This window comes from Mycobacterium lehmannii (assembly GCF_001499925.1).
In the GTDB taxonomy this organism is placed as follows: Bacteria; Actinomycetota; Actinomycetes; order Mycobacteriales; family Mycobacteriaceae; genus Mycobacterium; species Mycobacterium lehmannii.
Window position 1 is genome coordinate 1 of the sequence record NZ_LQIR01000056.1, and the last position, 57,671, is coordinate 57,671.

At 66.8% G+C, this 57,671-nt stretch carries 51 protein-coding genes (1 of these 51 running past the window's edge); 31 read left to right on the plus strand and 20 right to left on the minus strand.

All coding sequences use genetic code 11. The annotated features are described in order from the left end of the window. Window positions 1-133 precede the first annotated feature (133 nt). Together AU192_RS20725 and AU192_RS20730 are read right to left on the minus strand one after the other, a co-directional pair. Entirely contained in the window at window positions 134-1,516 is a 1,383-nt protein-coding gene (locus AU192_RS20725; protein ID WP_064399407.1) for an NAD(P)-binding protein, read from the minus strand. After that, window positions 1,517-2,620: an epoxide hydrolase family protein gene (locus AU192_RS20730; protein WP_064399408.1), complete on the minus strand. Its 1,104-nt coding sequence runs from the start codon at window positions 2,618-2,620 to the stop codon at window positions 1,517-1,519. A gap of 53 nt (window positions 2,621-2,673) precedes the next feature. Between AU192_RS20730 and AU192_RS20735 the strand changes: the two genes are divergently transcribed. The 3 genes from AU192_RS20735 to AU192_RS20745 all read left to right on the plus strand — a co-directional run bounded on the left by AU192_RS20735 (window position 2,674) and on the right by AU192_RS20745 (window position 3,959). After that, the gene (locus AU192_RS20735) at window positions 2,674-3,069 is read left to right on the plus strand and encodes a hypothetical protein (protein ID WP_082695093.1); all 396 of its coding nucleotides are present in this window, start codon (window positions 2,674-2,676) and stop codon (window positions 3,067-3,069) included. Window positions 3,070-3,145: 76 nt separating this feature from the next. Further along, window positions 3,146-3,592 (plus strand): hypothetical protein, encoded by a 447-nt coding sequence (locus tag AU192_RS20740; protein WP_064399410.1) that lies wholly within the window; start codon window positions 3,146-3,148, stop codon window positions 3,590-3,592. Between the two features lie 121 nt (window positions 3,593-3,713). After that, the gene (locus AU192_RS20745) at window positions 3,714-3,959 is read left to right on the plus strand and encodes a hypothetical protein (protein ID WP_064399411.1); all 246 of its coding nucleotides are present in this window, start codon (window positions 3,714-3,716) and stop codon (window positions 3,957-3,959) included. Window positions 3,960-3,973: 14 nt separating this feature from the next. On the opposite strand, the gene AU192_RS20750 is transcribed toward AU192_RS20745, so the two are convergent. After that, window positions 3,974-4,666 carry a hypothetical protein gene (locus tag AU192_RS20750; RefSeq protein WP_064399595.1) on the minus strand — a complete coding sequence of 231 codons (693 nt, stop codon included), beginning with the start codon at window positions 4,664-4,666 and terminating at the stop codon, window positions 3,974-3,976. Between the two features lie 37 nt (window positions 4,667-4,703). Then, on the minus strand, window positions 4,704-6,173 hold the full coding sequence (locus AU192_RS20755; protein ID WP_064399412.1) for an acetyl-coenzyme A carboxylase carboxyl transferase subunits beta/alpha: 1,470 nt from the start codon (window positions 6,171-6,173) through the stop codon (window positions 4,704-4,706). Between the two features lie 37 nt (window positions 6,174-6,210). Here AU192_RS20755 and AU192_RS20760 point away from each other — a divergent pair, with 37 nt between their 5' ends. The 6 genes from AU192_RS20760 (at window position 6,211) to AU192_RS20785 (ending at window position 12,884) form a co-directional block, all read left to right on the plus strand. Then, window positions 6,211-6,945 carry an enoyl-CoA hydratase gene (locus AU192_RS20760; RefSeq protein WP_064399413.1) on the plus strand — a complete coding sequence of 245 codons (735 nt, stop codon included), beginning with the start codon at window positions 6,211-6,213 and terminating at the stop codon, window positions 6,943-6,945. After that, window positions 6,945-8,063, plus strand: a complete 1,119-nt coding sequence (locus AU192_RS20765) for an MBL fold metallo-hydrolase (protein ID WP_064399414.1) — start codon at window positions 6,945-6,947, stop codon at window positions 8,061-8,063. Before AU192_RS20760 ends, AU192_RS20765 begins: the two co-directional genes overlap by 1 nt. Window positions 8,064-8,147: 84 nt before the next feature. Next, the gene (locus tag AU192_RS20770) at window positions 8,148-9,749 is read left to right on the plus strand and encodes a serine hydrolase (protein ID WP_064399415.1); all 1,602 of its coding nucleotides are present in this window, start codon (window positions 8,148-8,150) and stop codon (window positions 9,747-9,749) included. After that, window positions 9,746-12,169, plus strand: coding sequence for a cation-translocating P-type ATPase (locus AU192_RS20775; RefSeq protein WP_064399416.1), 2,424 nt, complete (start codon window positions 9,746-9,748; stop codon window positions 12,167-12,169). Before AU192_RS20770 ends, AU192_RS20775 begins: the two co-directional genes overlap by 4 nt. Before the next feature lie 10 nt (window positions 12,170-12,179). Further along, a complete protein-coding gene (locus tag AU192_RS20780) occupies window positions 12,180-12,431 on the plus strand; it encodes an antitoxin (protein ID WP_064399417.1) in 252 nt (83 codons plus the stop codon). Between the two features lie 3 nt (window positions 12,432-12,434). After that, the gene (locus AU192_RS20785) at window positions 12,435-12,884 is read left to right on the plus strand and encodes a type II toxin-antitoxin system Rv0910 family toxin (protein WP_064399418.1); all 450 of its coding nucleotides are present in this window, start codon (window positions 12,435-12,437) and stop codon (window positions 12,882-12,884) included. Between the two features lie 15 nt (window positions 12,885-12,899). Here AU192_RS20785 and AU192_RS20790 read toward each other — a convergent pair whose 3' ends face one another. The 6 genes from AU192_RS20790 to AU192_RS20815 all read right to left on the minus strand — a co-directional run bounded on the left by AU192_RS20790 (window position 12,900) and on the right by AU192_RS20815 (window position 19,440). Continuing rightward, window positions 12,900-13,187 (minus strand): hypothetical protein, encoded by a 288-nt coding sequence (locus AU192_RS20790; protein ID WP_064399419.1) that lies wholly within the window; start codon window positions 13,185-13,187, stop codon window positions 12,900-12,902. Window positions 13,188-13,275: 88 nt separating this feature from the next. Continuing rightward, window positions 13,276-14,748, minus strand: a complete 1,473-nt coding sequence (locus tag AU192_RS20795) for an acyl-CoA synthetase (RefSeq protein ID WP_064399596.1) — start codon at window positions 14,746-14,748, stop codon at window positions 13,276-13,278. After that, a complete protein-coding gene (locus tag AU192_RS20800) occupies window positions 14,745-15,524 on the minus strand; it encodes an SDR family NAD(P)-dependent oxidoreductase (protein ID WP_064399420.1) in 780 nt (259 codons plus the stop codon). Before AU192_RS20800 ends, AU192_RS20795 begins: the two co-directional genes overlap by 4 nt. 21 nt (window positions 15,525-15,545) lie before the next feature. Further along, a complete protein-coding gene (locus tag AU192_RS20805) occupies window positions 15,546-17,090 on the minus strand; it encodes an AMP-binding protein (RefSeq protein WP_064399421.1) in 1,545 nt (514 codons plus the stop codon). Between the two features lie 8 nt (window positions 17,091-17,098). Further along, entirely contained in the window at window positions 17,099-17,836 is a 738-nt protein-coding gene (locus tag AU192_RS20810) for a GntR family transcriptional regulator (RefSeq protein ID WP_064399422.1), read from the minus strand. Next, window positions 17,833-19,440, minus strand: coding sequence for an SMP-30/gluconolactonase/LRE family protein (locus AU192_RS20815; RefSeq protein ID WP_064399423.1), 1,608 nt, complete (start codon window positions 19,438-19,440; stop codon window positions 17,833-17,835). The genes AU192_RS20810 and AU192_RS20815 overlap by 4 nt, the downstream gene beginning before the upstream one ends. Window positions 19,441-19,578: 138 nt before the next feature. Here AU192_RS20815 and AU192_RS20820 point away from each other — a divergent pair, with 138 nt between their 5' ends. The 12 genes from AU192_RS20820 to AU192_RS20875 all read left to right on the plus strand — a co-directional run bounded on the left by AU192_RS20820 (window position 19,579) and on the right by AU192_RS20875 (window position 34,238). Then, entirely contained in the window at window positions 19,579-20,424 is an 846-nt protein-coding gene (locus AU192_RS20820) for an SDR family NAD(P)-dependent oxidoreductase (protein WP_064399424.1), read from the plus strand. Window positions 20,425-20,434: 10 nt separating this feature from the next. Beyond that, window positions 20,435-21,805: an aromatic ring-hydroxylating oxygenase subunit alpha gene (locus AU192_RS20825; protein WP_064399425.1), complete on the plus strand. Its 1,371-nt coding sequence runs from the start codon at window positions 20,435-20,437 to the stop codon at window positions 21,803-21,805. A gap of 3 nt (window positions 21,806-21,808) precedes the next feature. Beyond that, window positions 21,809-23,665, plus strand: a complete 1,857-nt coding sequence (locus tag AU192_RS20830; RefSeq protein ID WP_064399426.1) for a flavin-containing monooxygenase — start codon at window positions 21,809-21,811, stop codon at window positions 23,663-23,665. A 63-nt stretch (window positions 23,666-23,728) separates the two neighbouring features. Continuing rightward, complete coding sequence (locus AU192_RS20835; RefSeq protein WP_064399427.1) at window positions 23,729-24,676, plus strand: SDR family NAD(P)-dependent oxidoreductase; 948 nt, start codon at window positions 23,729-23,731, stop codon at window positions 24,674-24,676. Then, complete coding sequence (locus tag AU192_RS20840) at window positions 24,669-25,895, plus strand: CaiB/BaiF CoA transferase family protein (protein ID WP_064399428.1); 1,227 nt, start codon at window positions 24,669-24,671, stop codon at window positions 25,893-25,895. The genes AU192_RS20835 and AU192_RS20840 overlap by 8 nt, the downstream gene beginning before the upstream one ends. Before the next feature lie 16 nt (window positions 25,896-25,911). Then, window positions 25,912-27,051, plus strand: a complete 1,140-nt coding sequence (locus AU192_RS20845) for an acyl-CoA dehydrogenase family protein (RefSeq protein ID WP_174523664.1) — start codon at window positions 25,912-25,914, stop codon at window positions 27,049-27,051. Then, complete coding sequence (locus AU192_RS20850; RefSeq protein ID WP_064399430.1) at window positions 27,048-27,965, plus strand: acyl-CoA dehydrogenase family protein; 918 nt, start codon at window positions 27,048-27,050, stop codon at window positions 27,963-27,965. Before AU192_RS20845 ends, AU192_RS20850 begins: the two co-directional genes overlap by 4 nt. Then, window positions 27,962-28,888 carry a Gfo/Idh/MocA family protein gene (locus AU192_RS20855; protein ID WP_064399431.1) on the plus strand — a complete coding sequence of 309 codons (927 nt, stop codon included), beginning with the start codon at window positions 27,962-27,964 and terminating at the stop codon, window positions 28,886-28,888. The genes AU192_RS20850 and AU192_RS20855 overlap by 4 nt, the downstream gene beginning before the upstream one ends. Next, window positions 28,885-30,090 carry an acyl-CoA dehydrogenase family protein gene (locus tag AU192_RS20860; protein WP_207544971.1) on the plus strand — a complete coding sequence of 402 codons (1,206 nt, stop codon included), beginning with the start codon at window positions 28,885-28,887 and terminating at the stop codon, window positions 30,088-30,090. Before AU192_RS20855 ends, AU192_RS20860 begins: the two co-directional genes overlap by 4 nt. Further along, a complete protein-coding gene (locus AU192_RS20865; RefSeq protein WP_064399433.1) occupies window positions 30,090-31,043 on the plus strand; it encodes an acyl-CoA dehydrogenase family protein in 954 nt (317 codons plus the stop codon). The genes AU192_RS20860 and AU192_RS20865 overlap by 1 nt, the downstream gene beginning before the upstream one ends. Before the next feature lie 19 nt (window positions 31,044-31,062). Next, window positions 31,063-32,778, plus strand: coding sequence for a thiamine pyrophosphate-binding protein (locus tag AU192_RS20870; protein ID WP_064399434.1), 1,716 nt, complete (start codon window positions 31,063-31,065; stop codon window positions 32,776-32,778). Between the two features lie 23 nt (window positions 32,779-32,801). Further along, a complete protein-coding gene (locus AU192_RS20875) occupies window positions 32,802-34,238 on the plus strand; it encodes an aldehyde dehydrogenase family protein (RefSeq protein ID WP_064399435.1) in 1,437 nt (478 codons plus the stop codon). Between the two features lie 107 nt (window positions 34,239-34,345). Here the strand turns inward: AU192_RS20875 and AU192_RS20880 are convergent, their stop codons facing one another. Beyond that, window positions 34,346-34,666: a DUF1330 domain-containing protein gene (locus tag AU192_RS20880; protein ID WP_174522797.1), complete on the minus strand. Its 321-nt coding sequence runs from the start codon at window positions 34,664-34,666 to the stop codon at window positions 34,346-34,348. Window positions 34,667-34,670: 4 nt separating this feature from the next. Between AU192_RS20880 and AU192_RS20885 the strand changes: the two genes are divergently transcribed. Then, a complete protein-coding gene (locus AU192_RS20885; RefSeq protein ID WP_064399436.1) occupies window positions 34,671-35,573 on the plus strand; it encodes an amidohydrolase family protein in 903 nt (300 codons plus the stop codon). Window positions 35,574-35,645: 72 nt separating this feature from the next. Next, window positions 35,646-36,419 carry a VOC family protein gene (locus AU192_RS20890; RefSeq protein ID WP_064399437.1) on the plus strand — a complete coding sequence of 258 codons (774 nt, stop codon included), beginning with the start codon at window positions 35,646-35,648 and terminating at the stop codon, window positions 36,417-36,419. Between the two features lie 7 nt (window positions 36,420-36,426). Here the strand turns inward: AU192_RS20890 and AU192_RS20895 are convergent, their stop codons facing one another. Next, complete coding sequence (locus AU192_RS20895) at window positions 36,427-37,005, minus strand: SDR family oxidoreductase (protein WP_064399438.1); 579 nt, start codon at window positions 37,003-37,005, stop codon at window positions 36,427-36,429. Between the two features lie 119 nt (window positions 37,006-37,124). Between AU192_RS20895 and AU192_RS20900 the strand changes: the two genes are divergently transcribed. Beyond that, complete coding sequence (locus tag AU192_RS20900; protein ID WP_064399439.1) at window positions 37,125-37,490, plus strand: RNA-binding S4 domain-containing protein; 366 nt, start codon at window positions 37,125-37,127, stop codon at window positions 37,488-37,490. A 2-nt stretch (window positions 37,491-37,492) separates the two neighbouring features. Here AU192_RS20900 and AU192_RS20905 read toward each other — a convergent pair whose 3' ends face one another. Continuing rightward, a complete protein-coding gene (locus tag AU192_RS20905) occupies window positions 37,493-37,939 on the minus strand; it encodes a cupin domain-containing protein (protein WP_064399440.1) in 447 nt (148 codons plus the stop codon). Between the two features lie 78 nt (window positions 37,940-38,017). Here AU192_RS20905 and AU192_RS20910 point away from each other — a divergent pair, with 78 nt between their 5' ends. After that, the gene (locus tag AU192_RS20910; protein ID WP_064399441.1) at window positions 38,018-38,434 is read left to right on the plus strand and encodes a hypothetical protein; all 417 of its coding nucleotides are present in this window, start codon (window positions 38,018-38,020) and stop codon (window positions 38,432-38,434) included. Between the two features lie 5 nt (window positions 38,435-38,439). Next, entirely contained in the window at window positions 38,440-39,036 is a 597-nt protein-coding gene (locus tag AU192_RS20915) for a GNAT family N-acetyltransferase (protein WP_064399598.1), read from the plus strand. Here the strand turns inward: AU192_RS20915 and AU192_RS20920 are convergent. The 5 genes from AU192_RS20920 to AU192_RS20940 all read right to left on the minus strand — a co-directional run bounded on the left by AU192_RS20920 (window position 39,027) and on the right by AU192_RS20940 (window position 46,684). Next, window positions 39,027-42,311: a LuxR family transcriptional regulator gene (locus AU192_RS20920; protein ID WP_064399442.1), complete on the minus strand. Its 3,285-nt coding sequence runs from the start codon at window positions 42,309-42,311 to the stop codon at window positions 39,027-39,029. The genes AU192_RS20915 and AU192_RS20920 overlap by 10 nt on opposite strands. A gap of 133 nt (window positions 42,312-42,444) precedes the next feature. Continuing rightward, the gene (locus tag AU192_RS20925; RefSeq protein WP_064399443.1) at window positions 42,445-42,894 is read right to left on the minus strand and encodes an Hsp20/alpha crystallin family protein; all 450 of its coding nucleotides are present in this window, start codon (window positions 42,892-42,894) and stop codon (window positions 42,445-42,447) included. 108 nt (window positions 42,895-43,002) lie between these two features. Further along, a complete protein-coding gene (locus AU192_RS20930) occupies window positions 43,003-43,869 on the minus strand; it encodes a winged helix-turn-helix transcriptional regulator (RefSeq protein WP_064399599.1) in 867 nt (288 codons plus the stop codon). A 45-nt stretch (window positions 43,870-43,914) separates the two neighbouring features. Further along, window positions 43,915-45,468 (minus strand): carotenoid oxygenase family protein, encoded by a 1,554-nt coding sequence (locus AU192_RS20935; RefSeq protein WP_064399444.1) that lies wholly within the window; start codon window positions 45,466-45,468, stop codon window positions 43,915-43,917. 1 nt (window position 45,469) lies between these two features. Beyond that, complete coding sequence (locus tag AU192_RS20940) at window positions 45,470-46,684, minus strand: acetyl-CoA acetyltransferase (protein WP_064399445.1); 1,215 nt, start codon at window positions 46,682-46,684, stop codon at window positions 45,470-45,472. A 199-nt stretch (window positions 46,685-46,883) separates the two neighbouring features. On the opposite strand from AU192_RS20940, the gene AU192_RS20945 reads away from it, so the two are divergent. From AU192_RS20945 to AU192_RS20960, 4 genes are all read left to right on the plus strand, one after another. Further along, window positions 46,884-47,576 carry a GAF and ANTAR domain-containing protein gene (locus tag AU192_RS20945; protein WP_064399446.1) on the plus strand — a complete coding sequence of 231 codons (693 nt, stop codon included), beginning with the start codon at window positions 46,884-46,886 and terminating at the stop codon, window positions 47,574-47,576. A 123-nt stretch (window positions 47,577-47,699) separates the two neighbouring features. Next, window positions 47,700-48,581, plus strand: coding sequence for a universal stress protein (locus tag AU192_RS20950; RefSeq protein WP_064399447.1), 882 nt, complete (start codon window positions 47,700-47,702; stop codon window positions 48,579-48,581). Between the two features lie 94 nt (window positions 48,582-48,675). Further along, window positions 48,676-49,560, plus strand: coding sequence for a universal stress protein (locus AU192_RS20955; RefSeq protein WP_064399600.1), 885 nt, complete (start codon window positions 48,676-48,678; stop codon window positions 49,558-49,560). Window positions 49,561-49,627: 67 nt separating this feature from the next. Further along, window positions 49,628-51,160: a bifunctional aminoglycoside phosphotransferase/ATP-binding protein gene (locus AU192_RS20960; protein WP_064399448.1), complete on the plus strand. Its 1,533-nt coding sequence runs from the start codon at window positions 49,628-49,630 to the stop codon at window positions 51,158-51,160. Window positions 51,161-51,276: 116 nt separating this feature from the next. Here the strand turns inward: AU192_RS20960 and AU192_RS20965 are convergent, their stop codons facing one another. Both AU192_RS20965 and ppsA read right to left on the minus strand, forming a co-directional pair. Next, on the minus strand, window positions 51,277-51,543 hold the full coding sequence (locus AU192_RS20965) for a hypothetical protein (protein ID WP_064399449.1): 267 nt from the start codon (window positions 51,541-51,543) through the stop codon (window positions 51,277-51,279). Window positions 51,544-51,579: 36 nt separating this feature from the next. Next, window positions 51,580-53,865: a phosphoenolpyruvate synthase gene (gene ppsA, locus AU192_RS20970; protein WP_064399450.1), complete on the minus strand. Its 2,286-nt coding sequence runs from the start codon at window positions 53,863-53,865 to the stop codon at window positions 51,580-51,582. 184 nt (window positions 53,866-54,049) lie between these two features. On the opposite strand from ppsA, the gene otsB reads away from it, so the two are divergent. Beyond that, window positions 54,050-57,671 carry the 5' portion of a trehalose-phosphatase gene (gene otsB, locus AU192_RS20975; protein WP_064399451.1) on the plus strand. The gene runs 122 nt beyond the window's last position, so the window shows 3,622 of its 3,744 coding nt (coding positions 1-3,622); the start codon lies at window positions 54,050-54,052; the stop codon falls past the right edge of the window.

A 57,671-nucleotide genomic window follows, 5' to 3' on the forward strand; every position in this document is an offset into this window, starting at 1 on the left:
CCCGGCAGAAGCCCTCGACGAACTACTGTCGAACCCGTCCAAACCACCCGCTATTGCATCGATCGCTTGAAACCGCCTGCGAAATATCGAGCAAAAGCTCAGATTCGGCGTGGGAGCGGGGGCGGGGCGACAACTAGCCGGCTGAAGCCAGCAGCGCTTCCAACTTCTCGTTGACTGCCGGAAGTTCGGAGGTGAGCATCGAGATGATCCGGTCGCGTGCCCGCTCGCTGACGTTCGCGGTCACATGATGCAACGCGTTGAGCCGCGCCGCGTCGACCCACGCCATCATGTCCGGGTCAGCGAACCACTGCAGTTGGTTTTCGTTGAAGATCAACATCATCCGCAGCCAGTCGACCGGCACGTGCGGGTAGGGGACCGGCCGGCAGAGCCGATTGCGGGCATCGTCGTCGGGGTACGCGGTCTCGACGTGCGCGATGACGGCCGCACTGAACGCCGGCTGGCACGTGCGCACGGTCTGGAGCGCGATGTGGTCGCCGTCGAAGATCGTCGTCACCGGCTCCTTACCCAAACCGTCTGCGCTGCAGTCGATATACAGCACCGAGCCGTCCACCTCGCGGACACCGTCATCGAGCACGATCCGGTCGGGCTCGATCGCCCGGACGTGGCCCATCCGCACGACGTCGGTGACGCGGCGCAGCTCGGACAGCTCAGCCTGCGACAGGATCGCGCACCGGTACATCGTCGGCTCGACGGAGCGGTCGATGCGTTGCAGGCAGCCCTTGTCCTCTAGCCGCTCGAACAAATCCGGCAGCGACTCCGCCTCCCGCACCGCGGCCAGCTGGTTGGCGAAATCCCCGATCGTGTGCTTCGCGAACTGCCGACCCGGCTGGATGGCCGCCCGGTCCAGCACCCACGACTCGCGAGGCTTGATCCACGTCAGCCGCTCCGGCGCGATCCCGTGCCGCAACAGCCAAAGGCACGAGTCCATCGCCGTCTTCCCCGCTCCCACAACGACATAGCGGTCACGCGGGTCCGGCAGCCGCGGCAGGCTGTTGGGCGGCACGACATGGACACCGTCTGCGATGTCATAGGACGGGCGCCGCATCGACGGCACGACGACCTCGACCCGCGTGGTCACCACCCGCCGCGCCCTCACCTCGATGTCCTCGCCACCGAATGTGCGCACCCTCCCGTCGCCGAGATACTCGCTCATCGGAAGATACGTCACCCGACCGGTCGGCAGCAGGTGCTGGGTCATCACCGCGTCGAAGTACGCGCACACCTCGGCGCCGCTGGCCAACTCGTAATAGCCTGCGTTGAGCCCGAATTGGTCGACGGTGTCGCTGCCCAGCCCGCGCGAGTTCACCCCGTAGTAGGCCGACGGCTGGTGCAGCCGCACGAACGGGTACGCCGTCGTCCAGTGCCCGCCCGGCTGATCGTTGCGGTCGACCACCACGACCGTCGCATCGGACTCGTGGACCAACGTGTCGGTGAACGCGAGGCCCATCGCGCCCGCCCCCACGACCAAGTAGTCGGCCTCCAACGTCCTGGCCATCTATCGCACGCTAGCGAAAAACGTCGCGACGTCGTCGACGTACAGCTCGGGTTGCTCGAACGCCGCGAAGTGGCCACCGCGCGGCATTGTCGTCCAATGGGTGATGTTGTATCCGTTCTCGCACCAGTCGCGCGGGGCCTGCAGGATCTCCTTGGGGAAGGACGCGACGCCGGTCGGGAGTTCTACTCGGTCGAAGCCGCCGAAAGCGTTGAAGCTCTCCCAGTAGAGCCTGGCCGACGACGCCCCTGACGCGGTGAGCCAGTACAGCATCACGTTGTCGAGGAGTTCGTCTTTGGTCAGCACGTTCTCCGGATGGCCGTCGCAGTCCATCCACGACCAAAACTTCTCCACGATCCACGCGAGCTGCCCGACCGGGGAGTCGACGAGCCCGTAGCCCAACGTCTGCGGTCGGGTGGACTGCTGTTTGGAATAGCCCGAATCCCACTTTTGGTAGTACGCGCCACGCTCCAGCGCGCGCTTCTCCTCCGCGGTCGGGTTCTCGAGCTTGCCGGGTGGAAACCCGAGCGGCATGTTCAGGTGGATAGCAGCGCACCGGCCACCGTTGCGGCCGATCTGCGTCGTGACCGCCGCGCCCCAGTCGCCGCCCTGCGCGCCGAACCGGTCATAGCCCAGCTCGCCCATCAGCGTGTCCCAGGCCGAGGCGATCTTCTCGATGCCCCAGCCCGTTGCGGTGGGCTTTCCGGAGAAGCCGTAACCCGGCAGCGACGGGCAGACCACGTCGAAGCCGCGCTCGGTGAGCGGTTCGATCACCTTGTGGAACTCCACGATCGACCCCGGCCAGCCGTGGGTGATCAGCAACGGAAACGCATCGGCCTGCGACGAGCGCTGATGGATGAAATGGATATCGAGCCCGTCAATCTCGGTGGTGTAGTGGTCGAACCGGTTCAACGCCGCCTCGCGTGCCCGCCAGTCGTATTGCTCGGCCCAGTACGAGGCCAGCTCGCGGGTGTAGGCCAGCGGGATGCCCTGGCTCCAGTCGTCGACGCATTCGGCCTCGGGCCACCGGGTCTGGTGCAACCTTGACTGCAGGTCGGCGAGGTCGTCGTCGGGGATCGCGATGCGGAACGGGCGGATGGCTGCCATGTCCGGATCCTGTCACGGGATGAATTCCTGCGACCGCAGGAGTCGGTATCTTCGTGACGACGATCGGAACGGCGGGGCGACGGGCGTGCGCTGTGCTCGCGGCGGGATCGGCCCTGTTACACGCGGCCATGCTCGGCCACGCGGAACGTCCGTTCACCGCCGCGGTCTTGGCCGCGATGGTCGCCGCATGCCTGTACTGCGCGCGCGACCTGTGGCGCGACGGGCGCCAGCGCACGTGGTTAGCCGTCGCGCTGATGAACCTGGCGATGATCGCGCTGCATCTGCCTGGGCCCGGCCATCACCACGGCGCAGTGAGCACGAACGCCCCGTCGACGGTGATGGCCCTGGCCACAGTGGTCGCCATGGTCGAGGCCGGCATCGCCGCGGCAGTGCTGTACGTGCACAGCCGGGCCACGGCGGTGGAGTTCAGCGGTAGACCAGACCGCTGAGCCTGCGCGCCAGGCCGTCGCGGCGGTGGGACCGACGGTGCAGCGCTATCTCGACAACCCGTAATAATCGGCGGTGATGTGGACCCCGACGCTCATTTCGATTGCCGCCGCCACGCTGCTGGCCTGTGTCGTCTTCGGAGGCGGCCTCTACGAGACCGTCGTCGTCGACCCCGCCTGGCCCAAGCGGCCCGGCATCATTCAGGCGCACAACGGCGGTCTCTCGCGCCGCCGGTTCTGGATCCCGGCGCACACCGCATTCGAGGTGCTGCTCGTCGTCGCGCTCGTCGCCGCCTGGTCCTACGCCGACGTGCGTACCGCGTTGCTGGTGGCGCTGGCCAGCCATGCGGTGATGCGGGTGTGGTCGCTGGTCGACTTCATACCGAAGGCGGTGGCGTTCGAGAGGGGCGATCCTGCGGAGGTCGACGAGGCCGCGGCGGTGCGCTGGACCCGGCGAAGTTGGCTGCGGTTGCCGCTTGACCTCGTCACCTGCATCGCGATGCTCACCGCGCTGGCGCTCGCATAGACCGGTTGATCAACGGGCATAGCTAGGCCATGAGTGAGGACGCCGGCCGCGCGCCGCAGGAGAATCCGCAGGCCTCCGAGATGATCGACCGGCTGCAACAACAGATGGGACGGAACCAATCATGATCTCGACCGAGGATGTACGCACACTGCTGCGGTCCGAAGAGAGGAATGCCATCCTGGTCGTCGTCGAAGGCCGGGTGGAGGTGATCGGTGCGGGCCGGCTCGCCTCGGCCGACTACCGCGGCGCCCTTGAGGTGGCGTCCCGCGACGACCTGGTGCAGCGCATCGGTGAGGCGCCGTCCGACCGCGAAATCGAAGAGCAGGCAGCACAACTCGACACCGCGGTTTCCGAGCTGGGCGGCTGATTGGCGAAGCTGGGTCAGGCCTCGATCTCTCCGACGATCTTGCGTTCGATGCTCGCCCGCGTCGTCGCGGGCAACACGATGAGTCCGTCGAGTTCTTTCTGCGCCCGGGCGTAGGCCGCTTTCCGCTCGTCGGAGGTCGCCGCGTCGTCGGATGCGAGCCGAAGCAAATGCTGAGCCCGTTCGATGCGAGCCTGGTCTTCGGTCGAGAAGTCGCTGCGGCGCCTGCGAATCGCGTCAGCCTCGGCGATGTCGAACGCCGCCACATACTCGTGCACCGCGTCGCGGTAGTCGATCTGTGTGGCACGGTCGGCGATGATGTCGTCGACCGATTCCGGGCGCAGCAGATCCGCGCGACTCCTGGCCTTGTGAAACGCGATCGTCAACGGCGCGCTCATATCGGTCATCAGCGGAAAGTCCAGCAGCTTCGCCACGTCGATCTCGTACTCGATCCAGCGGGCGTCGGTGTCGGCGTGACGCTGGATCACCTTGGCCATCTCGCGCCGGTTCGCCGCTTCATGGCTACGTGCCCGGCCCGAGGCCTCGGCGAGCGCCACCTTGGTCTCCTGCTTGATCCGATAACGCTCGAGTCGGCGTTGCGCACGACGTTCGTTGGCGGCCGCGACCGCGCGCACACCGCCCGCGATCACGCCCCCGAAGGGAAAGATCAGCCACCAGAAGTTTCCGGCGAAATGGAGCAGGGCTTCCATCCAACCCAGCATGCCATCGGATGGTGGCCGTGCGGTGTCACAGGCCGATGCTCCGGTAGCGCTGAAGCCGCGCCCGCAGCCGTTCCTCGCCGGGAACCGAGCGCAGCGAGTGCAGTTCGTTGGCGACGACGGCCGACAGCCGCTGCGTGAACTGCACGGGTTCGTCGGCGGCATCGGGGTTTTCGGGGACGATCACGTCGACGATGCCGTTGCGCAGCAGGTCTGCCGACCGAATACCTTGGGCCGCAGCCAGTTCCGGGGCATGGTCGAGATCCCGGAACACGATCGCACTGGCTCCCTCCGGCGGGAGCGGCGCCAGCCAGCCGTGCAGCGCCGCCAACACCCGGTCGGCCGGCACCATCGCCAGCGCCGGTCCGCCGCTGCCCTGACCCAACAGCACCGACACCGTCGGCGTATCCAGGGTGACCAGTTCGGCCAGGCAGCGCGCGATCTCGCCGGCCAGCCCGCCTTGCTCGGCCTCGACGGTCAATGCGGGCCCGGCCGTGTCGATCACGAGCACCAGCGGCAGTTGCAGACCCTCGGCCAGCGCCATGCCCCGACGCGCCTCACGCAACGCCGCGGGCCCGACCATCCCGCCGACCACACGTTGTTGCCCGAGCACCACCGCCGGCTGCCCGCCGAACCGCGCCAGCGCCAGCAGCGTCGTCGCCGCCTCGCCCTGTCCGGTGCCCGACAACAGCACCCGCTCGGTCGTCCCGTGCCGCAGCAGATATCCCACACCGGGCCGGTCCGGGCGCCGCGAGGCCTCCACCGACTCCCACGCCGGCACGTCGGGCAACGGCCCGAGTTCGGGTGCGGACGGCGGCGAGCCCGGCGGATCGGTGACCACCGTCAGCGTCCGGTTCAGCGTGGTGCGCAGCGCCTCGAGCGGAACCACGCCGTCGATGACGCCGTGGCGGTGCAGGTTCTCGGCGGTCTGAATGCCCTCGGGAAACGGCTCACCGTAGAGGTGTTCGTACACCCGTGGCCCGAGGAAGCCGACCAGCGCGCCGGGCTCGGCGCCGGTCACATGACCCAGCGATCCCCACGACGCGAACACCCCGCCGGTCGTGGGATGTCGCAGGTACACCAGATACGGAAGATGCGCGCGTTTGTGCAGTTCGACGGCCGCGGCGATCTTGACCATCTGCAGGAACGCGACCGTGCCCTCCTGCATGCGGGTGCCACCCGAACTGGGCGAGGCCAGCAGCGGCAGCCGTTGCACCGTCGCCCGCTGCACCGCGGCGGTGATCCGCTCGGCCGCGGCCACCCCGATCGAGCCGGCCAGGAAGTCGAACTCGCACAGCACCACGGCGACGCGACGGCCGAAGACCGTCCCCTCGCCGGTTACCACCGACTCGTCCAAGCCCGTCTTGGCGGCCGCGGCGGTCAGCGCCCGCCGATAGTCGCCGTCGGCCCCGACATCCGGCGGTGGGCCGTCCCAACTGCGAAACGACCCGGGGTCCAGCACGGCATCGCGCACCTCGAGGGCACCGATCCGGCTCACAGCAACAGGCTAGAGCGCTTTATATAGGCTCGCTCCCATGATTGGTGTGACCCGCGACGGCCACGTGATGACCCTGGAGATGCAGCGCGCCGAGCGCCGTAACGCGCTCAACGCCGAACTCGTCGACGGGCTGCGCGAAGCGATCGAGAAGGCCGGCGCTGAGGACGTCCGCGCGATCGTGCTGACCGGCCAGGGTCACGTCTTCAGCTCCGGCGCGGATCTGTCCGGCGGCCAGGGGGTCGCCGACGAACTGCCCGACAAGGCGCGGGCGCTCAACCTGGCCATCGACGCGGCGCCAGTGCCGGTCATCGGCGCCATCAACGGACCCGCGATCGGCGCCGGGGTCATCCTGTCCATGATCTGCGACCTGCGCGTCGTCGCTCCCGAGGCGTACTTCCAGTTCCCTGTCGCGAAATACGGGATAGCGCTGGACAACTGGAGCATCCGGCGGTTGACGACGCTGGTCGGGGCGGGCAGGGCGCGCGGCATGCTGATGGCCGCCGAACGGCTCACCGCCGACGTCGCACTGCAGACCGGGATGGCCAACCGCATCGGCACGCTGCAAGACGCGCAGGCTTGGGCGCAGGAGATCGCGGGATTCGCGCCGCTGGCCCTGCAGCACGCCAAGCGGGTGCTCAACGACGACGGCGCCTACGAGGACCCGTGGCCGGCGCACAAGGATCTGTTCGATCGGGCGTGGGCGAGCCAGGACATCATCGAGGCGCAGGTGGCCCGCATCGAGAAGCGACCCCCGAGGTTCAAGGGGGCTTGATGATCCGGTCGGCGCTGCGCCTCGGCTTCGGCACGGCCTCACTGCTGGCCGGCGGTTGGCTTGTGCGCGCATTGCAGGGTGCACCCGCGGCACTGGGCGCTTCACCCACGGAGATCGAACGCGTCGCGCGACGCTCCCCGAACTACCGCGACGGGGTGTTCGTCAACCTCGAGCCGGCGTCGATGATGAGCATCGACGCCGAACAGCAGCGACTGCTGGTGCGCGAATTGGTCGGCTCGCGCGGCGTCACCCGACCGGACGGCTCGATTCCGGTCGTCACACCATCACCCACCGAGCCCGACTCGACGCAGGTGTCGGCGTGCTGGTTCGGCCACTCGTCGGCGCTCATCGAACTCGACGGCTACCGCGTGCTGGCCGACCCGGTGTGGAGCCGCCGGTGCTCACCGTCCCAAACGGTCGGCCCGGAGCGGATGCACGAGGTGCCCGCTCCGCTCGAGGCGCTGGCCGCCGTCGACGCGATCATCGTCAGCCACGACCACTACGACCACCTCGACATGGACACGATCGTCGGCCTCGTCCACACGCAGCGGGCGCCGTTCGTCGTCCCGCTCGGCATCGGCGCGCACCTGCGCAAATGGGGGATACCGGAGAGCCGGATCGTCGAACTCGACTGGAACGAGAGCCACACGATCGGCGAACTCACCCTGGTGTGCACGCCGGCGCGGCACTTCTCCGGTCGCGCGTTCACCCGTAACACCACGCTGTGGGCGTCGTGGGTGATCATGGGCCCGCAGCACCGGGTGTTCTTCGGCGGTGACACCGGATACACCAAGAGCTTCGCCCAGATCGGCATGGACCACGGGCCGTTCGACCTGACGCTGCTGCCCGTCGGCGCCTACCACCCGGCGTGGCCGGACATCCACATGAACCCCGAAGAGGCGGTCAAGGCGCACCTCGACGTCGCCGAAGCCGACCGCGGGCTGCTGGTACCGATCCACTGGGCCACCTTCCGGCTCGCGCCACACCCGTGGGCGGAACCGGTCGAGCGGCTGCTGCGGGCCGCCGACGCGGAGAAGGTGCAGCTAGCGGTGCCCAAGCCGGGGCAACGGGTACGGCTGGACGCGACTCCGTCGCTCGACCCGTGGTGGCGGTTCTAACCCCGCCTCCCAGCGCAGATTTTTGCCGACGCACTCGCGGTTCGAGCACCCCAACAGTGCGCTCGTCGGGTTACCGTTCAGCTCATGAAAGCACTGGCCAGGGTGGCTGTCGTCGGGTTGCTGCTCGTTGCGGGCTGCGGCGCCGACCGCCCCGAACCCGCCCCGCCGTCCCCGCCGGGCGCGCAGGCCGCGCAGGCCGACGTCCCGCCGCCACTGGTGCCCGCGATGCCCCTGCCGGAGAACGCGGTCGACAACGCGGTGGCCGAACTCGACGGCATGGCCGAGGACCTGATGCGCAAGTCGGGGATCCCCGGTATGGCGGTCGCCGTCGTCAAGGGCGGAAAAACCGTGTACGCCAAGGGGTTCGGCGTCAAGGACGCGACCAAACCCGAGGAGGAGGAGAACCGCGTCGACCCCGACACGGTGTTCCAACTCGCCTCGGTGTCCAAGTCCCTGGCGGCGACCGTGGTCGCCCACCAGGTCGGTGTCGGCGCCGTCAGCTGGGACACCCCGATCGTGTCCGAGCTGCCCTGGTTCGCGCTGTCCAACCCGGTGGTCACCTCGATGGTCACCGTCGGGGACATGATGTCGCACCGTTCCGGACTGCCCGACCACGCGGGCGACATGCTCGAAGACCTCGGGTACGACCGCAGGCAGGTGCTAGAGCGCTTGCGCCAGCTTCCGCTGGACCCGTTTCGGATCTCGTACGCCTACACGAACTTCGGGTACACGGCTGGCGCCGAGGCGGTCGCGGTCGGCGCGGGCAAACCGTGGGAGGTGTTGGCCGACGAGGTGCTGTTCCGTCCACTGGGTATGGGGCAGACCAGCTACCGGTTCACCGACTATCGCGCGCGAGCCAACCGCGCGGCCGGCCATATCCACATGGACGGGCGCTACGAACCGGCGTTCGTTCGTGACGCCGACCCGGAAGCACCGGCGGGCGGGGCGAGTTCGTCGGTCAACGACATGACCCGATGGCTGGCCATGGTGCTCGCCAACGGAAACCATGACGGCAAACAGGTCATCGCCCCGAAGGCCCTGCTGCCCGCCCTCACACCGCAGATCGTGTCGAGCCCGGCGAGCGAGCCCGCGGCCCGGTCGGGCTTCTACGGGTTCGGCTTCAACGTCAGCTCGACCTCGGCGGCGCGCATGGAGCTGAGCCACTCGGGCGCCTTCGAACTGGGCACCGGAACGACCTTCCTGATCCTGCCGTCGGCCGACGTCGCGATCGTCGCACTCACCAACGCCACCCCTTCGGGTGTGCCGGAGGCACTGACCGCGCAGTTCGCCGACCTCGTGCAGTTCGGCGAGGTGCGCGAGGACTGGTACGGCCTCTACAGTGCGGCGTTCGCCGACATGGAGAAGCCGGTCGGGTCCCTGGTCGGCAAGCAGCCGCCGGCCAATCCTGTACCTCCTGCGCCGCTCGCGTCGTACGTCGGCACCTACCGCAACGATTACTGGGGGACTGCCCGGATCACCGAACGCGACGGCGAGCTGCGGTTGGCGCTGGGCTCGAAGCTCGACGTGCCGCTCAAGCACTGGGACGGTAACACCTTCACGTTCTCCTTCATCACCGAAAACGCGCCGCCGGGAACGGTTTCCACCGCGGTGTTCGATGGGGTCGACCGTGACAAGCTCACGCTGGAGTATTTCGACACGTTCAAGAAGGGCACGTTCGTCAAGTGACCGCCGCACCCGAGCTACAGGCCACCGGGCTGACCGAAGCCGAGGTCGCGCAACGCATCGCCGAAGGCAAGACCAACGACGTCCCGACCCGGGCGGCGCGCAGCGTGTCCGACATCGTGCGGGCCAACGTGTTCACCCGCATCAACGCGATCCTCGGGGTGCTGCTGATCATCGTGCTGTCCACCGGCTCGATCATCAACGGCGCCTTCGGGTTACTCATCATCGCCAACAGCGGCATCGGCATCATCCAGGAGCTGCGGGCCAAGCGGACGCTGGACAAGCTCGCGATCGTCGGACAGACGAAACCGTTGGTGCGCAGGCAGACCGGCGCCGGATCGGCTGCCCAACAGCTCAGCCCCAGCGACATCGTCCTCGACGACATCATCGAACTCGGGCCCGGCGACCAGATCGTGGTCGACGGCGAGGTGCTCGAGGAGACCAACCTCGAGGTCGACGAATCCCTGCTCACCGGGGAAGCCGACCCGATCGCGAAAGACGCGGGCGACCGGGTGATGTCGGGCAGCTTCGTCGTCGCAGGCACCGGCGCCTACCGCGCCACCAAGGTCGGCAGGGAGGCGTACGCGGCCAAGCTCGCAGAGGAGGCCAGCAAGTTCACGCTGGTGAACTCCGAACTGCGCAGCGGCATCAACAAGATCCTGCAGTTCATCACGTACCTGTTGATTCCCGCCGGGCTGCTGACCATCTACACCCAGCTGTTCACCACCGAGTCCGGTTGGAAGCGGTCGGTGCTGGCGATGGTCGGCGCGCTGGTACCGATGGTCCCCGAGGGCCTGGTCCTGATGACGTCGATCGCATTTGCCGTCGGCGTGATTCGGCTGGGCCGCAGGCAGTGTCTGGTCAACGAATTGCCCGCGATCGAAGGCCTGGCGCGCGTCGACGTCGTCTGCGCCGACAAGACCGGCACGTTGACCGAGAACGGTATGCGCGTCTCGGGTCTCGAGCAGCTCGACGAGGCTGGGCCCACGCGCGAGCTGGGGAACGTCGGAAACATCCTCGCGCAGCTCGCCGCCGACGACGCCCGCCCGAACGCGAGCATGCAGGCCATCGCCGAGGCGTACAAGATGCCGCCCGGCTGGACAGCGACGGCCACCGCGCCGTTCAAGTCGGCCACCAAATGGAGCGGAGCGTCCTACGGGCAGCACGGAAACTGGGTGATCGGCGCCCCCGACGTGCTGTGCGCACCGGGCTCGCCGATCGCCGAACAGGCCGAACGGATCGGCTCCTCCGGCCTGCGGGTGCTGTTGCTCGGGGCCAGCGACCTGCCCGTCGACCACCCCGACGCCCCCGGCTGCGTGACCCCGGCCGCGCTGGTGGTGCTCGAGCAGCGCGTGCGGCCCGACGCGCACGACACCCTCGATTACTTTGCCTCCCAGAAGGTCTCGATCAAGGTCATCTCCGGGGACAACGCGGTCTCCGTCGGCGCGGTCGCGGGATCGCTGGGCCTGCACGGCGAATGCATGGACGCCAGGAACCTGCCGGAGGCCACCGACGAGCTGGCCGACGCGCTCGAGTCGCACACCACCTTCGGTCGGGTCCGCCCCGACCAGAAGCGCGCGATGGTGCACGCCCTGCAATCCCGTGGGCACACGGTCGCGATGACCGGCGACGGAGTCAACGACGTCCTCGCGCTCAAGGACGCCGACATCGGCGTCGCGATGGGGTCGGGAAGCTCGGCGTCGCGCGCGGTGGCTCAGATCGTGTTGTTGGACAACAAGTTCGCGACGCTGCCCTATGTCGTCGGCGAGGGTCGCCGGGTGATCGGCAACATCGAACGGGTCTCGAACCTATTCCTGACCAAGACCGTGTACTCGGTGCTGTTGGCGACGTTCGTCGGCCTGGCCGGTCTGGCGTCGAAGTTCTTCGGCACCGACCCGTTGCTGTTCCCGTTCCAACCGATCCACGTCACGATCGCGGCGTGGTTCACAATCGGCATCCCCGCGTTCATCCTGTCGCTGGCCCCCAACAAGGAGCGCGCCCATCCGGGGTTCGTACGGCGGGTGATGACGGCAGCCCTGCCGTCGGGTCTGGTCATCGGTGTGGCGACGTTCATCTCCTATCTGGCCGCATACCAGGGTCGCGAGGCCACGGCCGTCGAGCAGACGCAGGCGTCGACCGCGGCGCTGATCACCCTGCTGGTCGGGGCCATCTGGGTGCTGGCGGTAGTGGCGCGGCCGTACGAGTGGTGGCGGGTCGCGTTGGTGGTCGTCTCGGGCCTGGCCTATGTACTGATCTTCTCGATACCGCTGGCGCAGGAGCTGTTCATGCTCGACATCTCCAACGTCAAGACGACGTCGATCGCGTTGGCCGTCGGCGTGCTCGCCGCCGCTGCCATCGAGGTGATCTGGTGGGTGCAGGGGGCGGTGCTGGGAGAGCGGCGACGGCTGTGGCGGTCCGAGTAGCCTTGGACGCATGGCATTTCTCGACAAGGTGAAGAATCTGCTGGCCCGCAACGCCGACAAGGTGGACACCGCGATCGACAAGGCCGGTGACATCGTCGACCGCAAGACGCAGGGCAAATACGCTCAGCACGTCGACAAGGTCCAGGACGCGGCGCGCAACTACGTCAACAAGGACAACCCTTCGGCGCAGGGCGCACCGCAGCAGCCGCCCCAGGCCCCGCCGCAGCAGCAGCCCCCCGCGGCTCCGCCCCAGCAGAGCTGACACATGGCCAAACTCTCCGTATCCGTCGACGTACCCCTGCCGCCGGAGCAGGCCTGGTCGTGCGCATCCGACCTCGCCCGCTACAAGGAGTGGCTGAGCATCCACCGGGTGTGGCGCTCCAAGTTGCCCGAAACGCTGGAGAAGGGCACGACGCTGGACTCGATCGTCGAGGTCAAGGGCATGCCGAACCGGATCAAGTGGACCATCGTGCACTACCGTCCGCCGGAGTCGATGACGCTCAACGGCGACGGCAAGGGCGGCGTCAAGGTCAAGCTGATCGGCAAGGTGCGCTCGGCCGAGAAGGACCCCGCCGGATCGACGGTCACGTTCGACGTGCACCTCGGCGGTCCCGCGCTGTTCGGTCCCATCGGCATGGTGGTCGCCGGAGCGCTCAAGGGCGACATCCAGGAGTCACTGAACCGGTTCAAGTCGGTGTTCGCGCCGGCCCAGTAGGCGGGTGTTGACGCGTCAGAGTGAGCCGCCGGCGAGGGCGTACTCGCCGAACGGCCGGGCCGGTGCCTCCCGGCCGAGCCGACGCTTCTCGAGGCTGCTGTCGAGGAACAGGGTGGCCCTGGCGCCGACGAGGTGAAGAACCGCGAGAACTCCGGCGGTCAGGGCGACGGTCGAGTGCCCGATGAGGAACGCGACGAGGCAGGCCGTCGAGGCGAACAACGCTGCCGCATGCAGAAACAGCGCCAGCGTGGCCAGCCCGTCGGAGGCCGGCGACCCGCCGGCGGTCGGCATGTGGTTGGTCATCGTCGTCATCCTTTGGTGGAGCAGCCCGCCTGATACCCCTGCGGGCTCAGCACCAAACCAAGATCATCTGTGACACCAGACACATGCGTCACTGCGGCACTGATCGCACTCGGTCGCGCAGCTCCCGCTTGAGCACCTTGCCGTAGCTGTTCTTCGGCAGTTCGTCGATGAACTCGTAGCGTTTCGGGCGCTTGAACCGGGCGATGCGGTCGAGCAGATGCGCATCCAACTCGTCGGCCGACGCCGACCCGACGATGAACGCCACCACCACCTCGCCCCACTCCTCGTCCGGCGCACCGACCACGCCGGCCTCGACGACACCCGGATGTTCGAGCAGCACTTCTTCGACCTCGCGGGGGTAGATGTTGCTGCCGCCGCTGATCACGACGTCCTTGGACCGGTCGCGCAACGTGAGCAGGCCGCGGTCGTCGAACGAACCCATGTCGCCGGTGTGCAGCCAGCCGTTCTGCAGCGTCGCGGCGGTCGCCTGCGGGTTCTGCCAGTAGCCCGACATGACGACGTCGCCACGGCACACGATCTCGCCGATCTCGCCGACATCCGCGGATGTTCCGTCGGCCCGCAGCACCGCGACGTCCACTCCGGACCGGGCGTAGCCGACTGATCCGAGAACCGCATCGTCGGCGCCGACGTGATCGGCTCGGCGCAGCCCGGTGATGGTCATCGGCGCCTCCCCCTGGCCGTACAGCTGCACGAAGACCGGGCCGAACGCGGCCATCGCCTTCTTCAAGCTCTCGACGTACATCGGGCCGCCGCCGTAGACGATGGTCCGCAGGTTGTCCGGGCAGGATCGGCCGGTTTGCACCAGACGCTGGACCATGGTGGGGGCGAGGAAAGCGCTGCAACCGGGATGGTGCTCGCACAGGTCGAGGAACTCGTTCGGCTCGAACGCCCCCGACTCGGGGATCACCTGGCGCGCCGCGCGCAGCACATACGGCGGAATGTAGAGCCCCGAGCCGTGTGACATCGGCGCACCGTGCACCAGGGTGCAGTTCTCGTCAGGGGAGTCGAAGTCGGCCAGGTGCGACACCGTCATCGCCATCAGGTTGCGGTGCGACAGCATCGCGCCCTTGGACTTGCCGGTCGTTCCGCTGGTGTAGAACAGCCAGGCCAGCGTCTCGGGATCAGTGGTCGGCCGTTCCGAAGGCGCTGCGCTGAACCAGGTTTCGTAGCCGTCGGTGCCAACGACCGTGATCGGAACGTCCGTTTCCGGTGTGAGCGCTGACGCGATCTTCGGTGAGGCGAAGACCTGTGCGGCGCCGGAGTCCTCGAGGATCTGCACCATCTCCCGCGGGTGCAGCTTGTAGTTGATCGGCACGTACACACATTCGGCCGCCCACACCCCGAACATCAACTCGATGATCTCCGGACAATTCTCGCCGGCGACGGCGATCCGCTTGCCGGGCGGTCCGAGTGAGGCGGCCAACCGCAGGGACCTCTCCCGCAGCTGCGCCCACGTTTGCTGTTGGCGCTCACCGTGATACACCGCACCTCGGTCGCCGAAGCGGCTGGCGGCCTGATCGAGCAGAGCGAACAGGTTCACTGCCGGGCCACCCACTCGGAGCTCAGCGCGAAGTCCGACAGATACTTGGTCGAACTCCAGCCGCCGTCGACGACGATCGTCTGACCGTTGATGAAGCTCGCACCCTCCGAACACAGGAACGCCACCGTGCTGGCGATGTCGTTCACCTCGCCTAGGCGCGGGTACGGGGTCATCTCGGTGTTGATCTTGCGGAACCGCTCGTCTTCGAGGCGCGTCGCCACCATCGGCGTCAGCGTGACCCCGGGAGCCACTGCGTTACATCGGATTCCCTGCGGACCGTACTGGCACGCGATGTGCTGGGTCAGCGAGGTCAAGCCGCCCTTGGCCGCTGAGTACGCACCACCGCGGAGGCCGCCGACGACGGCGAACGTGGATGTCACGTTGACGATCCCGGAGCCGGACTCCATGTGTTCGATCACGTCGCGGGCCAACCGGAACGGTGCCCGGAGCATCAATCCCAGGAAGTAGTCCAGGGATTCGTCGTCGGTTTCGTGCAACGGCTTGGGGCTTCCGACACCGGCATTGTTGACCAGGAAGTCGATCCGGCCCCAACGGTCCAGCGCGGTCTGCACGATCGTCTGCGGCGCCTCGTCGGCGGTGAGGTCGACGGCGACCGTCGCGACGCGGTCGGTGTCACCGATCGACTTCTCCAGCCCGGCGAGCCGGGTGTCGTCGCGGCCGGTGCCGAGCACCGCCATGCCCGCCTCGGCGAGTTTGGTCGCGCAACCGAAGCCGATGCCGCTGCTCGCCCCGGTCACGATCGCTACCTGAACCATTCTTGCTCCTCGCGTCCGCGGTCATGTCAGCGCCGCTCGTATCCGATGTTTCAACACTTTTCCGGCGTCGTTCTTGGGCAACGCCTCCCACACCACCACCTGCTCGGGCGCTTTGAAGCGGGCCACGCCGTGCTCCTCCAGCAGCACGCGCATACCCGCCACGTCGGGGGCCGGGTGATCGGTCGCGACGACGACGGCGCACGCCCGCTCGCCGGTCCGCTCGTCGGGTATGCCGACGACGGCGATCTCCGCGACGCCCGGATGGCCGATGAGAATGTCCTCGATCTCCTTGGGTGAGATGTTCTCTCCGTTGCGGATGATGATGTCCTTGGCGCGGCCGGTGACGACGAGGAAGCCGTCGTCGACCCACCGACCGAGGTCGCCGGTTCGAAAGTAGCCGTCGCCGTCGAATGCGTCGGTCTCGTCTTCGGGATGCAGGTAGCCCACGAGCATCTGCGGCCCGCGAGCGCGGATCTCGCCGTCTATCAATTCGATGTCGGCGATCCCCGGCCTGCCGTCGGTGTCGGCGGCGTGCTCGGTGTCGTCGAGTGAGCCGACCGTGGTCACCGGGACCTCGGTCGAACCGTACACGCGGGACACCGCGGCCTTGGCGAAATAGGCGGTGGCGCTGCGGATCAGCGACGGCGGGACCGACGCGCCACCGCAGATGAACACCTTCAGCTCGGGCAGTCGTGTTCCGGCCCGCTCGGCGGCGGCGAGCAACCCGTCGAGGAACGGCGTGGCCCCCGCCATGTGCGTGACCCGCTCGTCGAGCATCAACGTCACCGCCGCATCCGGATCCCAGCGCTGCATCAGCACCGCGGTGCTGCCCAGCAGCAGGGGACACTCGAACGCATAGATCGACCCGCCGATGTGCGCGATCGGGGACGGCACGAGGAACGTGTCGCCGGCCACCACGCGCCAGTGCTCGCCGATCTGACGGATCAACGCGTGAATCGAATTGTGGGTGTGCAGGACGCCTTTCGGCCGGCCGGTGGTCCCCGAGGTGTAGAGGATCATGCGCACCGTGTCGGCGTTCAGCACCGGCAGGACACCCGTGCCCGCGCCGCTGACGAGCGATTCGAACGGCGTGTGGTCGCCGGCGTCTCCCCGCACGACGACGACTTCGGGTGGGGCGGACATCGCGCCGGTGACCCGGTCCAGCATCGCCACGTAATCGTGTTTGTTGAACGCCGACGGCACGAAGACCGCACGGACGTCGGCGTCGTGCAGGATGAACGTCAACTCGTGATCGCGCAGCGACGGCAGGATCGGGTTGACCACCATGCCCGCCAGCGTCGCGCCGTGGTAGATGACCGCGGCCTCGTGCCAGTTCGGCAGCATGAACGACACCACACTGCCCGCGGGCATGCGCGACATCAACGCGTGCGCCAGGGCCACGGCGCGGTCATACAGCTCGCGACAGGTGAGCCGGATATCGCCGTCCACCAACACTATTCGGTCGGGATTCGAAGTCGCCGCGTCGCGCAGCGCGTCGGCCAGCGTGTCGTGCACCCACAGGCCACGCCGGTAGGCATCGGCGCTGCGCTTCTCGTCGACACGCACCGCCCGGCCTAACCCTTGATCCGACGCATCGTCATCGAGTGCCGGTAGCGCGACGACGGATGGGTGTTGATGGTCACCTGCGCGATCTCGCCGTCGGACGTGGTGTAGGCGCGGCGCATCTCCAGAGCCGCGCTGCCCGCATCGACCTTGAGCGCCATGGCGAGGTCCGGCGACACGGTGATGGCCGCCATCTCCTGATGCACCTCGACGATACTGACCCCGAACAGGTCCTCGATCAGCGGGAAGATCGGTCCCGAATGACGTTGCAACAGGCGTCCGACCGCCGCGAACGCGCGGTTGATGTAGTACTCGGTGGTGCAGACGGGTGTGTCGCTGCCCTCGTTCTGCCGGCAGCCGCGGACAGCCAGCCACTGCGTGCCTGCCTCCAGCCCGGTGCGGTCGGCCAGCTCATCGTCGACGGTGACCATCGCATTCGACTCGATCGTGAGCTGGGCGCCGGCCGCGAACGCCAGCAGGTCGTCGATCGAAACAACATCTTGCGCATATGAATTGGACGCGGGACGAGGGACCACGAGGGTGCCTGCCCGTGGCCGCGACGCGATCAGGTTGTCCTCCCGCAGCCGGCGCAGCGCCTCACGGACGGTGTAGCGGCTGACCGCGAAGCGTTCGCACAGTTGTTGTTCGGTCGGCAGCTGTGAGCCGACGGGGTAGATCCCGTCGACGATCTCCTTACGCAGAGTGCGCGCCACCTGCAGGTAGCGATGGTCGGTGGGGCTGACGGTCATGTCCGCCGCAGCGCCAGTACGCTGCCCTCGCCGTCGGCCGACACGTACAAGGTGCCGTCACGGCCGACGGTGATACCGGCGAACGGCCCCTGTGGTCCGGAGAACGGCGGCATCCCTTTGAGCGGCTTGGGCTCCACACCTCGCGGCGGCCCCACCGGCAGATCCGAAGCGATCGTGGTGCGCGCGTTGGTGTTCAGGTTCACCGCGATCACCTCCTTGGCGCCCGCGTCGACGATGTAGAGCACCCCGTCGACGACCGCGATGCCTTGCGGGCGCGACAGATCGTCGACCACGGTTTCGGTCGTATCGCCGACCGCGATCACCCGTCCCGCCCCGGACTCCGCGACCAGCGGCCGACCGTCGTCGTCGAATGCGACGCCAACCGGATCCCGCAGATCCGACGCCAGCACCTCGGCGCTGCCCGACGCCAACGCATGCACCCGCCCCGTGCCGAGCTCGGTGAACACGATCCGCTCACCCGGCCCGACGGCGACACCGTAGAGCTGGTCGAAACCGTCTGCCAGATAATGGGTTTCGCCGTCGGCGGGACGGTACCGAGCGATCTGGCCACCCGAGGTGGCCACCACGAACGCATTACCCCCCACCGGTGCCAGCCCGCGGAGGAAGCCAGGGTAGCCGGGGGAGAACAGCATCCCGACGGTCTGCAGCGACCCGCCATCACCGACGGTGTAGAAGTAGGTGCCGTCAGCGACGTAGAGGAGGCCGTCCTCGCCCACCGCCAGATCCAGCGGCCAGTTCAGCCCGCCGCCGAGCAGCGTGCGGGTCTCGCCCACGCCGACGATCTCGGTGATCTCACCGGTGAAGTTCGAGACGAACAGGCGATCGCCGACGAAGGTCAGGTTGTCCAATCCCGGGCTGAGCTGCGCCAGAAGGGTTTTCTCGCCGCTTCGCGGATCGATGCGCAGCACCTGGCCGCTGGCCACCTGCGTCGAGACGAGATTGCCCTGCGGGTCGAACTTCACCGCGTCGGGCACACCGAGGTCGCCGGCCACTCGTTGCGGCTCACCGCCAGTGGGGTCGATTCGCCAGATCTCATTGGCCGTCATCAACGGGTAGTACAGGAAACCGTCGGGGCCGACCTCCATGGCGTTCGGTGAAGGTAGGCCCTCCAACAGAATCCGCTCGGCGCCCGTGCCGCGGTCGAGTTCCATCAGCCGTCCGCCGTCGCGACACTCGTTGATGAACAAGCGATCCTGATGCACGGTGATGCCGTTGGCGGACGGCAGGTCGTCGCGCAGCACGCGCGTGCGGCCCGCGGCGTGACGCACGCTGACCCGTCCGTCCATCACCTCGGTCGCGAACAAGTTGCCGTCGCTGTCGAAGGCGACGTCGTCGGGGGCGATGATGTCGCCGCCCTTGGCGCTGACCGTCTCGAGGTTCCCCGTGCCCAGATCCAGCGCGCTGATCTGGCTGCCCGTCACCTGGGCGACGTAAACGCGGCCGTCCGGGCCGGTGCGCAGACCGTTGGCACCGAACAGCCGGCTGGGGGCGGTGATCCGCTCGACGCGCCACCCGGCCGCGGCTGTCGGATCTCCGCCCGGATAGCGAGACTGCTGCAGGGACCCCGTCGCCGATTGTGTCATGACCTGGCACGTTAGCAAGGCTGCTTAGTCCAGACAATAGGCCGCGAAAGAAGTTGTTTCGCCCTTGACGGGCCGATTCGCGCTGGGGAATAGTGTTCTGCAACATGGAGAGCAACACTCGTTGTCCGGACAAATAGCATGGATGACCTTTTGAGGCTGGACGGCCGAATCGTCGTGGTGTCGGGTGCGGGCGGCGGCGGGATCGGCACCACCGTGACCCGGATGGCGGCCGAGGCCGGTGCCACGGTGGTGGCCGTCAGCCGGTCGAAAGAGAACCTCGACCAACATGTCGGCCCGCTCATCGATCAGGGCCTGGCGGTCGTCGCAGTGTCGGCCGACGCCTCCACCGACGACGGCATCGCCACCGTGATGGAACAGGTCCGGCGAACCGAGGGTGATCTGTACGGATTGGTGAACATCGCGGGCGGCGCCGCGCCGTCGACGTGGATGCCGTCGACCCGGGTGACGCGCGCGGACTGGCGGGAGTTGTTCACCGCGAACCTCGAGACGGCGTTCTTCATGAGCCAGGCGGTATGCGGAGAACTCCGCGCCCGCGGCCTGAAGGGCTCGGTCGTCTCCGTGTCGTCGATCAGCGGGATGAACACCGCACCGTTCCACATCGCCTACGGCACGGCCAAGGCGGCGGTGGTCGCGATGACGCGCACCATGGCCGCCGAGTTGGCCCACGACAACATCCGCGTCAACGCCGTGGCGCCCGGGGTGACCGAGACTGCCGCGTCGCGCACTTACGTCGACGTCGACCCCGACCGGGACCGGCGGGCGATCGCGATGGGCAGGCGGGGCCGGCCCGAAGAGCAGGCGGGGGCGATCCTGTTTCTGCTGTCGGACCTGTCGAGCTATATCACCGGACAGACGCTTCTCGTCGACGGTGGACTCAACCTGAAGTGGACGCACCTCGGTGCCGACAACACGTCGCTGTTCCTCAAAGACGAAACCTTCCGCGCAGAAATCAGTCGGTTCTAAGGAGTTTGAAATGACCGATACGCAGCCCAGGATTGAAGCGCCAGAAGAGCTCTGCGAACCGATGACCATCCCGGTGGAGGCGTACGTCTCGGAAGAGTATGCGCGCGCCGAGCGGGATAAGTTGTGGCGCAAGGTATGGCAGCAGGTCGGCCGCGTCGAGGAGCTTCCCGAGGTCGGCAGTTACCTGACCTACGACGTCCTCGATGACTCGATCATCGTGGTGCGCACCGGGGCAGACGAGTTTCGGGCGCACCACAACGTGTGCATGCACCGCGGCCGCCGCCTCGTCGACACCCCCGACGGGGACAAGAACGCCGTCGGCCGTGCCCGCAAGTCGTTCGTCTGCGGATTCCACGGCTGGACATACGGACTCGACGGTGCCTGCACCCACATCCGCGAACAGGACGACTGGAACGGCACGCTCACCCCGCAGAACACCCACCTCGTCCCCGTCCAGGTCGACACGTGGGGCGGCTGGCTGTTCATCAACATGGATCCCGACTGCGAACCGCTTGCCGACTACCTGTTCCCGGCCGCCAAGATCCTCGATCCGTTCGGGCTGGAGAACATGCGCTACAAGTGGCGCAAATGGCTGTACTTCGACTGCAACTGGAAGGTCGCGCTCGAGGCCTTCAACGAGACCTACCACGTGTTCACCACGCATCCGGAGTTCAACAAGTTCGGCGAGTTCAAGGGTTGGGCCAAGGTGCAGGGCAGGCACAGCAACATCGGATACGACGCGCCAAAAGACATGGAGGCCACCAAGTCCAAGATCCGGTTGGGCACCGGCGACGACCCCCGCGTCTCCACCGCCGAGATGCAGATGTACACGTGGGAGCAGACCAACGCGACCACCACCGAGACGCTGGTGAACGCGGCCAAGAGGCTGGTCGACGAACTGCCCGAGGGCACACCTCCGGACAAGGTTCTCGAACACTGGTTGGCATCGGCCAGGCGTGACGACGAGGCCCGCGGCGTCGTGTGGCCGACCATTCCGCCCGACATTCTCGGGCAGGCGGGCACGGCTTGGCAGATCTTCCCCAACTTCCAGGTAGGCCAGGGCCTGACGACCGCGCTGTGCTACGGCGCCCGGCCCCACCCGAGCTACGATCCGAACAAGTGCATATTCGAAGTGGCTACGTTGGAGCTGTTCCCGAAGGGTCAAGAGCCGCAGACGCATTGGGAGTACACGCCCAAGGACAGCCCGAACTGGCTTTCGGTGCTTCCCCAGGACTTCTCGAACATGGCCGCGGTGCAGCAGGGCATGAAGTCGCTGGGCTTCCCGGGGACCAAGCCCAACCCGTACCGCGAACGCAGCACCGTGAACCTTCACTATCAGTTGTCCAAGTATATGGGCACCGGCGAACCGAAAGAGCTCTGAGCCATGACTTTGTCCGATTCGAGGACCGACACCTGCGGGCCCACAGAAACCCCCGACGACATCGACATCGATGCACTGCGGGAGAAGTACGCCCAGGAGCGCGCGAAAAGGCTTCGGCCCGAGGGCTCCAAGCAGTACGTCGAGTTGACCGACGACTTCGCCGGCTACTACGAGGTCGACCCGTACACCCCCGTGGCGCCGCGTGACCCGATTGTCGAGGACATCGACGTCGCGGTGCTCGGCGGCGGCTTCGGCGGGCTGCTGTCGGCGGCGCATCTGAAGAAGGCAGGCGTCGAAGACGTCCGGATCATCGAGCTGGGTGGCGACTTCGGTGGGGTCTGGTACTGGAACCGGTATCCCGGCATCCAGTGCGACAACGAGTCCTATTGCTACATCCCGCTTCTGGAAGAGCTTGACTACATCCCGAGCAAGAAGTTCGCCGACGGCCCCGAGATCTACGAACACTGCAGGCGCATCGGCAAGCACTTCGGCCTCTACGACTCGGCGATCTTCTCCACCCAGGTGCGCGATATGCGCTGGGACGAGGAGATTCAGCGGTGGCGCCTGGCCACCAACCGCGGTGACGACATCCGCGCGCGGTTCGTGGTGCTGGCGTCCGGGCCATTCCACCGACCGAAGCTGCCGGGCATCCCGGGCATGAAGGACTTCAAGGGACACAGCTTCCACTCGTCGCGGTGGGACTACGACTACACCGGCGGCGACTACACCGGCGGCATGGACAAGCTCGCCGACAAGCGTGTCGCGATCATCGGCACCGGCGCCACCAGCATCCAGGTGGTGCCGTTCCTGGCCCGAGATGCCAAGCACCTATATGTCGTTCAGCGCACCCCGTCGACGGTCGACGCGCGCAACAACACCCCGACCAACCCCGACTGGGTGAAGACGCTGCAGCCCGGCTGGCAGAAGGAACGCCAGCGCAACTTCCACTCGTGGACGTTCGAGGGAATGGCGCCCGGGCAGCCGGATCTGGTGTGCGACTTCTGGACCGAACTGGGCCGCAACACCGCCGCGCGGGTGCTCTCGCTCGAGGACCCGTCGACGCTGACGCCCGAGCAGTTCATGGCGATCCGCGAGGAAGAGGACTACAAGATCATGGAGCGGCTGCGCCGCCGGATCGCCGAGACCGTCGACGACCCTGAGACGGCCGAGGCGCTCAAGCCGTACTACCGCTTCCTGTGCAAGCGTCCGCTGTCCAACGACGACTACCTGCCCACCTTCAACCGGCCCAACGTGACGCTGGTCGACGTGTCCGACACCAAAGGGGTCGAGCGGATCACCGAGAAGGGCTTCGTCGCCAACGGCCAGGAATACGAGGTCGACTGCATCATCTACGCCAGCGGCTTCGAGATCACCACCGAGATCAGCAGGCGCTACTCGATCGACGCGATCGAGGGCCGCGACGGGCTGTCGCTCTACGACTACTGGCACGACGGCTACAAGACGCTGCACGGTATGACCAGCCGCGGCTTCCCGAACCAGTTCTTCACGGGCTTCACCCAGGTCGGCATCTCGGCCAACATCGCGGCCAACTACGAACTGCAGGGCGAGCACATCGCCTACATCATCGCCGAGGCGTTGAAGCGGGGCGCGACGGTCGTCGAGCCGACCGACGATGCGCAGGAGCAGTGGTGCCAGACCATCCGCGAATCCGCGGTCGACAACTCGGCTTTCGACGCATCCTGCACTCCGGGCTACTACAACAACGAGGGCGGCGGCGGCGGTGAGGGCATCCGCTCACACCTCGGCGAGCCTTACGGTCCGGGCTTCTACGCGTTCGGCGATCTGCTCAAAGAGTGGCGCGACAAGGGCGACCTCGATGGCCTGGTACTCGAGAAGTAGCGATTTGTGTGCGTTCGGGAGCGGTGAGCGCTCCCTCTCGCACACAAATCGCAGGTATGCGCGATGAGTGAGCTGCGCTTCGACGGTCAGGTGGCCGTCGTGACCGGTGGCGGCAGGGGCCTGGGCCGCTCATACGCCATGCTGCTCGCGCAGCGGGGCGCCAAGGTCGTCGTCAACGATCCGGGCGGCAGCCTGACGGGTGAGGAGTACGACCCCGTCCACCCGCCATCTAAGGCGCCCGGGCCCGCCGAAGAAGTGGTGCGCGAGATCGTCGCTGCCGGAGGCGACGCCGCGGCGAACACCGATTCGGTGGCCACCCCGGCCGGCGGCAAGGCGATCGTCGAATCCGCTCTCGAACGCTACGGGCGCATCGACATCCTGATCCACAACGCAGGCATCGTGCGCCGGGCTCCACTTGCGGAGATGACGTACGATGACTTCGAGGCGGTGCTCGACGTCCACCTCCGTGGTGCTTTTCACGTTGTGCGCCCGGCATTTCCGTCGATGTGCGACGCCGGATACGGCCGCATCGTGCTGACGTCCTCGATCGGTGGTCTCTACGGCAATCACGGCGTCGCCAACTACGCGGTGGCCAAGGCGGGCGTGATCGGCCTGTCCAACGTCGCGGCCATGGAGGGCGCCGCGCACGGCGTCAAGAGCAACGTGATCGTGCCCGCCGCGGTGACACGGATGGCCGAGGGCATCGACACGTCGGCGTATCCGCCGATGGGCGCGGAGCTGGTCGCACCGGCGGTGGGATGGCTGGCACACGAATCATGTTCGATCACCGGTGAAGCGCTGATCGCGCTGGCAGGCCGGATCGCGCGGGCCGTGGTCGCGGAGACCCCCGGCGTCTACCGGCCGTCGTGGTCGATCGAGGAGGTCGGCGCGCAGATCGCCGCGATCCGCGACCTGTCCGAACCCGTGGTGTTCCCTGTGGTGCCCGACGGGCACAACGACCACATCAAGTACAGCTTCGCCATGGCGCAGAAGGGCGGTGTCCATGCCTAGCGGGCCGCTGGCCGGGGTGCGTGTCGTCGACCTCACCGCGATGGTGATGGGGCCGTACTGCACCCAGATCATGGCGGACATGGGTGCTGACGTCATCAAAGTCGAACCGCCGCAGGGTGATAACACCCGCTTCATCTCCGTTGGCCCTTCGCCCGGGATGAGTGGGGTGTTCGTCAACGTCAACCGTGGTAAGCGCAGCGTGGTGTTGGACCTGCAAACCGAAGCCGGAAAGGCGGCGATGCGGGCGCTCATCGAGCGCTCCGACGTGTTCATCCATTCCATGCGCGCCAAGGCGGTCGCCAAGCTCGGCTTCGGCTACGACGACGTCGCCGCCGTCAACCCCGCGATCATCTACACCAACTGCTACGGCTACGGCCGCCGTGGGCCCGACCGCGACCGCCCCGCGTACGACGACACCATTCAGGCCGAAGCCGGATTGCCCGCGGTACAACAGCAATTGACCGGTGAGGCCGATTTCGTCGGCACGATCATGGCCGACAAGGTCGGCGGGCTGACGGCCCTCTACGCGACGATGATGGCCTTGTTTCATCGCGAGCGGACCGGGGAGGGGCAAGAGGTCGAGGTCGCCATGTTCGAGACGATGGCGTCGTTCATGCTGGTCGAACATGCCAACGGCGCCATGTTCGACCCCCCACTGGGGCCCGCGGTGTATCCGCGCACGGTCGCGCCCAACCGCAGGCCGTACCGCACCAGCGACGGCTACATCGCCGCGCTGATCTACAACGACAAACACTGGAACGCATTCATCAGCGCGGTGAGTCCGGCGTGGAACGACGAGTCCTACGCCACCCTCGAGAAGCGTGCGCACAACATCGATGTCGTCTACGGGCTGCTCGCTGAGACCATGACGGAGCGCACCACCGCCGAATGGCTGGATCTTTTCCGGAAACTCGAGATTCCCGCCGCGCCGCTGAACACTCCCGACGCGCTGTTCGACAACGAACACCTGAACGCGGTCGGGCTTTTCGAGACCGTCGAGACCGCGGACGGGCCGGTGCGTTTTCCGGGGGTACCGACGTGGTTCTCCCGCACACCGGGCAAGGTCGCGGGCCCCGCCCCCACGCTGGGCGCCGACACCGATGCCGTGCTAGACGAGTTGGGTCTCACCGCGCTCGGCTCCGTCGAGACTGCGGTTTCTGACGGAAACGGCGCGGATCTCGTCAAAAACCGTAGTGTCGGCGCAGCGGAGCGGGGGTAGGCGCGTGGATTTCGCGATGGGCGACAAGGCAGCGGAGTTGCGCGGCGAACTGCGTGCGCTGGTCAAAGAGCATGTGCCCGAGGACTATCTGGGTGCGTTCACCGACGACCCCGCCGATCTCGAGATCGCTCAACGGTTCTGCCGCATGCTGGCCGAACGCGAACTGCTCTGCCTGTCCTGGCCGAAGGAGTTCGGCGGTGGTGGGGCGTCGGTGTGGGAACAGACAGTTGTCCGCGAGGAGATGTGGGCGCATCACGAACCGCGCGGCGCCCAGTACATGGGGGTCAACTGGGTCGGCCCGATCATCATGCGCCACGGCACCGAGGAGCAGCAGCGCAAACACCTACCGCCGATCGCGCGCGGTGAGGTGATCTGGTGCCAGGGTTTCTCCGAACCGGAGGCCGGCTCCGATCTCGCGTCGCTTCGCACGACGGCCCGTCCCGACGGTGATGGCTGGCTGGTCAGCGGGCAGAAGATCTGGACGTCCTACGCGACGATGGCGCAGTGGTGCTTCCTGCTGGCCAGGACGTCACGCGGTGAGAAGAAGCAGCGGGGTCTCACGATTTTCCTTGTCCCGATGGATGATCCGGCCATCCAGGTCCGGCCGATCCGCGCCATGTTGGGCCCGCACCACCTCAACGAGGTGTTCTTCGACGACTTGCGTGTCACCGAGGCCGACGTGCTCGGGACGGTCGATGCGGGCTGGTCGGTGGTGCAGGACGTGATGGCGTTCGAGCGGGTTGGCATTGCTCGCTACGCACGCTGCGAACGACTGCTCGCCGCGGCGCCCACGGTGCTCGGCGACCGGTGGGACGACCTTCCGGGAGAGTTGCGCGGCCGCTGGATCCGCATGCTGACCCACTGCCGGCGGGCCCGGCTGATGGCGTACCGAGTGGTGTCCCTGCAGAGCAGCGGACGCATTCAACCGGGTGACGCCGCGGCCTACCGGATCGCGGTCACCAAGCTCGACCAGGACAGTGCCGAGGTGCTGATGGACATCGCGGCCGAGGTATCCCACGACGACCCGCGGGCCGCCTGGTTCCTCGGTGAGGTCGAGGACCACTGGAAGTACTCGCAGGCTTCGACCGTCTCGTCGGGAAGCATCGAGATGCAGCGGATTCTGCTGTCACGCGCAATGCTGGCGGTGGCGCGGTGAATCTCGAACTGTCCGAGGACGCCGTCGAGTACGGCCGCCAGGCGCTGCGCGCGTTCGAGGCCGCCGGCGGCGACGAACTGGTCCAGCAGGCCGAGGCCAAACCGGAGGCGCGCGAATCGCTGGTGGGCCCGGTGCTGGCCGGTCTGGGCGCCTGGGACCTCGACGCCCGCAGCGACGCAGACGGCCTCGAGGCGGCCGCGGCGCTGTGCCGCAGCGCCGGTTACTGGGCGCTGCCGTATCCGGTCGCGGAACGATTGTCCGCCCCGACCGACCTCGACACCGACGGCCTGATCGTGGTGGCGGGCAACCGGCCCGCAGCAGCGGTGGCCGGTCTCGAGAACCGTTGGACGACAGTCACGCTGGACGGCACCCGCAGCACCGTGACCGGGATCGGGCCCGTCGGCCCGGGCTTCGTCTGCGAACTGCAGACGGCCGCCGTCGACGACCGAGGCGCCGCCGATGTCGCGCTCGGACTGGTGCTGGGGTGCTGGACGCTGCTCGGCATGCTCGACCGGGCGATCGAACTGACGGTCGCGCACGTCAGCCTGCGCAAGCAGTTCGGGCAGACGCTGTCGTCGTTCCAGGGCGTGCAGTTCCAGCTGACCGACGCAGAGGTGGAGCGCAGCGGACTCGACATCCTCGCCAGATACGCGCTGTGGAGCATCGCCACCGCGCGCCCCGAGGCGCTGACCGACGCACTCGCGCTGCGGTTGTCGGCACTCGAAGCCGCCGAGGTCGTGTTCCGCGTCTGCCATCAGCTGCACGGCGCGGTCGGGTTCTGCGACGAGACCACGCTGTCGTGGCTGTCGCGCTACAGCCAACCGTTGCGGCGGCTGCCAATCGGCCTGTCCGCGACCCGAGATGCCCTGACCCGCAACGCTGGCCGCGCCGGACTGACGGGATTGTACGCATGAGGGTCGCGGTGATCGGCACCGGTTTCGGCAAGCACGCGGCGGCTCCCGCATACGCCGAAGCCGGGTTCGACGTCGAGGTCGTCAGCCCCCGCGACGAGGACGCGGTCAAAGCCGCGCTGGCTTCGGACGTCGACCTGGTCTCCGTGCACTCGCCGCCATTCCTGCACCTCGAGCACGTCACCGGTTCGCTCGAGCACGGGCATGCGGTGTTGTGCGACAAACCATTCGGCCGCAACGCCGACGAGGCAGCACAGATGCGCGACATGGCCCGCGACGCAGGTGTGCTGCACTTCCTCAACTTCGAGTTCCGGTTCAACGAGTCGTGGACGCGGCTCAAAGAACTGGCCGACAGCGGGGCGATCGGCACACCCAGGCACCTGCACTGGACGTTCTTCGGAAGCGGGCTGCGTGGCCGAAAGTTCGGCTGGATCAACGACCGCGACCTGGGCGGCGGCTGGATCGGCGCCTACGGCTCCCATCTGATCGACTTCACCCGGTGGCTCTTCGGCAGCGAGATCACCGACTGCGGCGGCGTCACCCGCATCGACGGCTCACCCGAGCAGGCCACCGCCGAGGATGCGTACGCGGCGTGGTTCGCAATGGCGAACGGCTGCACCGCTACTCACGACACCGGGTTCGCGGCCGCCGTCCCTTCACCGCCGTCGGTCACGCTGTTGGGCAGCGACGCCACCGTCGAACTGACGGCCGACACGACGCTGGTGGTGCGACGCATCGGCGCCGATCCCGAGACCACCGAGTTCGCACCGCCGCCGCGACGCTCACCCCCGCCCGCGCTGTCAGTCTTCTTCGGACACGTCGCCGAGGCGTTGCGCACCGGTACGCAGATCACCCCGTCGTTCGACGACGGTCTGGCCGTCGCGCGCGTCTTGGACCACCTGCGGGCCAAGGCGGTGCGGCAATGAGCGCCGAGTCTGAAGATATGCATCAAAAAGCGCCCGAAAGTCGAGCACTAGTTCAGTTTCGGCACCAGGTGCGGCAGTGGTGCGTCGAGCACATCCCACCGGACTGGCGCGAAACCCAGACCGGCGCAGACGATGAGCAGTTCGTGGCCTTCCAGAAGGGGTGGTTCGCCGAGCTGCACAGCGCCGGCTACGCCGTCCCGCACTGGCCCGCCGAATGGGGCGGCGGCATGTCGGTGGAAGAGCAGGTGGTGTTGTACCAGGAACTGGCTGCACACGACGCACCGCGGCTGGTTCTCGCGTTCGTCGGTATCCACCACGCCGCCTCGACGCTGTTGGTCGCCGGCACCGAGGAGCAGCGGCGACGGCACCTGCCCGCGATCCTCGACGGCGAAATCTGGGTGCAGGGCTTCTCCGAACCCGAGGCCGGATCCGACCTGGCCAGCCTGCGCACCACCGCGCGCAAAAGCGGCGACGCCTACATCGCGAACGGTCAGAAGCTGTGGGCCAGCGGAGGCAAGCACGCCGACTGGTGCCTGCTGCTGGCCCGCACCGACCCGGATGCGCCGAAACGCAAGGGCATCTCGTACTTCCTTCTCGACATGACCACACCCGGCGTCGAGGTGCGGCCCATCCGCAATGCGATCGGCGACTCTCACTTCTGCGAGATCTTCCTCAACGACGTGTCGATCCCAGCGGCCAACCTGATCGGGGCGGAGAACGACGGCTGGCGGGTCGCGCAGGCGACCCTCGGCGCCGAGCGCGGCATGACGATGCTGGAGCTCGCCGAGCGCCTCGGCAACGCCGGCTTCCGCTGGCTGGTGCGAAGCGCTCCGACCGACGATCCGATCGTCGCCGACCGGCTCGCGCAGTTCGAAACCGAGATCGCGGGGCTGCGGGCACTGTGCCGAAAGGTGGTCGAGGATAACGAGAACGGTACCGCCGACCCGGCCGACGCCTCGATCGTCAAGCTGTTCTACAGCGAACTTCTGCAGCGCATGACCGACCTCGGTGCCGAGGTCGGCGGGTTGGCCGCACACACCGAACTCGCCAAGCCGGCCTCCAGCGGCTGGGAGTCGGGGGCCTGGGTGCTCGACTTCATCGGATCGTGGGAATGGACGATCCCCGGCGGCGCGAGCGAGATTCAGCGCACGATCATCGGCGAGCGCGGTCTGGGCCTGCCGCGAGAACCGAGTGCCGTCTGATGAACGACTTCACCGAATTCCACGACGAACTACGCTCGGTGGCAGGCGATCTCCTGGCGAAGGAGCGTAACGTCGGATGGCCGACGCTGATCGACGCGGGCTGGGTCGGACTCGAGGTGCCCGAACAATTCGGCGGGGCGGGTGCGTCGTTCGCCGAAGTCGCGGTGGTCTGCGAGGAGATCGGCCGCGCCGCGGGCGCCACCGACTTCCTCGGCAGTGCGGTGCTGGCCGTCGGAGCGCTGAACGCGCTGCAGCCCAGTGACACCCGCGACACGCTGCTTACCGAGATAGCCAGTGGCGCGATCCGGGTGGCTGTCGCACTGGAGCCGTTCGACTTCGTGCCCGACGCCGAAGGCGCGGACCGCATCCTGATCGTCACCGACCGCGGTGTCGCCGTGTCCGAGCAGCGGGCCACGCCGCGGCCCGTCGTCGACGAGACGCGCAACCTCGCCGCGATCGACCCGGCGGCTGCGATCGCCGAAACCTTGCCGTTCACCGACGATCCCGCGGTTGCGGTGCAGCGGTTACACGACCGGGCCGCCGCGGCGATCGCCTGCGACAGCCTCGGCCTGAGCGAGGCCATGCTCGCCGCCACCGTCGGATATGTGAAGGTGCGTCAGCAATTCGGCAGGGCCATCGGCTCCTTCCAGGCCGTCAAACACGCATGCGCCGACATGCTCGTCAGCATCTCCGTGTCGCGCCAACTCGTCGATGCCGCCGTCCGAGCGGTCGCCGAGGACGCGCCGGAAGCCGGGGCCGCCGTCTCGATGGCCAAGTCGTATACGTGCGCGGCCGCCGTCGACATCGCCGGCAAGGCCATGCAGTTGCACGGCGGCATCGGATACACGTGGGAGAGCGGTATCCACGTCTACCTCAAGCGCGCCACCCTCAACCGATCACTGTTCGGCTCTCCGTCAGCACACCGAGAACGACTAGCACAACGCTATCTATAGAGAAATCAAGGAGTTTCCCGTGGGTGTACCCGTATACAAGCGCATACTCGACCTCTTCGAGGCCGAGGGCATCAACACGTTGTTCGGCATTCCCGACCCCAACTTCGTGCACATGTTCACCGAGGCTGACGCGCGCGGCTGGTCGGTGGTCGCACCGCACCACGAGCTGAGCGCCGGGTTCATGGCCGAGGCGGCATCGCGGATGACGGGCACGCCGGGGTTGTGCATCGGAACGCTCGGACCGGGCATGGCCAACATCGCGGGTGCGATCCAGTGCGCGCTGGTCGAGAACTCGCCGGTCATCTTCCTCGGCGGCCAGCGTGCTCGCATCACCGAACGGCGGGTGCGGCGCGGGCGCATCCAGTTCGTCCAGCAGGAGGACCTGTTCAAGAACTCGGTCAAGTTCAGCAGTTCGATCGAGTACGCCGACCAGACCGACGAGATCATCCGCGAAGCCATCCGCCAGTCCATGTCGGGCACCCCCGGCCCCTGCTACATCGAGTATCCGTCCCACGTCATCCTCGAAGAGCTTGACGTGCCGGATCCGTTGCCGCCGCACCGGTATCGGCTCGTCAACCAGGGTGCGGGTGAACGTGAGGTCGCCGAGGCGGTCAGACTGATCCGCGAGGCGAAGAGCCCAGTCCTGTTGGTGGGTCACGGAGTTCACACCTCGCGCACCCAGGAGCAGGTCAGGGAGTTGGCCGAGCTGATGGCCTGCCCGGTGATCCAGACCTCGGGCGGCACCTCTTTCATCCCCGGCCTGCAGGACCGCACCTTCCCGTACCTGTTCTCTCCGGCGGCGAACGAGGCCGTCGAGAAGTCCGATCTGTGCGTGGCGCTGGGAACCGAGCTCGGCGAACCCATGCACTACGGCAGGACCCAGCACTGGGCGGGTAACGATGCCAACCGCAAATGGATTCTCGTGGAACAAGATCCGACCGCAATCGGGGTGAACCGGCCGATCGACGTGCCGCTGGTGGGTGATCTTCGCGGCGTGGTGCCGCAACTGGTCGCGGCGCTGCGCGACACCCCGCGTACCCCGTCGGCCGACTTCGAGGCCCTGATCAAGGCCGACGCCGCCGAGATCGCCCGAGTGGCCGCCGAAGCGCCGAGCGGTCGCGCGCCGATCCACCCGGCCCGCTACGTCGTCGAGGCCACGAAGGCCTTCGACGAATGCACCGAGGACGGCATCCTGGTCCGCGACGGTGGCGCCACGGTGATCTTCCAGTGGACGTACTCGCAGACCAAGCCGCGAGACGTGATCTGGAATCAGAACTTCGGTCATCTGGGCACCGGTCTGCCGTATGCGGTCGGCGCGTCGGTCGCCGAGGGGCGCAAGCGTCCGGTCATGCTGCTCACCAGCGATTCGGCGTTCCTGTTCCACATCGCCGAACTCGAGACCGCGGTCCGCGAGAACGTGCCGCTGGTCTGTGTCGTCGGCGTGGACTACCAATGGGGCCTGGAGGTGGGCGTCTACAAGCGCACGTTCGAGCAGCCGTCGCCGCAACCGGGTGTGCACTGGAGCAAGGACGTCCGGCTCGACAAGGTCGCCGAGGGCTTCGGGTGTCACGGCGAGTACGTCGAGAAGGACGACGAGATCGGCCCGGCGATCAAGCGGGCGTTCGCCAGCGGCAAGACCGCCGTCGTCCACGTCTGCATCGACCCGAAGGCCAACTCCGAGGAGATGCCGAAGTACGACCGGTTCCGCACCTGGTATGCAGAAGGCACGCAGTAGGCGATCTAGGGAAGAGTGGGGACATGCGCGAATATCTCAAGTTCTACATCGACGGCCAGTGGGTCGACCCGATCCGGCCCAACACCCTCGAGGTCGACAACCCGACCACCGAGGAGGCCTCCGGCAAGATCGCGATCGGTTCCGCGGCCGACGTCGACGTGGCCGTGCAGGCCGCCCGCCGAGCCTTCAACACCTGGTCGCAGACCAGCCGCGACGAGCGCCTCGAGTTGTTGCAGGCGATCATGGGCGAGTACCAGAAGCGCGCCGGTGACCTCGCCGACGCGGTCAACGAGGAGATGGGCGCCCCGGCGTCGCTGGCGGCAGGCCCCCAGGTCAACCTCGGACTCGGCCACCTCGCCACGGCCATCGACGTGCTGAAGAACTTCGAGTTCGAGGAGCAGCACGGGGCCACCCTCGTGGTCAAGGAGCCGATCGGGGTCTGCGGGTTGATCACGCCGTGGAACTGGCCGATCAACCAGATCGCCTGCAAGGTGTTCCCCGCGCTGGCGACGGGCTGCACGATGGTGCTCAAACCGTCGGAGGTCGCACCGTACTCGGGCCAGATCTTCACCGAGATCCTCGACTCGGCAGGCGTTCCCGCCGGGGTGTACAACATGGTGTTCGGCGACGGACCGGGCGTCGGCGCTGCGTTGTCGGCCCATCCCGACATCGACATGGTGTCGTTCACCGGGTCGACGCGGGCCGGCGTCGACGTCGCCAAGAACGCCGCGCTGACCGTCAAGCGCGTCACCCAGGAACTCGGCGGCAAGAGCCCGAACATCGTGCTCGACGATGACGACTTCGCCAAGAGCGTGACTGCGGGTGTCTCGGTGATGATGATGAACAGCGGCCAGAGCTGCAACGCGCCGTCGCGCATGCTGGTGCCGAACTCCCGCATGGACGAGGCGATCGAGATCGCCCGCGAGGTGGCCGGCGGGGTCAAGGTCGGCGATCCCGACGAGAAGACCGCGATCGGCCCGGTCGCGTCCAAGGCGCAGTTCGACAAGATCCAGGGCTTGATCCAGTCGGGCATCGACGAGGGCGCGACCGTCGTCATCGGCGGCACCGGTCGACCGGAGGGTCTGAGCAAGGGCTACTACGTGAAGCCGACAGTGTTCGCCAACGTCACCAACGACATGACGATCGCCCGCGAGGAGATCTTCGGCCCGGTGCTGTGCATCCTCGGCTACGACGACCTCGACCAGGCCCTCGAGATCGCCAACGACACGGAATACGGTCTGGCGGGCTACGTTTCGGGCGCCGACTTGGACAAGGCCCGCGCGGTGGCGCGGCGGATCCGGGCCGGCTCGGTCGCGATCAACCACGGCTTCGACATGGCCGCTCCGTTCGGCGGTTACAAGCGCAGCGGTAACGGACGCGAGTGGGGACACTTCGCGTTCGACGAGTTCCTGGAGATCAAGGCCGCGCTCGGTTATGCGCCGGAGGCCGCAGCGGGGTAAGTCGTCGGCGCGGCAACCTTTCGCCGAGCGGCAACCTTTCGCCGAGCGTCGGGTTTCTGACCGGAAATCGCCCGAAATGCGTCAGAAACCCGACTCTCGGCGCTGCGTTACGTCTTGAGTAGCGGCCGCAGATCGTCCAACCGGTCGAACAGGTGCCAGATGTACGACGATGACCCGTTCTCCCGGTGCGCGTGCAGGTCGGCCAGATCGGGGTCGTTGCAGTAACCGTCGAACGCGTCCCTGGAGTCCCACTCGACGAGGATCAGCACCTTCCGTGGCTCGATGTCGCCGAGGACGGCCTCGCTGAATTGTCCGAGGGCGACGACGCGACCGCCGTGCTTGGCGACCTCCGCGGGCGAGCGTTTCGAATAGGCGAGGTACTCGTCGCGGTCGGCGACGTCGAAGAGGTTCAGCGCATATATCGTCACGTGGGTGACGGTACGCGGCGAGAAGTACGAATACGGCATCGATTTCGACCGCATCGCGGCGATCGACATCCACACCCACGTCGAGATCGACTGCCACGGCCACAAGGCCTACGTCGACGAGCTTGTGGAGGCGACCGAGAAGTACTTCAAGATGCCACCGGGCGCGACGGCAGGCGTCGACGCGGTCGCCGACCTGTACCGGCAGCACAACACCGCCGCGGTCGTGTTCACCATCGACGCGCGGACGGCGATGCGCCACGTACCCAACTCGATCGAGGACCTCGTCGCCGGTGCTGCGCGAAACAATGACGTGCTGATCCCGTTCGGCAGCGTCGACCCGTGGCACGAGCGTCGGGCGGTGCACCGGGTCCACGAACTCGTCCGCGACTACGGGGTCAAGGGCTTCAAGTTCCATCCGAGCATGCAGGCGTTCGAACCCAACGACCGTCGCTTCTATCCGATCTACGAGGCGATCACCGAGGCCGGGCTGCCCGCGTTGTTCCACACCGGGCAGACGGGGATGGGGTCGGGGCTGCCGGGTGGGCACCGCATCAAGCTGCGCTACTCCGATCCGATGCTGCTCGATGACGTCGCCGCCGACTTCCCGGATCTGACGATCGTGATGGCCCACCCAGCGGTGCCGTGGGTCGACTCGCAGATCGCGATCGCCACACACAAGGCCAACGTGTACGTTGACCTGTCCGGGTGGAGCCCGAAGTACTTCCCGCCGCAGCTGGTCCGCGCCATGAGCAGGCAGCTGCGCACCAAGGTCCTGTTCGGCACCGACTTCCCCTACATCCAGATCGACCGGTGGCGCGCCGACTTCGACACCCTCGACATCGACCCGGCGGTGCAGTCGCTGATCTACAAAGAGAACGCGCTGCGCGTCCTGGGAGTCGCGCGCTGACGGCGCGATGAGTTTCCGCGGCGACGGCGGTCTGCATCGGTGACTGACCACTCACCCAGAAGGAGACCTATCGTGCCCGTCCGCAATTCCGCCCCCGTTGGCGCCCCGACCTGGATCGACCTGGCGTCCTCGGACGTCGAACGCTCGCAGTCCTTCTACGGCGAGGTGTTCGGCTGGACGTTCGAGTCGTCGGGCCCCGAATTCGGCGGCTACGTGACCGCCTCCCGCGACGGCAGGCCGGTCGCCGGCCTGATGTTCAACGACCCGCAGTGGAACAGCCCCGACGGCTGGACCACCTACTTCCACACGACCGACGCCAAGGTCACCCTGGACGCGGCGATCGCTGCGGGCGCGACGACGTGCGGAGCGCCCGTGATGGAGATCAAGGACAAGGGCTGGATGGGCATGCTGTCGGACCCCAGCGGCGCGTTCGTCGGGCTGTGGCAGCCGAACGGACACCGCGGATTCGAGGTCATCAACGAACACGGCGCGCCGGTGTACTTCCAATGGACAGGCCGCGACTACGCCACGTCGCAGCAGTTCTACCGCGACGTGTTCGGCTGGCAGATCGAGGCCGTGTCCGACACCGACGAATTCCGCTACAGCACGGCCAACTTCGACGGTGAGGCGCTGCTCGGACTGATGGACGGCAGCGCCTTCCTTCCGGAAGGGGAGCCGTCGAACTGGAACTTCTTCCTGGGCGCCGACGACGTCGACAAGACCGTGCAGTTGGTCCTCGACAACGGCGGCAGCGTTATTCGCGGCGCCGAAGACACGCCCTACGGGCGGTTGGCCGCGGTGGCCGATTGCAACGGGGCGGTCTTCAACCTGTCCTCGCTGCAGTGAGCCAGCCTCAGGCCGTCATCAGGTAGTCGGTCCTGCCGACGAAGACGATGCTCGCCGGGTTCGGCGTGGTGGCCGCGTCGACGACGGCGTCGGCGAAGGTCATATGGCTCATGTCGCCGGACACCACCGTGAGTTGGACGCCGGCCTGGCGGAACTCCGAACGCCTTGTCAGCAGGGCTGTTTCGCCGGCCCGCATGCTCGCCGCGACGGCCGTGTAGCCCTTGGGCACCGCCTTGTCGGGAAAGAAATGGGCCTGATGACTGGTGACGAAGACGATCCGTCCGCCGACGGGCATCAGCGGCAGGGCCGCCAGGGCGAGCCGGCGTTGGGCGTCGCGGTTGAGGCGCATCGCGCACTCGGGATCAGCGCCGGTGTCCAGCGCATCCGACGAGTTGAGGATCAAGGTGTCCAACCGACCGAAGCGCGTTGCGATGCCGTCGATCACCTCCGCGGATTCGACCTCGTCGGAGATGTCGCGCGTCACGACGACGTGGGTGTCCACGCTGCCGAGCTGACGTGCGACCCGCGCGCCGAGGCCCCTCGAGCCGCCGGTGACCAGGACGATTCGTTCGGGTTGGTGATCCATGTCGGGCTCCTTCCGTCGCTGCGCGCCCGCGTGGCCCCAACCGTACACCTATTTCTAAGAAAAATAAGGTCTATCTAAGGTCACAATAAGGTAGCCGTCGAAGGGTTCATGATGGTGGCGTGGAGTCGACCCGCGTAGACAGGTGGTTGTGGTCGGTCCGGTTGGCCAAGACCAGGCCCGATGCCGCCGAGGCATGCCGGGGCGGGCACGTTCGGGTCAACGGGCGGCCCGCCAAGCCGGCCACCCCGGTATCGCCCGGCGACGAGGTGCGGGCCCGCATCGGGCAGACCACTCGAGTCGTCGAGGTGCTGCGGGTGATCCAGAAGCGGGTGGGCGCGGCCGACGCGTCGACGTGTTATCTCGACCGGACACCCAAGCCTGCGGTCACCGAAACGGTGCAGTTCGCCGCCCGCGACCGCGGTGCGGGCCGACCGACCAAGCGGGACCGCCGGATGCTGGACAGGCTGCGGGCGGGCCGGCTGTGACTTCAGGCCGTCGGCGCTGCCAGTTCGAAGTCGGCAAAGTCGAATCCCGGCACCACCACACAGCTGACCAGGCTCGGCTCGTCGTCGCGGGGTCGGGCGCGCTGCCAGTGGCCCGGCGGCACGACGAACTGGGGCTGCTCGCCTGCGAGAATGTCGACACCCAGAAGACGCGGTGTGGCACTGCTTTGTTCGGGCCCGGCCTCGAGCAGTAGCGGGCTGCCCGCGTGGAACAGCCACAGCTCGGCACTGCGCACGGTGTGCCAGGCCGACTGCTGACCGGGCATCAGCAGGAACAGGATCGCCGTACCCGCGCTGCGCGGGCCGGTGTAGTCCGGCGGCAGCGCGGACTGCGGCACGGTCAGGTCGCTGCGCCACGTCTCCCTGTACCAGCCGCCCTCCGGATGGGGGGACAGGTCGAGGCGGTGTGCCCATTCCGGAAGATCGGTCATTCCAGTACCTGCCTTTTCGGTGTCGGACACTCCAGACTAGAGACCGGTGCCGTGCGATCCAGCCGATAGGCTCGTGACATGTCGCGAGTGCGCCCCGGATGGCTGGTCGCCTTGTGCGGGGCGATCGTCTCGGTGAGCGCATGGCTGCCGTGGCTGACCGCGAACGGTGGCCGGGTCAGCGCGATCGGCGGCATCTTCGGCGACCTGCCGGCACCGAAACCCGGATTCGGAGTGGGGCAGTTGATCGTGCTGCTGGCCTCGTTGCTGATCGTCGCGGGTGCGATGTCGGCCCGAGGGTTCTCGGCTCGCATCGCATCGACTGCGGCGTTGGCGATTTCGGTGCTTCTGGTGGTGCTGCCCCTGTGGTATTACCGGCTCTACGTATACGCGCCGGTGTCCGCCGGCTACGGGCTCTACCTCGGCGTTGCCATGGCCGTGGTCGCGGTGGTCCTGTCGGTGTGGGCGATGGTGGCCGCGTGGGCGACGGTCGCGTAGGTGGCGTGAGCGGGTTCGTCGAGCCGGTCGTACTGACCGGCGACCATTGGGTGACGTTGGAACCACTGCGCCGTGAACACGTTTCGGAGATAGCGGCCGTCGCCGCCGACGGTGAACTCGGGCGCCTGTGGTTCACCGCGGCGCCCGCGGCCGACTCCGTCGAGCGATGGGTGGATGCCAGACTGGCGGTGCAGGCGCCCGAGCGCGGGCTGACCTTCGTGGTGCGGCGCCACGACGGAACACTGGTCGGGTCGTCGAGCTACATGAACGTCGACGGCGCCAACCGGCGACTCGAGATCGGCAACACCTGGTATGTCGCCTCAGCGCGGCGCAGCGGCGTCAACTCCGAGACCAAGCTGTTGATGCTCGGTCATGCGTTCGACGAGTTGGGTTGTATCGCAGTCGAGTTCCGCACACACTTCTTCAACGCGGCCAGCCGCGCGGCGATCGAGCGCCTCGGCGCGAAGCTGGACGGGATCCTGCGCAGCCACCAGGTGCTGCCCGACGGGTCGCGCCGCGACACCGTGGTCTATTCGATCCTCGACATCGAATGGCCTGCCGTGCGCAACAACCTGCGGTACCGGCTGAGCCGTCACGCGTGACGCGCGGCTTCTTGGATGAGCTGAATCCGGGAGGTAAAGCCGAGCTTGGCGTAGACGTGGGTCAGATGCGTCTGCACCGTGCGCGGCGAGATGAACATGCGCTCGGCGATGTCCTTGTTGCCCAAGCCGTCGACGGCGTGGCGGACGACGTCGCGCTCGGTGGGCGTGAGTGACTCCCAGCCGCTCGCGGGCCGCTTCCGTTCCCCCCGTCCGCGCTGGGCGTAAGCGATGGCTTCCTCGGTCGACATGGCCGAACCCTCGGTCCAGGCGGTGTTGAAGTCGTCTTCCCCCATGGCTTTTCGGCACTGTTCGACGGCGTCGTCGTATCCGATCGCGTATACCGGCCATCGAGCTACGCCCATCACGGTCCGGGCGGCCGCGGCCGCACCGAAGAGCCGGACCGCGTGCCGATGATTGCCATGGTCAGCCGCACAACGTCCGAGAGCTTCGAACGCCTCCGGAACATGCAGGAACGCGCTGGTCGCCAGTGCGAGCACCAGGGCGTCGTGGGCGTCCCGCTCGGCTTGGTCGCGCCCGCCCTGGGCAAGCGCTACGTGAGCTCGCGCCACCAGCGCGTTCATCTGGTAGTTCCCGTTCGTCATGGTTACGGTTTCGTCGGCCCACCGCCTGGCGGCGGCGAGTTCACCGCAACTCAAAAGTGCGACGGTCATCGGCGTGAGGGCTCGTATGTAGGGCATCTGGTCGGGGGTGGTGAGCGCCAGCGCCGCCTCGCACGCGGTCTTCGCCGCGGCGGCATCTCCGGCGGCCAAGTCTGCAAGAGCCAAGGTGATGTGCACCGTATTGTCGTGGAATCCGCCCATCGCAATCGAGACTTCATGTGCCTGTTTGGCCTTCGCCCGCGATGCCGAAACTGTGCCGCGGTAGGCGAATGAGTTGCTCTCACACGTGAGGGCGAACAATTCGAGCATCGGTTCACCGGCGGCGTGCGCCTCTTCGCTGACAGCGCGGATCACCACGTCACCGTCGGTTGCCCCGCCTCGCCAGGCCAATGCGACTGCCAGCCATATCCTGCAGTGTCGCGACACGAAGTCGTCGCCGATCGCGTCGGCGACGAGACGCCCCTCTTCCGCCGCCAGTTGCGAGGCGAGCGGTTGCCCCGCCACATTCGTTGCGACGGCCAGGCAGCTGAGGTAGTAGCACAGCTTCGACCGGTCATCTGCCTTCCGTGCGAGATCGATCGCGTCGACCCAATACGCTTGCGACACCGCGGGGCTGTAGTAGGCGAGGCCGCCGCAAGCCGCCAAGCAAGACACAATCAACCCCTGGTCACCCAATTCCCGAGCGGCGGCCAGCGCCTCCTCGCCGCGCTCCAAGCTCGCCGAGTCGGCGGTCCAGGCCGTCAGAATGCTTCTGTCGGCGACGGCGCGTATCCAGACCGCGGCAGCGACGTCGTCGTCCCGATAACGCTTGTCGTTGAACGCGAGATCGAACGCGGCGATGCCTTCGCGCATCCTCCCGCGCTTCTCCCACAGCCTCTGCAGCGCGGAGATCAACCGGAGTGCGGGTTCGAACTCCCCGCAGTCGATGCTCCAGGCGTGGGCAGCGCGCAGGTTTCCGGTCTCCTGCTCGGCCCAACCGATGAGCCGATCCTCACCCTCGAGACGGACCGCGGTGGCGACGTAGTGGTCACGGTGGCGCGCGCGCATCAGGGTCGCCTCGCCGGACTCGGCGAGCTTTTCGAGTGCGTACTGACGGACCGTCTCGAGAAGGCGATACCGCATCGCGCCCGATTCCTCGTCAGCGGTGACGAGGGACTTGTCGACGAGAAGGCTGAGCTGGTCGAGAATCTGGAACTGCTCGGCTTCGTTGGTGGCGGCGACAGCTTGTGCGGCATCGAAGTCGAACCCGTCCATGAATACGCCCAGTCGGCGGAACAGGACTTGCTCGGCGTCGGTGAGCAGTGCGTGCGACCAGTCCACGGAGGCCCGCAGGGTCTGCTGGCGGCGCATGGTGTTTCGGGCGCCGCCGGTGAGGAGCCGGAACCTGTCGTTGAGGCTGTCGGTGATCTGGTGCAGCGACAGAGCGCGGACCCGCGCCGCCGCCAACTCGATCGCGAGCGGCATTCCGTCGAGTCGTCGGCAGACGTCCACTACGAGTGCTAGGTCGTCGCCCGTCACGTGGAAGGTAGGCCGCGCTCGCTGAGCCCGTTCGATGAACAACGCTACGGCCTCGTCCTCCAACGTCAGCGAGGGCACTCGCCAGGTGACCTCACCCGACACGGCGATCGTTTCACGGCTGGTGGCGAGAATCGTCAACTGCGGGCAGCTGTTCAGCAATCGTATGATCACGTCACCGCATGCGTCCAAGAGATGCTCGCAGTTGTCCAGCAGCAGAAGGATTTCGCGCTCGCCGACGAAGCGCTGCACCGTCTCCAACGGGGAGCGTCTGGGTTGATCCGGCAGCCCCAGCGTGCGGGCGATCGTGAGCGTGACGACGGCTGGATCTGCGATGGCGGCCAAGTCGATCCACCACAGCCCGTCATCGAATTCCTCGGACAATGCATTCGCGGCCTCGATGGCGAGGCGTGTCTTACCGGCGCCGCCCGCTCCGGTCAGGGTGACAAGGCGATTGTCGACAAGCAGCCGGCATACCTCCTCCAGCTGTTGCGCCCGGCCGACGAAACTGGTCAGTTGTGCCGGAAGGTTGTGTGAGCGTGAGCTTTTAGCGGTACGCAGCGGAGGAAACTCATTGCGAATGTCGGGATGACAGAGTTGCACGACGCGTTCGGGACGGGGCAGATCGCGGACAGGGTACATCCCGAGTTCCGCCAGCCAGGCGCCGACCGGCAACCGGTCAGACACCAAATCGGTTGTCGTACCCGATAAGACGGTCTGCCCGCCGTGCGCAAGATCGCGTATACGCGCGGTGCGGTTTATGGTGGGGCCGATGTAGTTGGCCTCGTCACGCAATTGCACTTCGCCGGTGTGCAGGCCGACCCGCAGCCGGATCGGCGCCAGTGAGGCTCGCTGTAGGTCAAGGGCGCATGCCACCGCGTCGCTTGCGCGACCGAAGGCGATGACGAAGCTGTCGCCCTCACCCTGCTCGATGGGCCGAACCCCGTCGTGCGCGCCGACGACCTCGGCCAGCGTTCGATCGAGGGTCGCGAAGGCCGCCGTCATCTCATCGGGCTGGCTCTCCCAGAGCCGGGTCGACCCCTCGACGTCCGCCAGCAGCAGCGTCACCGTCCCGGTCGGTACCAGCTCGCTCACGCCCAAGTCGCTCCAGTTCAACGGCGCCGCGTCGATTCCAGTCATGCTAGCCAGCCTGTGGCCGTGAGCATGGGGAAACATCGGCGCGGATGCGTAAATCTGCCGTAGAGGGGCGCGTAGACATGCCGAACTGCGGCCAGATCGCACGCGATCTGACCGCAGTTGCGGCTAGGCGCGGTTACCCGGCTTCGACGGTCGTGGTTTCGATCGACTTCTGGCCGCCGCCGTGGGCGACGTCGATCTTGCGCGGCTTGGCGCGTTCGGCCATCGGGATGGTCACGGACAGCACGCCGTTCTCGTAGGTCGCCGAAATCTTTGACGCGTCAACACCTTCGCCGAGGGACAGCTGCCTGCGGTAGGTGCCGAAGAACCGCTCGTTGGCCAGCCACTGCACACCGTCGTCCGACCGTGCGGTGCGGTGTGCCGAGATCGTCAGCGTGCCGTTGTCGACGTTGACATCCACTGAGCCGGGATCAACGCCGGGCAGATCGGCGGTCAGCAGATAGTGGTCGTCGACCTTGCACAGGTCCATCGGCATGAACCGGGGGGAACGATTTGATCCGGTCTGGTTCGTCAGAAGACCCCGGGTCAGAGCATCAAGTTCGGTGAACGGATCAAAGCGAAGCACAGCAATTCACCTCCTATATCACTCAGAGCCCGCCACCCTGGCGGGCAGCCAAATCACTGTGCGCACCTGCGATGTTAGCACTCACCACCCAAGAGTGCTAGAAGTTTTTTACGAGATTTCGACGGCTGAGACCTGCGCGCCGACCAGCGGCCGACGGCATCGGTCGCATGCGAAGACGGCGGTGAAGTCCTGCCGGCAGGCGGTGTGCGTCAGCAGGACCGCGGGGCCGTCGGGGCCGGTGAACCAGCGCTGGGCCCACTGCAGGGCGGAGATCAGGATCGGGAACAGGGCGCGACCCTTGTCGGTCAGTTCGTATCGGTCGCCGACGTCGGCGAGCACCCCGTTGGCGCAGAACGTGGTCAGCCTGTCGGCGATCGATCCGGGGGGCGCTCCGAGCTGAGCCTGGAAGTCGGTAAAGCGCCGAACTCCGACGAATGCCGCCACCAGCAGTGCGAACCCCCAGCGGTTTCCCATGATGCTCATCGTCTGCGGGAACAGACCCGCGGCCGTGTGTTGATCGGCCTCCGAGCGCCTGCGCGTCGCGGTGGCCGAGGGCACCGACCGCTCCCACGACCCACTCGGACCCCATTGGGGGACAACGTCTTTGTCGCCGGCAGTCTCGCCGCACGAGCGGCACGTCACCATCGGTGTGAAATCGGCGCCGCATGCGGCATGGCGCATGGCGGGCAGCGGCTCGGCGTGGTCGGGAACCCAGTGGCGCTCCCACTCCCAAATCGACAGCAGCACCGGCCACAGCGACCGGCCGCGCGGCGTGCCGACGTACTGGAAACGCTGCGGTCCTTCCTGGTATTGGCGACGCTCGAGCAGTCCCACGGCGGTCAGCGTTCGGAGTCGGGTTGTCAGCACATTGTTGGAGATCGGCAGGCGAGACTTGAAGTCACCGAAACGGGTCGCCCCCAGCAGCGACTGCTGCATGACGAGCAGAGTCCACTCGTCGCCGAGCAAGCCGAGCATGCGGGCGACGGCGTTCGGCTCGGGCACGGACTGGGGCGGGGCCACCTACAGGCCGACGGCCTCGGCCGCCGAATCGGTTTTCCGCCACCGCCGCAGTTCCGATCCCGAGGCCCACGTCGCGTGTGTCCCGCTGGAAACCCGTTCTGGCAGAGCCAGTTTGCACACCGGGCCGTCGTCGACCCGGGCCGCGTCGAACACCAGGCAGTAGGAGGCGTCGGCGTTCATGTCGGTGGTGAGTGTGACGAGGTAGCCGTCGTCTTCGGCGGTGCCGTCGATTCCCGGGGCCGGGACGGCGACATTCGAGCTGGGTGCCATCGCGGTCTCGCTGCCGTACACACCGTCGGGGAGGCTGAACCGCTGTTCGGCACCGGTGCGCAGATCGTGTTTGACCAACCCGTCGAACAGGAACCAGCCCGGCTTACCGGTTGCCGCGTACGTGTAGCGGTAGGGGAGCCCTGCGTAACCGCTGTTGATCGTGCCGAATTCGGTGATGGAGTCGGTCAGCTGCTCCTCGGTGGTCTGCCCGGTGACGAGATTGAACCGCCAGCGGTGCAGCCGGGTCTGCAACCGGTCCAACGCCAGAAACCGAAATGCCCGCTGCCACCGGTCGCCTGCCCTCGTGTCGACCGGGGACGGGTCGCCTTCGAAGAAGCCGTCGAGAACGATCTCGTCACCGTCCTCGTAGGCGTTGGTGAAGTGCAGCACGAACGTCGGGTCGGCTTCGAACCACCGGATGTCGGCGGGTCCGCCGCGGCGGGGGACTACGGCGAACCGCGACGGCATGTCGGGGTGAAAGCCCGGCAAGTGGATCCCGGCTTCGAGCAGCGTGGGATCCCAGAACATCGGAAAGTCGTTGAGGATCGCGTAGTTCTCGGTGAACGCCATGTCGTGCGGCAGTCGCGGGCCGGGCAGCGGGATGTCGGTGAGGTGGACGAGGTTGCCTCCGTCGTCGACGACGCCGTAGCGCAGGTAGGGGGCCTGCTTGCTGTACGTGAAGAACAACAGCTCGCCGGTGCGGTCGTCAACCTTCGGGTGTGCCGAAACGCCCCAGTCCGCGGGGAACCTCCCGTGCCAATCCTCCTTGCCGAGGGTGTCGCCGGAGAACGGGTCGATGCGGTACAGATCGCCGCACTGATAGTGACTGGTGAGCGCGACACCGCGATGGACGATGACGTCGGTGCTCGACGCGTCCTTCATCAAAGTCCTTGCGCCCCAGCCGTGATTACGCTTGGCCAGTTCGATGGGCTCGGCCAGCCCAGGCCACAGCGGACCGCCTGCATCGTTTTCGGCGAGCAGACCGTCGGTGCGGACAAAGCGGTTGCGGTAGAACGCCTTTCCGTCGCGGAACCCGACGATGTGCACCATTCCGTCACCATCGAAGGGGTGGTAGAACTTCAGCGCCGGGTGCAGCGGATTCTCGGTGTTGCGCAGGTAGACACCGTCCAGGTCGGACGGGATCTCGCCCTCGACCACCGCGAGGTCGTCGGCGTCCCATTCGGTGTTCTGGGGACGCCACGGTCCGGTGCGGTACGGGTGGTCGTCGTCGTCCGGAAGCGTCGACAGGTACTTGCCGACGATCTCCACGTTCGCGCTTCCCATGTCATGCCCTCCCGACGATGAAGCTGACGGTGGTGGCGGTGCTACCGCCGAAGTTCAAGGTGCCGAACGTCGTTGCGCCCTCGACCTGGTAGTCGCCAGCGCCGCCGCTGACCTGCTTGGCCGCATCGAGCAGCATCCGCACCCCGGAGGCGCCGACCGGATGGCCGCCACCGATCAGGCCGCCGCTGGGGTTGATCGGCAGCCGTCCGCCGATCTCGATCTCGCCGTTCTCGATGGCCTTCCACGATTCGCCAGGCCCGGTGAGACCGAGGTGATCGATCGCGAGGTACTCGCTGGGGGTGAAGCAGTCGTGGACCTCGAACCCATCGACGTCGTCGAGCGTGACGCCAGCGCGACCGAAGGCGTCGAGCACCGTACCCCGCACATGCGGCAGCACGTACGGATCGTCGGCGGCACGGTCGAGTTTCTGCTGCAGGCCCAGCCCCACCGTCCGGTGGCCCCAGCCGGCGACGCGGCCGAGCGGACGCAAGCCCGGATGGTCGCCAAGGAATTCGTCGGTGGCCAGGACGACGCCGGCGCCGCCGTCGGTCAGCTGGCTGCAGTCGAATCGGCGCAACCGACCTTCCACGACCGGGTTGGTGGCGTCGTCGTCGGTCAGCGGATCCGGCACGTTCCATCCGCGAGTCTGCGCATGCGGGTTCGCTCGCGCGTTGGTGAAGTTCAGTGCCGCGATGGCGCGCAGGTGCGATTCGTCGATGCCGTAGCGCCGGTCGTACTCGGCGGCCACCCGGTCGAACATGTGAGGCCACATGAAGGTCGCATCGGCGCCCTCGTGACCGGTCCACGCGGCGGCGCCGAGGTGCCGGGCGCCGGTATCCCCTGCGACGGTCTTCTCCAGCTCTACACCGAGCACCAGCGCCGACCGGTAGGCCCCCGACCGCAGATCCGCGATGGCAGACAGCGCTGCGACGCTGCCCGACGCACACGCGGCTTCGTGCCGTGTCGCCGGTTTGCCCCACAACCCTGTGTGCACCGAAGCCGGCATCGCCCCCAGGTGGCCCTGGAACGCGAAGAGTTCGCCGAACGCGTTGCCGACGTGCACCACCTCGACATCGCGGGCGTCGAGCTTGGCCGCCGCCAGTGTCGACTCGACAACTTCACTGGTCAAGTCGGCGAAATCCCGTCCCTCGCGCGTGACATTCCTGGCGAAGTCGCTCTGATAACCGCCAAGGATCCAGACATCGGGTGCGCCCACAGCCGCGACGCTACTACAACTAAGAGAGCGACTGTGCGGCGGGCGGCGTAGAGGTCGGCCCCGTCGGCTGCTGTCTTAACCGACGAGACCTCGGCGCGAGAAACGGTCGACCGTCACCCGAGCTTGCTCACGACATGCCCACTGCCCCGAACCGCAAACAATCGTGTACTCCGACGCTCGAAGGGGAAGACTTCCGGGCATGACCCCGTCCTCCCGCACCCATGACCTGGCCGAGCGAATGGCCGAGTTGGCGCGGGCTTCCGCCCCGCCGAGCACGGTCAACGAGGTGCTCGACGATGTCACCGACACCGCGCGTGAGCTGATTCCGGGCGCCGACACCGTGGGAGTGCTTCTGATCGGCCGGGGAGGGAGGTTCGAATCGCTCGCAGGCACGTCGGAGTTGCCGCACACGCTCGACGAAATCCAGATGCAGTTCGGCGAGGGCCCCTGCGTGGAGGCCGCCCTGGACGAGTCGATTCTGCGGACCGACGACTTCCGTACTGAGGGCCGCTGGCCGCTGTATTCGGCCGCCGCGGTCGAGCGCGGCGTGCTCAGCGGGCTGTCGATCAAGCTGTACACCGCCGATCGCACCGCCGGAGCGCTGAACATGTTCAGCTTCAAAGCGCGCGCTTTCGATGCTGACGACGAGATGATCGGCACAGTTCTGGCCGCGCACGCCGCCGCGGCACTGCTGGCCAGCCGGGAAGGCGAACAGCTGAAGTCGGCGATGGCCACCAGGGATCGCATCGGCCAGGCCAAGGGCATCATCATGGAGCGATACGGCGTGGACGAGGTGCGGGCGTTCGAGATGCTCAAACAGCTCTCACAGGACAGCAACGTCAAGCTCGCGGACGTCGCGCAGCGCGTCATCGACACGCGCAGCGGTATCTGAGACCAGGGATGCGGCCGACAGGATCCTTCGTCGGCGGCTGGTGACTTTCGACTCTTCGGTTCGCGCGCCGCCCCGGCGAGCATTGTGGGCGGGGCGTAATCGACGCCCCACCAGGAGGGTCAGATGAGCGCAACCGCAGCGACGCCCGGCGCGCGCGGCGTCGTGGTCGGAGTGGACGGGTCGCCGGCCTCCCGAGCGGCGACTGACTGGGCGGCCCGCGACGCAGCGTTGCGCGGTGTGCCCTTGACCGTCGTCCACGTGCTGCCCTCGAACACGAATGGCGCGTGGGTGGACCTCCCGATGTCGGGTCAGTTCGCCGCCGAGCGGGAGCGCCGCGGGAAGGCCGTGATCGAGGACGCTCTCGGGCTCGTTCGTGATGCCATCGGCGCCACACCCGGCATCGAGGTCGACCATCGCATTCTCGCCGGCGCCACCGTTTCGTCGCTCGTCGACTTGTCCGAAGGCGCCGAGCTGACCGTCGTCGGCTGCCGCGGCCTCGGAGGTGTCAAAGGTCTGCTTCTCGGTTCGGTCAGCTCCGGTCTTGTGCACCATGCGCGCTGCCCGGTGGCGGTGATCCACGACGAGGACCCCCTGATGGATCATCCGGCGACGGCCCCGGTGGCGGTCGGCATCGACGGCTCACCCGCCTCGGAGTTCGCGACAGAGATCGCCTTCGACGAGGCCGATCGACGCGGGGTGGAGCTGCTAGCCGTTCACACATGGACGGGCACCGGAGATTTCGGCGTCCGAGACGGCGGTGCGCGGGCGGATGAGGAGCTCGCGCAGCGCCTTGCCGGCTGGAGCGAGCGCTATCCCGATGTCGCCGTTCAGCGCATCGTCGGCCCCGGCAATCCGGCTCGCCGGCTGCTCGAGGAATCCGAACGGGCCCAGCTTCTCGTGGTGGGCAGCCGGGGCCTCGGCGGGTTCGCCGGGATGTTGCTCGGATCGGTGAGCTCGGCCGTCGCGCAGGCCGCACGCATGCCGGTCATCATCGCTCGGCGCTGAAGTCCAGGGACTTTCGCCTCTACGCCGGGCATGCGACACCGGTCATCATCACTTCAGGAGCGAACGAACCTCGAAGGTGATGACAGGAGTCACGATGCGGACAGGTGCGGTTGTGGTCGGCGTGGACGGCAGCGATGGCGCGGTCAACGCGGCGCGATGGGCGGGCGCAGTGGCTTCGGCGTACGAAACGTCGTTGCACATCGTGCATGCGCTGCCGGCCGTCGGGCACAACCTGACCGACACTGTCGCCGCGATGCGAGCGGCCGTCCTCGAGCACCAGCGCGAGAGTGCCGACGCTATTCTGCGCCGCGCGGAGGAGATCGTGCGTTCGGACCACAACGAACTCGAAGTGACGACTCTGTCCACCGATGTTCCGGTCGCCGAGGTGCTGGTGCAACTGGGCAAGACCGCACGGATGATCGTGGTGGGAAACGATGAAGTCACCGCTGCGGGTGCGCTTTTGCTGGGTTCGACGACACTGGCGGTGGCGACGCGCGCGGACTGCCCCGTTGTCGCTTGGCGAGGGTCGAACGTCGTGCCGACGGACGATCCGGTAGTCGTCGGGGTGGACGGAACACCGTCGTCTCTGGCCGCTCTGGAGAACGCGTTCGAGTTCGCCGAACGGTTCAATGCGAAGTTGGCGGCCGTGCGGTCGTGGTCGTCGCCGCTGCGCGCGGTGGCCGCGCGACTGCCTCTGCTGATCGACTGGGATGCGTTGGCGACGGCGGAGTGGGCACAGCTGACAAGCGATGTCGACCGATACAACCAGCGCTACACACAGGTGTCCGCTCCGTGCTACGTCGAGAACGCGAAACCCGCTGTAGCACTGATGGATCGCTGTAGCGCCGACGGTGCGCAGCTGCTGGTGGTCGGAAGCTACGGGAAGACTGTGCTCACCAGCGCCATCCTGGGCTCGACGGCGTTGAATCTGTTGCAACACGCCACCGTTCCGGTCATGGTCTGCCGGCCGCATCGATGATGCGTCGGCTGCGGTAAAGGGTCTTCCGGCCCTGTTACCGAGAGCGTCGCTGCGAGAGGGTTGAGGTATGACGACCGCGTCGGTTACCGCGAGCACCCGCCGAGACCCGTTCAGCGGCAACGGGAATCTCCACGCGGAGATCCATGAGACCCACACGGGGCTGGTTGCTCTCATCGGGGACCGGGCGTATAAGACGAAGAAAGCGATCGTCACGGACTTCCTGGACTTCAGCACCCGCGAACGTCGCGAGCAGGCGTGTCAACGCGAAGTGGAACTGAATCGCAGGTTGGCGCCGGACAGCTATTTCGGCGTGGGCCACTTCGCCACGCCGGGTGAACCTCCCGAACCGGTCATCGTGATGCGCCGCTACCCGGAATCCGCGCGGCTTGCCGCGCTGGTACGCAACGGCGATCCCGTCGACGGATGCCTCACCGCCATCGCAGACCGGTTGGCGCAGTTCCACCGAAACGCGCTCCGCGGCCCACAGATTGACGAACAGGCGACGGTCGCCGCCGCCTTCCAGCGCTGGCACCAGAACCTCGACGAGTTGAAGCGATACACCGACAGGGTCATCCCGGAGGCGACGCTTCGCGAGGTCACGCGCCTGGCGGACCGGTACCTGGCCGGCCGTGACCAGTTGTTCACGCAGCGGATCGCGGCGGGACGCGTCGTCGACGGTCACGGGGATCTGCAGACACAGGACATCTTCTGCATGCCAGACGGTCCGGTACTGCTCGACTGCCTCGAGTTCGACGATCGACTGCGCTACGTCGACGGTGTCGACGATGCCGCCTTTCTCGCGATGGACCTGGAGTTCCTCGGCCGAAAGGACCTCGCTGATAACTTCTTCGACGAGTACCTCCGGCGGGCTGACGATCCCGCACCGAGGTCCTTGAGGGATTTCAGCGTCGCGTACCGCGCCGTGGTGCGGGCGAAGGTGGACTGCATCCGCGTCGATCAAGGGCACCCGGAAGCGGTGGCCGACGCGATACGCCATCTCGACATCGCCCTGACCCACCTGCGGTCGTGCACCGTCGGGTTGGTCATCGTCGGCGGCGGCCCGGGAACCGGCAAGACCACGGTGGCGCACGGATTGGCCGAACGGGTGAACGCCCGGGTCATTTCTACGGATGAGGTGCGGCGCGAGCTACAACGGTCGGGAGTCATCGCGGGCCGGGCGGGCGAACTGGGTGTGGGACTGTATGCACCCGAGAACGTGCGCGCGGTCTACGACGAGGTGCTGCGTCGAGCTCGCGCTCTGCTGTCCGCCGGTGAGACCGTCGTGCTCGACGGCACCTGGCGCGATACGCATCGGCAGGAGAGGGCGTATCGACTGGCTGCCGAAACCTCATCGGCCGTGGTTCATTTCGTCTGTTCGCTGTCGTCGGCGGAAGCCGCTGAGCGGGTGGTGGCCAGAGGGTCGTCGAGTTCGGATGCGACACCACAGATCGCCGTTGCGCTCGGTGGCGACGCGGTCCCCGATCGAGCCCACCGACTCGACACCGCCCGTCCGCTCGCGGACTCGGTGGACGAGGCACACCGGATATTTCGCATGGCCGTCGGCGGAGGCTGTGATGGCGAAGCAGTTGACGGCGTTTGACGCCCGATCCCCCGGGTAAGTGCAGACATCGCCGGCGTCACCGCGGCGATGGCCGAACGCCGCTCGACGCCTCAGCGAGCCGTTCGCTGTCGATGCCGTCAATCGACACGACCGGCTTAATCATGACGGATTTCTTTGATCGGTGGCAGGATGCCCTTGCGCTGCGCCAACCCGATGTTGGCCATGACCTGCTCGAGCAACTCGTCGTAGGCGGAGCCGTCGATGAGAAGTTCGGCCGGTCCATGATGTAACAGGTAGCCGTCCAGGCGCCGGTCGATAGGCCAGTCGACATAGATCGGTCCGGCGAATTCCGACCGGAAGAAACCCCACACGATCGTGTCGCGCGACTCCTCGGTCTCCTCGTCGTGCTCCGCCTTGGTCACCTCAGGGCCTTGTCGTCGGCTGGTTTCATGCCCGCCTCAACTCAACCGTGCGGCTTCGAGCAGCAGCCGCCGCTCGGCTGCGGCGATGACATGCCGGGTGGTATCTGCGGCATCGGGGTTGACCGATACCGACGTGATGCCCAACCGCACCAGGTGTTCGGCGAATGCCGGGTTCGTGGACGGCGCCTGACCGCACAGTGACGAGGTAATGCCGTATTTCCTTGCTGTGCTGATGATCTGGCCGATGGCATCGAGCACGGCGGGGTCGGATTCGTCGAACAACTCAGCGCACACATCGGAATCGCGGTCGACTCCGAGCATCAGCTGAGTCAGGTCGTTGCTTCCGATCGACACACCGTCGATGCCCATCCCGATGTATTCGGGAAGCCAGTGCACGACCGAAGGCACCTCGGCCATCACCCAACGGTGCAGGCCGCGCTGGCGCCCGAGCGGACTGGCATCGACGAGCTCGAGGCAAGCCTCCAATTCCCATTTGGTGCGGACGAACGGGATCATCAGCCCGACATTCGGGGACTGTTCGCGGACTCGCGCCAGCGCCTCCAGTTCCAGCGCGAACAGATCCGGCTCGTTCACATATCGGTAGCAGCCGCGATAGCCGATCATCGGGTTGTGTTCGACCGGCTCGTAGGTCTCGCCGCCTTTCAGGCCCCGGAACTCGTTGGTGCGGAAGTCAGTTGCCCGGTAGATGACCGGCCTCGGGGCGAACGCCGCGGCGATCCGCCCGACAGACGTCCCCAACTTGTCCACAAGCGTGCGATGCTCCCCGTGGGCGATGAGGTCACGGGGATGACGGCCGGCCAGCGCATCGGTCAGCATGAATTCGGCACGCAACAGCCCCACACCGTCGACCGCTTGTGCGGCAACGGTTTCGGCGGCCTCGGGCATGGCCAGGTTGACATAGACCTTCGTGCCGGTGGTTTCGCTGTGCGGCCGGCTCGGGGAGCGCTGCTCGGTCGCCGATGTCGTCGACGAAGGCCGCACCCGGCCGGACACCACCTCACCGCGGGCGCCGTCGACCGTGACCGTCGTACCGTCGTGGAGGTCTCTCGTCGCAGTCCGGGTGCCGACGACGCACGGCACACTCAATTCGCGAGCCACGATTGCGGCGTGGCACGTCATGCCGCCGGTGTCGGTCACCAGCGCCGCCGCTCGTCGGATGGTCGGCAACCAGTCCGGATTAGTCATCTGCGCGACGAGGATCTCGCCCTCCTGCAGCTGAGCGCCCTCGTCGGGTGACTCCAGCACCCGCACCTTTCCCGAAGCGATCCCGGGCGCCGCGGCGAGGCCGCGGGCCAGCACCAGGTGTTTGTCTGCGGCGGCGGGAGTGGTGTGGCCCAGCGTGGTGATCGGCCGCGCCTGAACCAGATAGGTCTTACCCCCCGCGATCGCCCACTCGGTGTCTTGTGGACAACCGTTGTGCCGCTCGGTCGCCATGGCCAGTTCGGCTATCGATCTCAATTCCCCGTCGGTCAGTACGCGGGCATCGGCCTGCGACTCGTCGAGGTCGACGACGGCATCGTGCCCATCCTCGCCCCGTACGATCTTGAACGCCTTGTGACCCAGTCGGACATCGAGGGGTTGCATCGTCTCCTTGGAGACGATGTAGGTGTCGGGTTCGACCTCTCCGGACACCACGACCTCGCCGAGACCGAACGCGCCCTCGATGACCACTCGGTCCTGGGCGCCGTTGCTGGGGTCGGCGGTGAACGCGACTCCGGCCTTTTCCGAATGAACCATCTCCTGCACGACGACAGCCATTGCCGGATCACTGGTGAAGCCGCGGCTCGAGCGGTAGGTGATGACGCGCGGGCTAAACAACGACATCCAGCACCGCACCACCGCCTCCACCAGCGCCTCGTCGCCGGTGACGTTGGTGATGGTGGCGTTCATGCCCGCGAACGAGGCGTCCGCGCCGTCCTCGCCAGTGGCCGAGGAACGTACCGCAACCACCGCGCCCGGCCCCATGCCGTGGTAAGCGGACAGGATCAGCCGTCGCACCTCGTCGCCGGCACCGGCCTTGTGCACCAGGCCCTGCATGCGCTCCGACAACTCGGTGAGCCGCGCGGTGTCGACGACGGCGTCAAGCGCCTCTCGATGCAACGCGTTCAGCTCTGCTTCGACCCCGCCGGACCTCATGGACTGGCGGTAACAATCCCGCAGCAGAACGAATCCGGGTGGAACCGGCAGGTTGGCGGCGACCAGCTCGCCCATGTTGGCGCCCTTGCCTCCGGCCTCTTCGGCATCGGCGATCGTCAGCGCGGAGATATCGCGGATGAAGGTGAGATCGTCTCGAACGTCCATAGGTCTCATCCTGCTCTGGACAGCATGTTCGACGTACCATCCGAGGGCCATGACGTTGAGGACCAACGTCCCGACCGCGGACGGGCCTAAGTCCCTAACCGGTCGATGATGTGACTTCTGACCCTTCCGCGTGCCCCGTCGAAACGATGACCTCAGTACCGAATCTCTTTTCGGAGGAGGGGCGATGAAGCTTCCGGTCTTCGTTGACCCGCGTTACCACGACGCGGTGATCTTCGACCTCGACGGCGTCGTGGCCGAAACCGTCACAACACCGACCGACCGCTTGCCGGTGGCCGATTCCACCATCAAGCTGGCCCGCCAACTCCGGTCCGCCGACATCGAAACCGCTGTCGTCTCATCGGACGATCGCAGCGCGATCTTCCGAGCGGCAACAGGTTCCGACCTGTTCGCCATACGCATCGATCGTTCGTCGGTTCCCGACATACCCGATTCGGGGGGCCGACACCGTGACGCCCTACACCACGTGGCGCGAAGCCTTGGGGTAGCTCCTGCACGCTGCGTCATTGTCGACGACGACATCGCGGGAGTGACGGCGGGCCGCGACGGCGGATTCGGGCTGGTGGTCGCGGTGGACCCCGCCCAAGACGGTGCAGCGCTGCTTCGTGCCGGTGCCGATGTGGTGGTTGACGACCTCGTCGAGGTGACGGTCCGCGACGGCTATCAACGCCTTTCTGCCACGGCCGACGCTCTCTTGTCCTACAGCCAGATCGCGCCCTTGGCAGACACCCGGCAACCAGCGGTACTACTGGACTTCGACGGAACCATCTCTGAAATCGTCAACGACCCCGACGCGGCAACCCTGATCCCCGGAGCGGGCGAGATGCTGAAGTCTCTGGCCGCCCACTGCCCGGTCGCGGTGATCAGCGGCCGAGGTTTGGACGACATTCGGTCGCGGGTCGACGTGCCCGGGCTGTGGTACGCCGGCAGTCACGGATTCGAGCTCGTGGCTCCTGACGGCTCGCATCATCAGAATGAGGCGGGGGTACAAGCGATTCGCACCCTTGCCACTGCTTCGGCAGAACTGCGCGACTGGTTGGCCGGTGTCGACGGGCTCGTGATCGAGAAGAAGCGGTTCTCGGTGGCCGTCCACTACCGCAACGTCAGGCCCGAACATGTTGACCGAGTGGTCGCCGCAGTACGGACAGTGGGACAGAATCACAGGTTACGAAGCAGCGGCGGTCGCAAGGTGATTGAACTTCGGCCCGACGTCGGTTGGGACAAGGGGAAGACGCTGGAGTGGATCGTGGATCAGGTCGACGACTCGCGGCCGCTGTTACCTATCTACATCGGTGACGATCTGACCGATGAAGATGCGTTCGACGCGGTTCGCCACAAGGGCATCGGCATTGCGGTCCGTAGCGACGAATCGGGCGACAGGCGATCGGCGGCGCGGTTCACCCTGGAGGGGCCAGAGCACGTGTGTCGATTCCTCGGACGGCTCACCGACCAGTTGGCCGCAGAGCGCGATACGTCGAACGATCCCTGGAAACTGACGTTCGGTGGCTACCAAGCAGCCGACGAGAAACTGCGAGAAGCGCTGTGCACCTTGGGGAACGGCTACATGGCCGTGCGGGGAGCGGCACCCGAATGCCGTGCCGGAGACTTTCACTACCCGGGGACCTACGTCGCGGGCGTCTACAACCGCCTGACCGATCAGGTGGCGGGATCGGTGATCGACAACGAGAGCCTGGTGAACCTGCCGAACTGGCTGCCGGTGACTTTTCGCATCGACGACGGGCCGTGGCTGAACATCGACGAGGTGGACGTCTCGTCCTATCTGGTCACGATCGACCTACGCGGGGCAACGCTGTGGCGCGAGTTCTCGTTCGCCGACCAGGCTGGGCGGACCATCCGTGTGTCGCAGAGCCGATTCGTGGCGATGCACCTTCCCCACGCCGCCGCTATCCAGACGACAGTGCAGGCCGACGACTGGTCCGGACGACTCGAGTTTCGCACTCTCGTCGACGGCGACATCCACAACCATGGAGTCGAGCGCTATCGCGAACTGTCGTCGCGGCACGTCAACGTCGTCCAAACCCGCGAGATATCTGACAACTCAGTGTTGTTGGCGGTGCGGACCGTCGAGTCGAACATCGAAGTCGCCGTCGCCAAGCGCAGCACGGTACGCAGCCAGAGCGGCGGAATCGAGTCGACCCGTCGCCTTGTTGTCGATTCAATGCGGGTGGGGCGTGATATCGCCCTGGATGTCAGCGCGGGACAAGCGGTCACCCTCGAAGAGGTAGTGACTCTGTACACCAGCCGCGACCATGGAATTTCCGGTCCGGTTTCTGCGGCCGAACGTGAACTACGCCGGATTGGTGGATACGCCGAACTCGAACGGGGACACCAACTGGCGTGGGCGCACCTGTGGGAGCGATTCAACATCGAGATGGGTTCGGACGCGGACCTGCGTCGCATTGTGCGCCTGCACCAACTCCACCTGCTGCAGACACTCTCGCCCCATACCGCCGACTTGGATGTCGGCGTCCCCGCTCGTGGGCTCCACGGTGAGGCATACCGGGGACACGTGTTCTGGGACGAGCTTTTCGTCTTTCCGGTCACGAACATGCGACTGCCCAAGGTCACCCGATCACTGTTGATGTACCGCTACCGCCGGCTGGCCGAAGCTCGCCGTGCCGCCGTCGAGGCCGGTTATGCGGGCGCAATGTATCCGTGGCAGTCCGGGAGCGACGGCCGTGAGGAGAGTCAGCGGCTACACCTCAATCCCCGATCCGGCCGGTGGAACCCAGATGCGAGCGCTCGCGCCCACCACATCGGGCTTGCCATCGCCTACAACGTGTGGCAGCACTACGAGGTCACGGGCGACATCGGATTCCTGATCGACTACGGCGCCGAGATGCTCGCGGACATCGCGCGATTCTGGGTCAGCCTCGCCGAATACGACTCTGATAGGGAACGCTACGTGATCCGCGGCGTCATCGGACCCGACGAGTTCCATTCCGGCTACCCGGGAAGGGAATACGACGGGATCGACAACAACGCCTACACCAACGTCATGACGGTTTGGGTGATCATGAGGGCACTTGAAGCCCTCGAACGGATTCCGATGTATTACCGGCTTGCGTTGCTCGAAACGCTCGGCATCAGCGACGCCGACCTCGCACTCTGGGAGGATGTCAGCCGGCGGATGTTCGTGCCCTTCCATGACGGTGTGATCAGTCAATTCGAAGGTTATGAAGAACTCAAGGAACTCGACTGGGAGGGCTACCGCAGTCGGTACGACAACATGCAGCGGCTCGACCGCATTTTGGAGGCCGAGAACGACAACGTCAACAACTATCGGGCATGCAAACAGGCCGATGCCCTCATGCTCTTCTATCTGCTGTCCGCCGACGAACTCTACGAGCTCTTCGACCGGCTCGGATACCGCTTCACTCCTGAGCAGATCCCCAGAACCACCGAGTACTACCGGATGCGGACCTCACACGGCTCGACATTGAGCGCCGTCGTCCACGCGTGGGTATTGGCTCGCGGAAACCGGCATCAGGCGATGGAGTTCTTCCGGCAGGCGCTCGCTTCCGACATCGTCGACATCCAAGGGGGCACAACATCCGAGGGCATCCACCTGGCTGCGATGGCGGGAAGTATCGATCTACTGCAGCGGTGCTTCACCGGGCTGGAGATCCGGCGCGACCGCATCACGCTCGGGCCATCGTGGCCGAAATCGCTTGGCCACCTGGAGTTCACCTTCCGCTATCGGGGGCACCGGCTGCGGCTGGGGGTCTTCGGCCGAAGCGCCACGCTTAGCGCCGAGCCCGCCGATG

Coding starts and splice junctions, on each gene's coding strand:
- AU192_RS20825 (WP_064399425.1), top strand. CDS start 20,435: ATGACCGATACGCAGCCCAGGATTGAAGCGCCAGAAGAGCTCTGCGAA.
- AU192_RS20760 (WP_064399413.1), top strand. CDS start 6,211: ATGATTGGTGTGACCCGCGACGGCCACGTGATGACCCTGGAGATGCAG.
- ppsA (WP_064399450.1), bottom strand. CDS start 53,865: ATGGACGTTCGAGACGATCTCACCTTCATCCGCGATATCTCCGCGCTG.
- AU192_RS20960 (WP_064399448.1), top strand. CDS start 49,628: ATGACGACCGCGTCGGTTACCGCGAGCACCCGCCGAGACCCGTTCAGC.
- AU192_RS20955 (WP_064399600.1), top strand. CDS start 48,676: ATGCGGACAGGTGCGGTTGTGGTCGGCGTGGACGGCAGCGATGGCGCG.
- AU192_RS20730 (WP_064399408.1), bottom strand. CDS start 2,620: ATGGCAGCCATCCGCCCGTTCCGCATCGCGATCCCCGACGACGACCTC.
- AU192_RS20935 (WP_064399444.1), bottom strand. CDS start 45,468: ATGGGAAGCGCGAACGTGGAGATCGTCGGCAAGTACCTGTCGACGCTT.
- AU192_RS20750 (WP_064399595.1), bottom strand. CDS start 4,666: ATGGAAGCCCTGCTCCATTTCGCCGGAAACTTCTGGTGGCTGATCTTT.
- AU192_RS20810 (WP_064399422.1), bottom strand. CDS start 17,836: ATGACCGTCAGCCCCACCGACCATCGCTACCTGCAGGTGGCGCGCACT.
- AU192_RS20845 (WP_174523664.1), top strand. CDS start 25,912: ATGGGCGACAAGGCAGCGGAGTTGCGCGGCGAACTGCGTGCGCTGGTC.
- AU192_RS20945 (WP_064399446.1), top strand. CDS start 46,884: ATGACCCCGTCCTCCCGCACCCATGACCTGGCCGAGCGAATGGCCGAG.
- AU192_RS20765 (WP_064399414.1), top strand. CDS start 6,945: ATGATCCGGTCGGCGCTGCGCCTCGGCTTCGGCACGGCCTCACTGCTG.
- AU192_RS20895 (WP_064399438.1), bottom strand. CDS start 37,005: ATGGATCACCAACCCGAACGAATCGTCCTGGTCACCGGCGGCTCGAGG.
- AU192_RS20800 (WP_064399420.1), bottom strand. CDS start 15,524: ATGGTTCAGGTAGCGATCGTGACCGGGGCGAGCAGCGGCATCGGCTTC.
- AU192_RS20855 (WP_064399431.1), top strand. CDS start 27,962: ATGAGGGTCGCGGTGATCGGCACCGGTTTCGGCAAGCACGCGGCGGCT.
- AU192_RS20815 (WP_064399423.1), bottom strand. CDS start 19,440: ATGACACAATCGGCGACGGGGTCCCTGCAGCAGTCTCGCTATCCGGGC.
- AU192_RS20820 (WP_064399424.1), top strand. CDS start 19,579: ATGGATGACCTTTTGAGGCTGGACGGCCGAATCGTCGTGGTGTCGGGT.
- AU192_RS20830 (WP_064399426.1), top strand. CDS start 21,809: ATGACTTTGTCCGATTCGAGGACCGACACCTGCGGGCCCACAGAAACC.
- AU192_RS20865 (WP_064399433.1), top strand. CDS start 30,090: ATGAACGACTTCACCGAATTCCACGACGAACTACGCTCGGTGGCAGGC.
- AU192_RS20835 (WP_064399427.1), top strand. CDS start 23,729: ATGAGTGAGCTGCGCTTCGACGGTCAGGTGGCCGTCGTGACCGGTGGC.
- AU192_RS20910 (WP_064399441.1), top strand. CDS start 38,018: ATGTCGCGAGTGCGCCCCGGATGGCTGGTCGCCTTGTGCGGGGCGATC.
- AU192_RS20950 (WP_064399447.1), top strand. CDS start 47,700: ATGAGCGCAACCGCAGCGACGCCCGGCGCGCGCGGCGTCGTGGTCGGA.
- AU192_RS20930 (WP_064399599.1), bottom strand. CDS start 43,869: ATGCTCGGCTTGCTCGGCGACGAGTGGACTCTGCTCGTCATGCAGCAG.
- AU192_RS20860 (WP_207544971.1), top strand. CDS start 28,885: ATGAGCGCCGAGTCTGAAGATATGCATCAAAAAGCGCCCGAAAGTCGA.
- AU192_RS20840 (WP_064399428.1), top strand. CDS start 24,669: ATGCCTAGCGGGCCGCTGGCCGGGGTGCGTGTCGTCGACCTCACCGCG.
- AU192_RS20920 (WP_064399442.1), bottom strand. CDS start 42,311: ATGACTGGAATCGACGCGGCGCCGTTGAACTGGAGCGACTTGGGCGTG.
- AU192_RS20770 (WP_064399415.1), top strand. CDS start 8,148: ATGAAAGCACTGGCCAGGGTGGCTGTCGTCGGGTTGCTGCTCGTTGCG.
- AU192_RS20905 (WP_064399440.1), bottom strand. CDS start 37,939: ATGACCGATCTTCCGGAATGGGCACACCGCCTCGACCTGTCCCCCCAT.
- AU192_RS20790 (WP_064399419.1), bottom strand. CDS start 13,187: ATGACCAACCACATGCCGACCGCCGGCGGGTCGCCGGCCTCCGACGGG.
- AU192_RS20785 (WP_064399418.1), top strand. CDS start 12,435: ATGGCCAAACTCTCCGTATCCGTCGACGTACCCCTGCCGCCGGAGCAG.
- AU192_RS20875 (WP_064399435.1), top strand. CDS start 32,802: ATGCGCGAATATCTCAAGTTCTACATCGACGGCCAGTGGGTCGACCCG.
- AU192_RS20745 (WP_064399411.1), top strand. CDS start 3,714: ATGATCTCGACCGAGGATGTACGCACACTGCTGCGGTCCGAAGAGAGG.
- AU192_RS20780 (WP_064399417.1), top strand. CDS start 12,180: ATGGCATTTCTCGACAAGGTGAAGAATCTGCTGGCCCGCAACGCCGAC.
- AU192_RS20725 (WP_064399407.1), bottom strand. CDS start 1,516: ATGGCCAGGACGTTGGAGGCCGACTACTTGGTCGTGGGGGCGGGCGCG.
- AU192_RS20740 (WP_064399410.1), top strand. CDS start 3,146: ATGTGGACCCCGACGCTCATTTCGATTGCCGCCGCCACGCTGCTGGCC.